Annotated in this window: 55 protein-coding genes and 1 pseudogene (2 of these 56 cut by a window edge); 28 read left to right on the plus strand and 28 right to left on the minus strand. The window is 40.5% G+C overall.

Translation table 11 applies throughout. The features are described 5' to 3' along the window. From V7K56_RS30090 to V7K56_RS30105, 4 genes and pseudogenes are all read right to left on the minus strand, one after another. Positions 1-187, minus strand: the 5' portion of a protein-coding gene (locus V7K56_RS30090; protein ID WP_334916632.1) for a hypothetical protein. The gene continues 248 nt to the left of window position 1, outside the view; only the first 187 of its 435 coding nucleotides appear in the window; its start codon is at positions 185-187; the stop codon falls past the left edge of the window. A 34-nt stretch (positions 188-221) separates the two neighbouring features. Further along, entirely contained in the window at positions 222-818 is a 597-nt protein-coding gene (locus tag V7K56_RS30095) for a CAAD domain-containing protein (RefSeq protein ID WP_442940274.1), read from the minus strand. A 30-nt stretch (positions 819-848) separates the two neighbouring features. Continuing rightward, positions 849-1,265: pseudogene (locus V7K56_RS30100) on the minus strand (hypothetical protein); the annotation flags it as partial. Positions 1,266-1,435: 170 nt separating this feature from the next. Further along, entirely contained in the window at positions 1,436-4,420 is a 2,985-nt protein-coding gene (locus V7K56_RS30105) for a valine--tRNA ligase (protein WP_334916634.1), read from the minus strand. 185 nt (positions 4,421-4,605) lie between these two features. On the opposite strand from V7K56_RS30105, the gene V7K56_RS30110 reads away from it, so the two are divergent. Genes V7K56_RS30110 through V7K56_RS30125 form a run of 4 tightly spaced genes read left to right on the plus strand, consistent with a single transcriptional unit; the run spans position 4,606 to position 8,454 of the window. Beyond that, positions 4,606-4,911 (plus strand): hypothetical protein, encoded by a 306-nt coding sequence (locus tag V7K56_RS30110; protein ID WP_334916637.1) that lies wholly within the window; start codon positions 4,606-4,608, stop codon positions 4,909-4,911. A gap of 7 nt (positions 4,912-4,918) precedes the next feature. Then, positions 4,919-6,181 (plus strand): glutathionylspermidine synthase family protein, encoded by a 1,263-nt coding sequence (locus V7K56_RS30115; RefSeq protein ID WP_334916639.1) that lies wholly within the window; start codon positions 4,919-4,921, stop codon positions 6,179-6,181. A gap of 30 nt (positions 6,182-6,211) precedes the next feature. Then, positions 6,212-7,498, plus strand: coding sequence for an MFS transporter (locus V7K56_RS30120; RefSeq protein WP_334916641.1), 1,287 nt, complete (start codon positions 6,212-6,214; stop codon positions 7,496-7,498). Next, positions 7,495-8,454 (plus strand): N-acetylglucosamine kinase, encoded by a 960-nt coding sequence (locus V7K56_RS30125; protein ID WP_334916643.1) that lies wholly within the window; start codon positions 7,495-7,497, stop codon positions 8,452-8,454. Before V7K56_RS30120 ends, V7K56_RS30125 begins: the two co-directional genes overlap by 4 nt. A gap of 26 nt (positions 8,455-8,480) precedes the next feature. On the opposite strand, the gene V7K56_RS30130 is transcribed toward V7K56_RS30125, so the two are convergent. Next, on the minus strand, positions 8,481-9,221 hold the full coding sequence (locus tag V7K56_RS30130) for a dienelactone hydrolase family protein (RefSeq protein WP_334916645.1): 741 nt from the start codon (positions 9,219-9,221) through the stop codon (positions 8,481-8,483). A 467-nt stretch (positions 9,222-9,688) separates the two neighbouring features. Between V7K56_RS30130 and V7K56_RS30135 the strand changes: the two genes are divergently transcribed. Together V7K56_RS30135 and V7K56_RS30140 are read left to right on the plus strand one after the other, a co-directional pair. Beyond that, entirely contained in the window at positions 9,689-11,113 is a 1,425-nt protein-coding gene (locus V7K56_RS30135) for an McrB family protein (RefSeq protein ID WP_334916647.1), read from the plus strand. Then, complete coding sequence (locus V7K56_RS30140; protein WP_334916649.1) at positions 11,104-12,303, plus strand: McrC family protein; 1,200 nt, start codon at positions 11,104-11,106, stop codon at positions 12,301-12,303. The genes V7K56_RS30135 and V7K56_RS30140 overlap by 10 nt, the downstream gene beginning before the upstream one ends. A gap of 213 nt (positions 12,304-12,516) precedes the next feature. Here the strand turns inward: V7K56_RS30140 and V7K56_RS30145 are convergent, their stop codons facing one another. Beyond that, entirely contained in the window at positions 12,517-13,782 is a 1,266-nt protein-coding gene (locus tag V7K56_RS30145; RefSeq protein WP_334916651.1) for an FGGY-family carbohydrate kinase, read from the minus strand. A gap of 53 nt (positions 13,783-13,835) precedes the next feature. Continuing rightward, positions 13,836-15,014 (minus strand): hypothetical protein, encoded by a 1,179-nt coding sequence (locus tag V7K56_RS30150; protein WP_334916653.1) that lies wholly within the window; start codon positions 15,012-15,014, stop codon positions 13,836-13,838. Between the two features lie 632 nt (positions 15,015-15,646). Between V7K56_RS30150 and psaM the strand changes: the two genes are divergently transcribed. Further along, positions 15,647-15,778: a photosystem I reaction center subunit XII gene (gene psaM / locus V7K56_RS30155; protein ID WP_334916655.1), complete on the plus strand. Its 132-nt coding sequence runs from the start codon at positions 15,647-15,649 to the stop codon at positions 15,776-15,778. A 352-nt stretch (positions 15,779-16,130) separates the two neighbouring features. Further along, positions 16,131-16,541 carry a hypothetical protein gene (locus V7K56_RS30160; protein WP_334916657.1) on the plus strand — a complete coding sequence of 137 codons (411 nt, stop codon included), beginning with the start codon at positions 16,131-16,133 and terminating at the stop codon, positions 16,539-16,541. A gap of 248 nt (positions 16,542-16,789) precedes the next feature. Here the strand turns inward: V7K56_RS30160 and V7K56_RS30165 are convergent, their stop codons facing one another. Further along, positions 16,790-17,509, minus strand: a complete 720-nt coding sequence (locus V7K56_RS30165; protein WP_334916659.1) for a tetratricopeptide repeat protein — start codon at positions 17,507-17,509, stop codon at positions 16,790-16,792. Between the two features lie 520 nt (positions 17,510-18,029). On the opposite strand from V7K56_RS30165, the gene V7K56_RS30170 reads away from it, so the two are divergent. Both V7K56_RS30170 and V7K56_RS30175 read left to right on the plus strand, forming a co-directional pair. Next, entirely contained in the window at positions 18,030-18,494 is a 465-nt protein-coding gene (locus V7K56_RS30170; RefSeq protein WP_292738383.1) for a hypothetical protein, read from the plus strand. 6 nt (positions 18,495-18,500) lie between these two features. Beyond that, positions 18,501-19,058, plus strand: a complete 558-nt coding sequence (locus V7K56_RS30175) for a glutathione S-transferase family protein (protein WP_334916661.1) — start codon at positions 18,501-18,503, stop codon at positions 19,056-19,058. A 137-nt stretch (positions 19,059-19,195) separates the two neighbouring features. Here V7K56_RS30175 and V7K56_RS30180 read toward each other — a convergent pair whose 3' ends face one another. The 4 genes from V7K56_RS30180 to V7K56_RS30195 all read right to left on the minus strand — a co-directional run bounded on the left by V7K56_RS30180 (position 19,196) and on the right by V7K56_RS30195 (position 21,489). Then, positions 19,196-19,687 (minus strand): YajQ family cyclic di-GMP-binding protein, encoded by a 492-nt coding sequence (locus tag V7K56_RS30180; protein ID WP_334916663.1) that lies wholly within the window; start codon positions 19,685-19,687, stop codon positions 19,196-19,198. Between the two features lie 113 nt (positions 19,688-19,800). Next, positions 19,801-20,199 (minus strand): MAPEG family protein, encoded by a 399-nt coding sequence (locus tag V7K56_RS30185; RefSeq protein ID WP_334916665.1) that lies wholly within the window; start codon positions 20,197-20,199, stop codon positions 19,801-19,803. Positions 20,200-20,355: 156 nt separating this feature from the next. Continuing rightward, positions 20,356-20,859: a DNA recombination-mediator protein A gene (locus tag V7K56_RS30190; RefSeq protein ID WP_334916667.1), complete on the minus strand. Its 504-nt coding sequence runs from the start codon at positions 20,857-20,859 to the stop codon at positions 20,356-20,358. Positions 20,860-20,943: 84 nt separating this feature from the next. Further along, entirely contained in the window at positions 20,944-21,489 is a 546-nt protein-coding gene (locus tag V7K56_RS30195) for a PadR family transcriptional regulator (RefSeq protein ID WP_334916669.1), read from the minus strand. Positions 21,490-21,583: 94 nt separating this feature from the next. On the opposite strand from V7K56_RS30195, the gene V7K56_RS30200 reads away from it, so the two are divergent. Beyond that, positions 21,584-22,102, plus strand: a complete 519-nt coding sequence (locus tag V7K56_RS30200) for a DUF4188 domain-containing protein (protein WP_334916671.1) — start codon at positions 21,584-21,586, stop codon at positions 22,100-22,102. A gap of 41 nt (positions 22,103-22,143) precedes the next feature. Here the strand turns inward: V7K56_RS30200 and V7K56_RS30205 are convergent, their stop codons facing one another. Beyond that, entirely contained in the window at positions 22,144-23,238 is a 1,095-nt protein-coding gene (locus V7K56_RS30205; RefSeq protein WP_334916673.1) for a phosphotransacetylase family protein, read from the minus strand. Positions 23,239-23,780: 542 nt separating this feature from the next. Between V7K56_RS30205 and V7K56_RS30210 the strand changes: the two genes are divergently transcribed. From V7K56_RS30210 to V7K56_RS30220, 3 genes are read left to right on the plus strand one after another with little or no spacing between them, the layout of a single operon-like run. After that, positions 23,781-24,386, plus strand: coding sequence for a flavin reductase family protein (locus tag V7K56_RS30210; protein WP_334916675.1), 606 nt, complete (start codon positions 23,781-23,783; stop codon positions 24,384-24,386). Continuing rightward, positions 24,364-24,585 (plus strand): hypothetical protein, encoded by a 222-nt coding sequence (locus V7K56_RS30215; RefSeq protein WP_334916677.1) that lies wholly within the window; start codon positions 24,364-24,366, stop codon positions 24,583-24,585. Before V7K56_RS30210 ends, V7K56_RS30215 begins: the two co-directional genes overlap by 23 nt. 57 nt (positions 24,586-24,642) lie before the next feature. Beyond that, positions 24,643-24,768 (plus strand): hypothetical protein, encoded by a 126-nt coding sequence (locus tag V7K56_RS30220; RefSeq protein WP_334916679.1) that lies wholly within the window; start codon positions 24,643-24,645, stop codon positions 24,766-24,768. A gap of 6 nt (positions 24,769-24,774) precedes the next feature. Here the strand turns inward: V7K56_RS30220 and V7K56_RS30225 are convergent, their stop codons facing one another. The 4 genes from V7K56_RS30225 to V7K56_RS30240 form a co-directional block, all read right to left on the minus strand. Continuing rightward, complete coding sequence (locus V7K56_RS30225) at positions 24,775-25,152, minus strand: response regulator transcription factor (protein ID WP_334916681.1); 378 nt, start codon at positions 25,150-25,152, stop codon at positions 24,775-24,777. A gap of 126 nt (positions 25,153-25,278) precedes the next feature. After that, complete coding sequence (locus V7K56_RS30230) at positions 25,279-28,650, minus strand: PAS domain S-box protein (protein ID WP_334916683.1); 3,372 nt, start codon at positions 28,648-28,650, stop codon at positions 25,279-25,281. 13 nt (positions 28,651-28,663) lie between these two features. Then, positions 28,664-30,643 (minus strand): GAF domain-containing sensor histidine kinase, encoded by a 1,980-nt coding sequence (locus tag V7K56_RS30235; RefSeq protein ID WP_334916685.1) that lies wholly within the window; start codon positions 30,641-30,643, stop codon positions 28,664-28,666. A gap of 550 nt (positions 30,644-31,193) precedes the next feature. Continuing rightward, a complete protein-coding gene (locus V7K56_RS30240) occupies positions 31,194-31,694 on the minus strand; it encodes a fatty acid hydroxylase (RefSeq protein ID WP_334916687.1) in 501 nt (166 codons plus the stop codon). Between the two features lie 1,022 nt (positions 31,695-32,716). Here V7K56_RS30240 and V7K56_RS30245 point away from each other — a divergent pair. From V7K56_RS30245 to V7K56_RS30255, 3 genes are all read left to right on the plus strand, one after another. Continuing rightward, positions 32,717-32,863, plus strand: coding sequence for a ribbon-helix-helix protein, CopG family (locus V7K56_RS30245; RefSeq protein ID WP_094348756.1), 147 nt, complete (start codon positions 32,717-32,719; stop codon positions 32,861-32,863). A 687-nt stretch (positions 32,864-33,550) separates the two neighbouring features. After that, positions 33,551-34,243 (plus strand): haloacid dehalogenase type II, encoded by a 693-nt coding sequence (locus tag V7K56_RS30250; protein WP_334916690.1) that lies wholly within the window; start codon positions 33,551-33,553, stop codon positions 34,241-34,243. A 255-nt stretch (positions 34,244-34,498) separates the two neighbouring features. Continuing rightward, positions 34,499-35,368 (plus strand): DUF5895 domain-containing protein, encoded by an 870-nt coding sequence (locus V7K56_RS30255; RefSeq protein ID WP_334916692.1) that lies wholly within the window; start codon positions 34,499-34,501, stop codon positions 35,366-35,368. A 121-nt stretch (positions 35,369-35,489) separates the two neighbouring features. Here the strand turns inward: V7K56_RS30255 and mltA are convergent, their stop codons facing one another. Next, positions 35,490-36,749, minus strand: coding sequence for a murein transglycosylase A (gene mltA, locus V7K56_RS30260; RefSeq protein ID WP_334916847.1), 1,260 nt, complete (start codon positions 36,747-36,749; stop codon positions 35,490-35,492). Positions 36,750-36,752: 3 nt separating this feature from the next. After that, positions 36,753-37,007: a hypothetical protein gene (locus tag V7K56_RS30265; protein WP_190728057.1), complete on the minus strand. Its 255-nt coding sequence runs from the start codon at positions 37,005-37,007 to the stop codon at positions 36,753-36,755. 318 nt (positions 37,008-37,325) lie between these two features. Here V7K56_RS30265 and V7K56_RS30270 point away from each other — a divergent pair, with 318 nt between their 5' ends. Both V7K56_RS30270 and V7K56_RS30275 read left to right on the plus strand, forming a co-directional pair. After that, positions 37,326-37,541, plus strand: coding sequence for a DUF4278 domain-containing protein (locus tag V7K56_RS30270; protein ID WP_334916694.1), 216 nt, complete (start codon positions 37,326-37,328; stop codon positions 37,539-37,541). A 291-nt stretch (positions 37,542-37,832) separates the two neighbouring features. After that, a complete protein-coding gene (locus V7K56_RS30275; protein ID WP_334916696.1) occupies positions 37,833-39,263 on the plus strand; it encodes a serine/threonine-protein kinase in 1,431 nt (476 codons plus the stop codon). Positions 39,264-39,318: 55 nt separating this feature from the next. On the opposite strand, the gene V7K56_RS30280 is transcribed toward V7K56_RS30275, so the two are convergent. Continuing rightward, positions 39,319-40,233, minus strand: coding sequence for a c-type heme family protein (locus tag V7K56_RS30280; protein WP_334916698.1), 915 nt, complete (start codon positions 40,231-40,233; stop codon positions 39,319-39,321). Positions 40,234-40,414: 181 nt separating this feature from the next. On the opposite strand from V7K56_RS30280, the gene V7K56_RS30285 reads away from it, so the two are divergent. Further along, complete coding sequence (locus V7K56_RS30285) at positions 40,415-41,269, plus strand: phosphate/phosphite/phosphonate ABC transporter substrate-binding protein (RefSeq protein ID WP_334916700.1); 855 nt, start codon at positions 40,415-40,417, stop codon at positions 41,267-41,269. 170 nt (positions 41,270-41,439) lie between these two features. Here the strand turns inward: V7K56_RS30285 and V7K56_RS30290 are convergent, their stop codons facing one another. After that, positions 41,440-41,817 (minus strand): hypothetical protein, encoded by a 378-nt coding sequence (locus tag V7K56_RS30290; RefSeq protein ID WP_334916702.1) that lies wholly within the window; start codon positions 41,815-41,817, stop codon positions 41,440-41,442. A 127-nt stretch (positions 41,818-41,944) separates the two neighbouring features. On the opposite strand from V7K56_RS30290, the gene V7K56_RS30295 reads away from it, so the two are divergent. Then, on the plus strand, positions 41,945-42,133 hold the full coding sequence (locus V7K56_RS30295) for a hypothetical protein (RefSeq protein WP_292769464.1): 189 nt from the start codon (positions 41,945-41,947) through the stop codon (positions 42,131-42,133). A gap of 78 nt (positions 42,134-42,211) precedes the next feature. On the opposite strand, the gene V7K56_RS30300 is transcribed toward V7K56_RS30295, so the two are convergent. The 4 genes from V7K56_RS30300 to V7K56_RS30315 all read right to left on the minus strand — a co-directional run bounded on the left by V7K56_RS30300 (position 42,212) and on the right by V7K56_RS30315 (position 48,382). Next, positions 42,212-42,982 (minus strand): hypothetical protein, encoded by a 771-nt coding sequence (locus tag V7K56_RS30300; RefSeq protein ID WP_334916704.1) that lies wholly within the window; start codon positions 42,980-42,982, stop codon positions 42,212-42,214. A gap of 630 nt (positions 42,983-43,612) precedes the next feature. After that, the gene (locus V7K56_RS30305; RefSeq protein ID WP_334916706.1) at positions 43,613-46,354 is read right to left on the minus strand and encodes a GAF domain-containing sensor histidine kinase; all 2,742 of its coding nucleotides are present in this window, start codon (positions 46,352-46,354) and stop codon (positions 43,613-43,615) included. Positions 46,355-46,889: 535 nt separating this feature from the next. Next, a complete protein-coding gene (locus tag V7K56_RS30310) occupies positions 46,890-47,360 on the minus strand; it encodes an N-glycosidase (RefSeq protein WP_334916708.1) in 471 nt (156 codons plus the stop codon). A 248-nt stretch (positions 47,361-47,608) separates the two neighbouring features. Next, the gene (locus V7K56_RS30315; protein ID WP_334916710.1) at positions 47,609-48,382 is read right to left on the minus strand and encodes an SDR family oxidoreductase; all 774 of its coding nucleotides are present in this window, start codon (positions 48,380-48,382) and stop codon (positions 47,609-47,611) included. 72 nt (positions 48,383-48,454) lie between these two features. Here V7K56_RS30315 and V7K56_RS30320 point away from each other — a divergent pair, with 72 nt between their 5' ends. Further along, positions 48,455-48,892: a hypothetical protein gene (locus V7K56_RS30320; protein ID WP_334916712.1), complete on the plus strand. Its 438-nt coding sequence runs from the start codon at positions 48,455-48,457 to the stop codon at positions 48,890-48,892. A 553-nt stretch (positions 48,893-49,445) separates the two neighbouring features. Here the strand turns inward: V7K56_RS30320 and V7K56_RS30325 are convergent. Next, positions 49,446-50,285, minus strand: coding sequence for a nuclear transport factor 2 family protein (locus V7K56_RS30325; protein ID WP_334916714.1), 840 nt, complete (start codon positions 50,283-50,285; stop codon positions 49,446-49,448). Between the two features lie 84 nt (positions 50,286-50,369). On the opposite strand from V7K56_RS30325, the gene murG reads away from it, so the two are divergent. The 3 genes from murG (at position 50,370) to V7K56_RS30340 (ending at position 53,621) form a co-directional block, all read left to right on the plus strand. Next, the gene (gene murG, locus V7K56_RS30330) at positions 50,370-51,443 is read left to right on the plus strand and encodes an undecaprenyldiphospho-muramoylpentapeptide beta-N-acetylglucosaminyltransferase (protein ID WP_334916716.1); all 1,074 of its coding nucleotides are present in this window, start codon (positions 50,370-50,372) and stop codon (positions 51,441-51,443) included. Between the two features lie 55 nt (positions 51,444-51,498). Beyond that, the gene (locus V7K56_RS30335; RefSeq protein WP_334916718.1) at positions 51,499-52,158 is read left to right on the plus strand and encodes a glutathione S-transferase family protein; all 660 of its coding nucleotides are present in this window, start codon (positions 51,499-51,501) and stop codon (positions 52,156-52,158) included. Between the two features lie 119 nt (positions 52,159-52,277). Further along, the gene (locus tag V7K56_RS30340) at positions 52,278-53,621 is read left to right on the plus strand and encodes a hypothetical protein (protein WP_334916720.1); all 1,344 of its coding nucleotides are present in this window, start codon (positions 52,278-52,280) and stop codon (positions 53,619-53,621) included. A 23-nt stretch (positions 53,622-53,644) separates the two neighbouring features. Here V7K56_RS30340 and V7K56_RS30345 read toward each other — a convergent pair whose 3' ends face one another. Then, entirely contained in the window at positions 53,645-54,010 is a 366-nt protein-coding gene (locus V7K56_RS30345) for a VOC family protein (protein ID WP_334916723.1), read from the minus strand. A 311-nt stretch (positions 54,011-54,321) separates the two neighbouring features. Here V7K56_RS30345 and psbA point away from each other — a divergent pair, with 311 nt between their 5' ends. The 3 genes from psbA to V7K56_RS30360 all read left to right on the plus strand — a co-directional run bounded on the left by psbA (position 54,322) and on the right by V7K56_RS30360 (position 57,096). Continuing rightward, positions 54,322-55,404 carry a photosystem II q(b) protein gene (gene psbA / locus V7K56_RS30350; protein ID WP_334908975.1) on the plus strand — a complete coding sequence of 361 codons (1,083 nt, stop codon included), beginning with the start codon at positions 54,322-54,324 and terminating at the stop codon, positions 55,402-55,404. A gap of 246 nt (positions 55,405-55,650) precedes the next feature. Then, a complete protein-coding gene (locus tag V7K56_RS30355) occupies positions 55,651-56,160 on the plus strand; it encodes a hypothetical protein (protein ID WP_334916725.1) in 510 nt (169 codons plus the stop codon). 48 nt (positions 56,161-56,208) lie between these two features. Then, positions 56,209-57,096 (plus strand): hypothetical protein, encoded by an 888-nt coding sequence (locus V7K56_RS30360; protein ID WP_334916727.1) that lies wholly within the window; start codon positions 56,209-56,211, stop codon positions 57,094-57,096. Positions 57,097-57,142: 46 nt separating this feature from the next. On the opposite strand, the gene V7K56_RS30365 is transcribed toward V7K56_RS30360, so the two are convergent. Then, positions 57,143-57,671: the 3' portion of a hypothetical protein gene (locus V7K56_RS30365; RefSeq protein WP_334916729.1), read on the minus strand. It continues 194 nt past the right edge of the window; only the last 529 of its 723 coding nucleotides appear in the window; its start codon lies off the right edge, out of view; it ends in the stop codon at positions 57,143-57,145.

The raw sequence follows: 57,671 nt of genomic DNA on the forward strand, positions 1-57,671 counted from the left end.
TGTCGCCTGTAGGGGAAAGTTCTACTAAAACAAGCAAGTTTTCACTCATGATCTTTCCCTTTCCTAGCAGAATAGGAGTATCTTCGGGAATTATCGCCCACAAGTTATCAGCTTCTTGACGCGCCAATAAGCGTAACTGGTGCTGGTCTAAAAAATCGTTTTTACGCACCTGGGCTAGATATAACATGAGGGTCGCTTCGCTCCAATTCAAAATTCAAAATTCAAAATTCAAAAAATTTAATAAAAAATAAGTGCCAGAATGGATATTTGGATCTTGTTAATTGGTAATGGGTAATTTGGAAATTATTAACACTCCCATTACTCATTACAGTTCCGAAGCCACGCAAGCGATCGCGCAAAATTTCAGCTTGCTTGTGTGCTTCTGCTAAAGCATCACGTGCTCCTTGTACTACGTCGGCTCTAGCTCTATCTACAAAGCTAGAATTGTTTAATCTGATACTTAGAGATTCAACTTCTGCTTTAGCTTTACTCAAGCTTTTTTCTAGCTTGGCACGTACAGCTTTAATATCTACCACACCGCTTAGAGGAATTAGCAATTGTATTGTACCAATTACACCTGCAATCGCATTTTCTAGTTTTTGTGATTGTTCTAATCCTTTCTGTGGTAAAAATCGGCTCCACAACCTAAGTCTTGCTTGAGCAGTGAGTAAATTTTGGCTAACAAACCACGCTGTGTAACCAAAACCAACTAGTTCAAAGAAAGTTCCGACGAGGAAAGTGTCATCAATGACATTTCCTACAGCTAAACCCACTTTACCAAAGACAATGGCTGCGATAATTAAGCCAATTGTCTTCAAACCCCTTTGGGGTTTTTTAACAGCAACAGTTTGATTTTCTTGCTTGTCAGTAAGGCTTTTTTCTAAAGCTTGAATTTGTTCGCGTCTAGCTTTCAACTCTAAGGAACGCCTTGCTAAGTCTTGGTTTTGCAACGTCAGGGATTGTCGCCAATGTTCTGCTCGTTCGGCTTCGTGCTGCAAAAATTCTGGGGTAATGCCGATGGTAAGGTAGCTTTGTACCAGATGCAGTACCCAGTTGGTGGCGTCTTCTATTCTTTCAATGTCGCCTGTAGGAAAAAGTTCCACTAGAACAAGCAAGTTCTCACTCATGATCTTTCCCTTTCCTAGCAGAATAAAAGCCTCTTCTGGAATTATCGCCCACAAGTTATCAGCTTCTTGACGCGCCAATAAGCGTAACTGGTGCTGGTCTAAAAAATCGTTTTTACGCACCTGGGCTAGATATAGCATGAGGGTCGCTTCGCTCCAATTCAAAATTCAAAATTAAAAATTAAAAAAAATTTAATAAAAAAATAAGTGCCAGAATGGATATTTGGATCTTGTTAATTGGTAATGGGTAATTGGGAATTATTAACATTCCCATTACCGATTACAGTTATCCTAAGCCACGCAGGCGATCGCTACGACAACCCCTTCAGGCGATCGCGCAAAATTTCTGCTTGTTTCTGTGCTTCTGCTAAGGCATCCCGCGCTCCCTGTACCACGTCGGCTCTAGCTTTATCCACAAAGCTAGGATTGTTTAATCTGGTACTCAGAGATTGAACTTCTGCTTCGGCTTTACTCAAGCTTTTCTCTAGTTTGGCACGGACAGCTTCAATATCTACTACGCCGCTTAAAGGAATTAGCACTTGTATTGTACCAATCACGCCTGCGATCGCATTTTCTGGTTCTTGTGGTTGTTCTAATTCTTTCTGCGGGAAAAATCGGCTCCACAACCTAAGTCTCGCTTGAGCAGTGAGTAAATTTTGGCTAACAAACCACGCTGTGTAACCAAAACCAACTAGTTCAAAGAAAGTTCCGACGATGGGAATGTCATCAATGGCATTTCCCGCAGCTAAACCCACTCTACCAAAGACAATGGCCACGATAATTAAGCCAATTATCTTCAAACCCCTCTGAGGTTTTTTAACAGCAACAGTTTGGCTTTTTTCCTTTTCAGTAATGGTTAAAGTCTCAACCTTCGCCAAATCTTTAATGTAATCTTGTCCAGAAATGAGAATTTCCCGCTCTTTCTCACTTTCAGTTTGTAAATTTGCCGTTATTTTTACCCCTGGTTTAATATCCGCCTCAGCCCGCAAATTCCTAATTGTGCGGATAGTACCAATTAGTAATTCAAACTGTTCTTCTAAAGCTTGATCAATTAGATTTGCATCTACCTGGGGATAGGTTTGTAACGGTAAAGTTTGCGGGGAATCTGGTGATTGTTGTGTGAGAGTTTGCCAAATTTCTTCGGTAATATGAGGCATGAAGGGATGAAGCAGTTTCATAATCCCTTCTAATATGTAGCCGAGGGTTTGCTGTGCTACTCGCCGCGATACTGGATCGGCATCTGCTTGCAATCTAGATTTCACTAGTTCAATATACTGGTCGCAGAAATCACCCCAGATAAATTCGTAGAGTCCTTTTGCTGCTTCCCCTAAACCGTAATTATCAATGTAATTGGTGGTTTGTTTGATAACTTGATGATATCGCGAGATAATCCAGCGATCGCTCAGTTCAATAGCTACTGGATTCCCTAATTGTTGCGGCGTTTGTCCATCCAAATTCATCATCACAAACCGGGCAGCATTCCACAACTTGTTAGCAAAATTGCGAGATGCCTCTACAGAAGCTGATTCATCCTTTTTGCGATCATACTCCAATCGGATATCTTGACCCGCACCAGCCACTTCCCTAATTAGGGTATATCGCAAAGCATCAGTACCATATTTGTCAATTAATAACAACGGGTCAATACCATTACCTTTGGTCTTTGACATCTTCTGACCTTTTTCATCCAGCACCAAGCCGTGGATGTAAACTGTTTGGAAAGGCATTTGACCAGTAAAATGCCCACCCATCATGGTCATTCTGGCTACCCAGAAAAAGATGATGTCAAAGCCTGTCACCAAAGTGGTAGTTGGGTAGTAAGTCGCTAAATCTTGAGTTTGTTCCGGCCAGCCCAAAGTCGAAAACGGCCAAAGTCCAGAAGAAAACCAAGTATCTAGCACATCTGGGTCTTGTTCTAACTTGACATTTTCACCAAATTGCGCTTTTGCTTTTTCCCAAGCTTCAGTTTCCGATTTCGCTACCACAAACGGCGTGTTATCGGTAATTTGTCCATCTGTTTCACTGACTGCGTACCAAGCCGGAATTTGGTGTCCCCACCATAATTGGCGAGAGATACACCAATCATTAAGTTTTACTAGCCAATCACGATAAACCTTTGTCCAGCGTTGAGGAACAAACTCCGGTGAATTTTGCTGGTCGAGGAATTCGAGAGTTTTGTCAGCTAGAGGGCGAATTTTGACAAACCACTGAGTTGAGAGGAGGGGTTCAATGGGTACTTTACCGCGATCGCTGTAGGGAACGGTATGCTTATAATCTTCTATCTTCACCAAAAAGCCATCTGCTTCTAGGCGAGAAACCACATTTTTTCTAGCAACAAAGCGGTCTTGTCCTTGAAACTCCCCAGCATTGACGTTGAGAGTGCCGTCTTTGTTCATAATATTAATTAACGGCAGATTATGACGCTTACCCATGTCAAAATCGTTCGGGTCATGGGCGGGAGTTATTTTGACGCAACCTGTGCCGAAAGTGGGATCAACATATTCATCGCCAATAATGGGAATTTCTCGTTGTACAATGGGCAGAGTCAGAGTTTTGCCGATGAGATGTTTGTAGCGATCGTCATTGGGATTAACTGCTACTGCCGTATCACCTAGCATCGTTTCTGGTCGAGTTGTCGCCACCTCTACAAAACCAGAACCATCCGTAAGGGGATAACGGAAATGCCAAAGATTTCCATTAACCTCTTGATTTTCCACTTCCACGTCAGACACAGCCGACTGAGAAGCTGGACACCAGTTAACTAAATATTCACCACGATAAATTAAGCCTTCCTCGTAGAGGCGAGTAAATGCCTCGACAACAGCTTTAGATAAACCCTCATCCAGGGTAAATCTTTCCCGTGACCAGTCTACCGAGACACCCAAGCGTCGTAACTGATTCAGAATCGTTCCCTCAGACTCCGCCTTCCATTGCCAAGCGCGTTCTAAGAATTTTTCGCGCCCCAACTCGTAGCGAGTCTTCCCCTCTGTCTTGAGTTGCTTTTCCAGCATACTATGCACAGCAATGCTGGCGTGGTCAGTTCCGGGTAGCCATAGAGTATTGCGCCCCTGCATCCGGTGGTAGCGCACCAGGGTATCAATCAACGCACTTTCAAAAGCGTGACCCATGTGTAAGCTGCCGGTGACATTCGGCGGTGGAATGACGATGCAGTAGGGTTCGCCGCCTTTATTGGGGTCAGCTTTGTAAACTTGGTTGTCTTCCCAGAATTTTTGCCACTTGGCTTCGGTGGAAAAGGGGTCGTAGAGACTGGGGAGATTGGGAATGGTTGCGGTCATGCGGGAAAACTAAGGAAGGACTCTAATAAATTTTGCCACAGGGTTGGAGAGGGTTTGTTTAGCAATTCTCGAAATCGTGGATGTACCTCTTAAAAAATCTTGAAATGCGAAATCTATTCATAACTCTTGTAGTTATCTTGAATAAATTCCATAGCTGACATCTGTATATTCGCTCAGAAAGACTCATGAAATTGAAACCAGGTTTATTTCAACTCATAGTGTTCGTTATGACTGTATCGCTACTTGCTTCTTGTGCGACAACGCCAGAAGCAAGACAGTCAGATTGCAGCTCCACAACGTCGCAAAACCAACAACCCAATAACTGTTCTTCCTCATCTAATAGTAGCGGCAGATCGAGTGGTTACTCTGGTGGTAGTAGCATTAGAAGATCCGGTTATGGTAATTCATCGGAGGTCGGGACTTCCAGCGGTTTTTCCAAGGGTCGTAGTGGTTTTGGTAGTTTCGGTCGCGGTGGTCATGCAGGTGGGTAAGAGAGTTATGAATATTTTCAACAGTCCTCAACGAAAACGTCTATTTCAGTCGATGAAAATGGGTTGGTACAACTTTGCTCCGATTGAAGAAGGAACAGGTATACCTCTAACTGACCAAGAAACACCTTACGCTCTTTATTATTGCCATCAAGTTTTACCACAGACTATACAAGAAATCCGGCAAGCATCGGAATTAGTCGGTAGTATTTTAACCCAAACGTGGGAAATTATCCGCACTCTTGATGAAGATACACTACTTTATTATGGATTTCCTGAAGCTACTATTAAGTTAGTTAAATATGACTTCTTCGCACCATTTTGTATGCGTCTTGATTGGTGCTGGAATCAAGAAACGGGGATAAAAAAGGTAGTAGAAACTAATCCTCAAACTCCTAGCTTTTGGTTTGAGTGTACAGATGGCAATAAAAAAGTCGCCAGACATTTTGGATTACAAGAACCAGATTTAGATGCTCAAAAAATTTTAAAATTAACACTTAATCAGCATGTCAATAGAGCCGCATTAAATTTGGGTAAACCAATCACAGACTGTCGCGTGGCATTTACAGCTTTGAATAATGCTGAAGATTTAGGTACTATGCGATGGTTGAGCAATTACTTGGAGTCTAAAAGTGCCATTTTACCTTTAGAATATCTTGGTATCAAAGATGGTGAATATCTATTTGACCAGAGAACACAAAAACCAATAGATATACTCTTTATGTGGTATCCAGTGGAATGGCTAATCCATGATACTGATGAAAAAGGTGAAAGATTATGGCCGGCTCTAGAGCAACTAATTTTTGAGAATAAAATTGTCATTGTGAATTTTGGTTCTGCCTTTGCACTGCAACCAAAGAGTGTATTTGCCCTAATTACAGATTTGGGATATGACTTTTTTTCTGACAAAGATGCTGGGACAGTCTGGGAATATTTCCCTAAAACATCACTGAGTGCAACAGCAATAGGTAATTCATACTTTGCCAAACCTATTTTAGGAAGAGAAGGTGAAGGAGGATTTGCAGTTAATTCAGGAAATATCTCTATGCGTAGTAGTAATAATGACCCTTGGTATACACAACAGAATTATGTGTATCAAGAGTTATTAGAGTTTCCTAAATTAGAAATTGATGGCAAGTCGATGACTCAGGTTTGGGGAGCATGGCTATATAACGATGGTAGTGATAAGTTTATACCTGGAGGTGTAGGAATTCGCCTTTCTGAAGGAGAAATTACAGATAACTTATCCTATTGGTGTCCTATTGGATGCTAATTTTAACAGCATCGAGAATTAGAGGCAAACATGAAACCTCAAACCACCAGCCCTTCGCCCTGGACATACATACCCACGTTATATTTTGCCTCCGGCATACCTTACGTCATCATCAACACAGTTTCCGTAATCTTTTACAAAAAACTGGGAATAGATAATACTCAAATCGCCTTATGGACAAGTTTTCTCTATCTACCTTGGGTCATCAAAATGTTTTGGGGCCCAATCGTTGATATTTACTTTACTAAACGCAAATGGATACTTTATACCCAATTTGCCATGTTCGCTTGTTTGGGTTTGATAGCCATCTCCTTACAACTGCCAAATTTCTTTTTCATATCCCTTACAACATTAACAATAGGAGCATTTATTTCTGCAACTTATGACATTGCCACAGATGGATTCTACCTCCTCGCCTTATCTCCAGAACAACAAGCCTTCTTTGTTGGCATTCGCTCACTGTTTTATCGAATGGCTGTTATCTTCGGTTCAGGGATATTAGTAGTCTTAGCAGGTCAGCTTGAAGTATCTCTCAATAACATTCCTTTAAGCTGGACTATAGCTATTGGCTTCTCAGCTTTAATTTTAGCAATCCTATTTATTTTCCATCGCCTAATTTTACTCTTACCTGAATCAGATAATCAACGACAAATTCAAATTAGGGAAAATATACCTTTTTGGTCAATAATTAGCTCATATTTTACTCAAGCTCAAATTATAAATATTTTAGCATTTATCTTACTTTACAGACTTGGTGAAGCAATGCTTGTCAAAATAGCCTCTTTATTTTTATTGGACAAACCAGAAGTAGGGGGCTTAGGACTATCAACATCAGATGTCGGATTAGTCTACGGTACATTTGGGGTAATATCCCTAATCTGTGGAGGAATTTTAGGAGGCTTACTAATTTCTAAATATGGATTAAAAAAATGTTTGTTTCCTATGGCTTTAGCTTTGAACTTGCCTGATATATTTTATGTATATATGGCTTACACTAAACCTTCACTAACATTAGTGTATCCCTTGGTTTCTTTAGAGCAATTTGGATATGGGTTTGGATTTACAGCTTTTAGTGTTTATTTAATGTATATTTGCCAAGGCGAATATAAAACTTCTCATTTTGCTATTTCCACTGGCATCATGGCTTTAGGAATGATGCTACCTGGATTAATTAGCGGTTATTTGCAAAAAGTACTTGGCTATCCATTATTTTTTGTCTTGGTCTGTTTGCTGACTATTCCTGGAATGATTGCTCTATTTTTTATTCCTTTCAAAGAACAAGCAAAGCATCAAAATAATTCATATTATAATCCATGAATTATGTTTTAGGAATAGATGGCGGCGGTAGCAAAACTGTTTGTGTTTTAATGGATGATTCGTGTCAAGTGCTAGGTCGCGGTGAAGCAGGCCCATCTAATTATCAGTGTATAGGTATCGAAGCCACTCTACAATCTATTCAATTAGCAATTCACAATGCGGTTGAAACAGCAACAATTACAAATACTGTGAATATTGAGGCGATATGTTTGGGTTTAGCGGGTGTAGGTCGTGCAGCAGATATCGAAGTAGTAAAAGGTTTAGTTAAAGATTTACAGAATAACAAATCTTTGCCTATTACTTGGGCATTACAGCCAGCAAATATTGTAATTTGTAACGATGCTTTAATTGCTTTAGTTGGTGGAATTGGTCAGTCTGTAGGAATCGTGGTTGCAACAGGTACTGGTTCGATAATTTTTGGGCGAAATCATCAGGGAAATACCAAGCGAGCCGGCGGCTGGGGGTATATTTTAGGAGATGAAGGTAGTGCTTATAAAATTGCGATCGCAGGGATGAATGCAGCATTAAAATCTTATGATGGACGGGAAATATCAACGAGTTTGCTAGAGGATTTCAAACAGCATTTTGATTTGAAAAGTATAGAAGATTTAATAGAAGTAGTCTATCGGCGAGAATGGGGAGTGAAACAGATAGCGGCTTTAGCACCAATTGTAGATTTTGCAGCAGCGTCAGGTGATATAGTAGCGAATATCATCATTGATGATGCTATCAAAGAATTAGTGAAAGCTACATCTACAGTAATTGATGCTATTTTTAGTGTTGACTCAGTTTTAGAAGTAGTCACAACAGGAAGTGTGTGGCGGGGTAAATGCAAGATCCATGAAAGATTTGCAGCATCAATTGTGAAGAAGTTTCCTGAAGTAAAGGTGATTTTTCCGAGGTATGAACCTGCTTATGGTGCTGGTTTGTTAGCGTTGCAGACAACTCAAAATTGACGCGAAGAAAGCAATAATATAAGTTTTCACTCTGCAAATATGTGCCCCAAGAAAGTTATTATTTCAGACCAAGCTGCGGTGGTAGCACTAGAATCATAACGATAACCGTCGTCGCGCATGAATGTATGCTCTGCTTCATACAAGAAAACTTGGTGAGGTATGTTAGCATTCTCAATTGCTTTTATTATGGTTTGGCGATCGCTCTCTGGTATATGAGGGTCAAGAGTACCAAATACCATTAGCATCTCGCCTTTAATTTCACTTACCCTTTGGATTGTATCGGCTACCTCTTTACCCAGTTTACCACTGGGAATACCAGTAGGGTAACAGCAGACACAAGCCCGAATTTCGCTTTGAAATGCAGCGCGGAAAGCTAAATGTCCACCAATACAAAAGCCGAGAGTGCCTATTTGATTTGGAGAAACCGCACTCTCTGTTTTCAGAAATTCAATCACAGCAAGGCAATCGGCATCATAATCAGCTACCGAGGTTCGACGCGCATCGTCATTACCGCGCATCCTTCCGAGATCGTCTGGCTCAATTACTAAACCAACTGGCTCAATTCGGTGAAAAATTTCTGGCGCTGCTACTACATAGCCGTATCCTGCTAAGTAGTTAGCTAAACGAATCATTGGATCGCCTAACTGATAAATATCACTGTAGAAGACAATACCAGGGTATTTTCCTGCCGCTTTAGGAGCCGCAACATAAACACGCATCAAACTGCCATCTACTCTTAATTCAACATTGCGCTTAGTGATTTGCACTTTTTTGTCTCCATATATTGCCGAAGGCATTCATCCGCATCTACACAATACCTGAAGTTTCTCTAGCATTTGGTTACTTTTAACCTACAATTTGGTGTTCTTCTCCCAGTGAAAGTTTGTTGCGATCGCCTTAATACACCCGTTATCTTAGCAACAGTAAGCTATAGCTGCTTTAGCACCAGTTGTAGATTTGGCAGCAGCATCAGGCGATATAGATAGTAGCAAATATCATAATTGACGATGCTGTAAAAGAATTAGTAAAAGCTAGATATACAGTAAGGGACTTCCAACAAATAAATTATCTAATCTTCTAAGGTGGGCATCTTGCCTGCCTTTAATTACTAAGCAACCACATATCATATCTTTACGTGTTTGTACGCTAGCATTTTATTTATTAAACTCAGTACCATGAAATGACTACTGAGATAAAGTGGTAAAAATTTTTATTTTTAATATTTGGATTTTTTATGGATAATAATCAAAATTTAAAAACAATTTTTTCTTGTAATCCCTTTGAAGTAATTAAACAATATAAAAATAAGCACAAGGGTAAGGATAATAATATTTATAATTCTCAAGAATATAAAGATTTTCAAAACATAGTCAAACAACCTTTTATTAACTTTTGTTATTTTCTACATCAACAAGTACCATGTGAATTTGCTGCCAATAATTTTTATAAAATAACATCAGATTTAATTGAGATAGATTTGACCATATTAGTATCTCCTTATAAAATCAGTTTACATAAATATTTAGATATATTTTCATTATTATATATAGAATTAACAGATACAAGTATAATAATAAAATTTATAGATGGTGCAGGGGCATTTTTAGCCAGAAAGATTGGTGAAAAAAATCCTGTAATGATAGCAAAGATAATTGCGGAAAATGTGAAAGCGTTTGATTTTGCATATAATGGTGATAGTTGTTATTTTAATCAAAGAGAAATATTAAATTCTTCCCAAGAAGAACTAATTAATAAATTTAAAAAATGGTTTCAATATTATCTTCCCTTCTTTTTACAAGCAGTATCTAAGAAGCCAATAACTGCTGTTAGTCAACCTATATATAGCTTAGACCAATGTACTGAAGATACTGGAGTTTCCCAACCAGTATTAGAACGCTGGATATGCACAATTAATCGTAAAGTTCAAGCAGTTTTATATGGTTCACCTGGAACAGGAAAAACTTATCTTGCTGAAAAACTTGCTCGACACTTAATCGGTGGTGGTGACGGTTTCTCAGAACTGGTGCAATTTCATCCAGCATACTCTTATGAAGATTTCATTCAAGGCATCCGTCCTCAAAGCCAAAATGGAATATTAGCATATCCACTGGTTCCAGGAAGATTTTTAGAATTTTGTAAAAAAGCTGAGTCTCGTGAAGATACTTGTGTTTTAATTATCGATGAAATAAACCGTGCTAATCTTGCACAGGTTTTTGGTGAATTAATGTACTTGCTTGAGTATTGGGACAAAGAAATTCCACTAGCTGGCAGTAACAACTTTCGTATCCCGGAAAATGTCCGTATTATTGGGACAATGAATACAGCAGATAAGTCTATCGCCAATATAGATCATGCACTACGCCGCCGCTTTGCATTTATTGAACTTCGCCCAAACTATAAAGTGCTGGAACGTTATCACCAAAAAACAGGTGTTCCAGTAGAAGGATTAATTAAAATTTTACAGCAATTAAATCAGGCGATCGCAGACAAAAACTACGAAATTGGTATTTCATTCTTTTTAACAGACAACCTACAGGAAAATATAGAAGATATATGGCGCATGGAAATTGAACCATATTTAGAAGAATACTTTTTTAACCAGCTAGAAAAAGTAGATCAGTTTCGCTGGGATGAAATAAAAAATAAACTATGGATATAAACTCAGCACAACCAAGAATTATTGAACTTACAGAATACGAACAGAAATCATTTAAGTTTGATGAAATACCCAACTCAGCCGGGATAGAGTTATATGAAAAATACAAAACACAACTAGATATAGAATTTCCTACCTATACAACGAGACAACATTGGAAATTCAAAGCTAAAGGATGGGTAGGTTACATTCCTGTTACTCCTGAATTGCATTTAAAAATAAATCCGAAAGTGCCTATCCAAAATCTCTTTGGAATGCTGGAATATGCTTACAATTTGAAAAGTTTTCGCTTTCTCGAAGGGCTGATGGATTGTGAATCTCTAGAGAATTTTTATAATAATCTAGCTCATATCTTAGCCAATAAAGTTTTAGAGCGATGCCGCAAAGGATTATATCGTACCTACTTGCCTAAAACACAGCAGCTTTCTTATGTGCGGGGAAAGCTAGATGTGCGACAGGTAATTCAAAAGCCGTGGAATGTTAAACTTAAATGCGATTATGAAGAACATACGGCTGATATTAAAGAAAATCAAATCTTGGTATGGACACTTTATATCATTGGTCGTAGCAGTTTGTGTTCAGAAAGAGTATCACCAACAATACGAAAAGCTTATCACGCTTTACAAGGATTAGTAACGTTGCAACCTTGTAACGCAGAAGATTGTATCGCCAGACAATATAATCGCCTTAATTCAGACTATCAAATATTACATAATTTATGTCGATTCTTTTTAGAAAATAGTAGTCCCAGTCATGAGAAGGGAAATTACAAAACCTTACCCTTTCTTGTCGATATGGCACATTTATATGAACTTTTTGTTGCAGAATGGCTTCAGAAAAACACGCCAGAAGATTATTTTTTAAAACAACAACATCCAATAGAAATTAGTCAGAATCGACACTTTAGTATAGATATATTACTGTGTGATGCTGCTACTGGCAAAACAATAGCAGTTTTGGATACAAAGTATAAAGCCCCTGAATTGGCAGGATATACAGATATTCATCAAATGATCAGCTACGCCAACACAACAAAATGCAAGGAAGCCTTTTTGATATATCCTAAAGACTTGACACAGCCACTAGATATTAAAAGCGATCAAATTCGAGTCCGCAGTCTCACCTTTTCCCTAGATGATAATCTTGATCGCTCAGGTCAAACCTTCTTAAAAAACCTTTTTATTTTCTCCTAATCCCCTCAAAACTCACACCCATAATTAGTAAAGGGGACAGATGATATTCGCGCTGTGGCGAAGCACCCATCCCCGAATAGCTGCCCAGATCATGAACCTGGAATCTAAAGTCCGGTATCTAATAATCACAGTATCGGCTGAGATATGTTGATTGTCACTGGGATAGATACTGATTTACAAAATACTTACGAAAAGATTGTTACACAATTACTCTTATTCACCCTTACTTCCGCCTTCCATCGCCAACAGCGCCGTTCCGTAAGCTGCTTCTGTATACACTGAAGTTACTACAGGAACCTGCAAATGACGCGTCCTAATCGCAGTCCAAGTATCATTAGCCGCACCACCGCCAGCAGTATAAACATGGCTCAATTTGTCTGATCCTATTTGCTGTAATAATTCATACCCTCGCGCTTCTATGCGGGCAAGGCTTTCTAATAACCCATGCAAAAATTCCACTGGATTATCTGGGCGTGGTGACAATCGTGGGGGTAGATTGGGATCGTTAATCGGAAAGCGATCGCCTACCTTCAACAACGGGTAATAATCTAACTCGCTAGCTTTTGATGCATCAATCTCCCGGCTAAGGCTTTCTAACTCAGCGTTTGTGAAAAATTGCTTTAGTACTGCACCTCCAGTATTAGAAGCACCACCAGTCAGCCACAAATCCCCCAGGCGATGGCTGTAAATCCCATATCTGGCATCTTCTACACGGGTACGACTTAACAACTTTAATACCAATGTTGAACCAAGGGAAGTCACGGCTTCACCAGGTAATTTTGCCCCACTGGCAATAAAAGCGGCAATACTATCAGTTGTACCAGCACACACCAGACAATCACGGCCCAAACCGAATCTGTCCGCAATCTCAGGGCGTAAATCGGCAATGGGAGTACCAGGAGTTAAAACTTTGGGTAACTGAATCGGTATTTGTAAATTTTCTAGCCATTCTGGGTATTTCATCTCTTCTACGTCATAACCCAGCTTTAAAGCATTATGGTAATCGCTAATACCCAACTGTCCATGTAGAAGAAACGCCAGCCAATCTGCTTGATGCAAAAAATATCTAGCTTTGCTAAAAGAGGTTAATTGCTTCATCCACAAAAGTTTGGCCAGGCTGGAGGTGGCAGTTAACACAGTATGATTGGGGGGTGCGATACTCTTCAAATGCTCTAGCACCAATGATCCCCGCGCATCGTTATATAACAATGGTGCATCTGTTGGATTGCCAGCAGCATCGACCAGTAAGACGGTGGAAGAAGTACCATTAATTGCGATCGCTTTAATTTCTCGCCGCAATTGGTCAGGTATTTGTTCCACCAGTGCAAACAAAGCCTCTTGCCAAATTTTTGGCGTAACGGCGGCTGGTGAGTCTTGGAAAGGACATCGCACCTCAGCCTGAATACAAAAAGCTTCCTCGTCAATCGCAACACCGCGTGCGCCAGATGTGCCGAAGTCGAGACCTAAATACAAATCCATTGTTTTATATATTTTAATTTTTTATATCCCGACTTTTTCTGAATTTGTTTACCTTATGTAGCAGAAATATATAAAGAGTAATCAGTGTTACCTGCTTGCGGTTCAATCCGTATGTAGTAAGTACCTGGAGCCAATGGAATTTGAAATGTAATGGTTGATTTAACTAATTGATTTAAATCAGAGATGCTAATCTCTAGACCATTAGGAATCGGTAAGTCTGTAGAGGACGAGTTTGCAATAATAGGTTTGTCGAAGGCATCAGAATTTCTAGAATTTATAACTTGACCTTGACTATCCAGTATTTGCTCAAGTACGTTTCTAGAATAGCTAAAGTCAATGAGAGAAACTGTGCTAGCTTTCTCTAAATCAAGCCGATAGTAGTCACTAGAATCAGATGAACCAACGGAATCAAATACATAAGTAAAATTTGAGCTTACAGATAGTTGGCGAGCAGTGCTTAATGTGTTGCCAGTGTAGTCGATATTACCGGGGCGTCCTTCATACTGTCCATAAGAGTTAAAGTGTTCCAGTAACTGAATCCCATTTAAAGAAGCTAAGTCAGGATTGTTTGCTCTATAGTAACCAGCATCAAAAAAGGGTGAACTCTTACGCCCTTCATTCAGACCAAGAATTTCAAAATGCTCTAACAACTGGCTGTTACTCAAATTACCTAAGTCACCGTTATTAGCTCGATAGTAGTTAAAGTCAAAATATGGTGAGAACTGACGCCCTTCATTTAAACCATAGATTTCAAAATGGTTCAACAGTTGAGAGTTATCTAAGGAAGCAAGGTCAGGGTTTAAATCTCTATACAATCCAAGATTATCATTATGTAATCCAAAATTGAAAATTGGAGAAAAGTAGCGACCTTCAGCAATACCATTGTTTTTCAGATGATTAAAGAGTTGCTCATTGTTCAAGCTAGCAAGATCGCTGTTGTTAATGCTATAGTAGTTGAGGTTAACAAGTGGAGAGAAACTACGTCCCTCAGCCACCCCATTATTTTCTAAATGATCTAACAATTGGCTATTGTTGAGGTTTGCAAGATCAGAATTGCTAGCTCGGTAGAAATTCAAATTAATCAATGGTGAAAAAAGGCGACCTTCATTTAGACCAAATGTCTGGAAGTGGGAAAGAAGTTGGCTATCTGTGGTTAAACCTGCTAATGCTAAGTCTGAATTAGCACTACGATAGAAATTGGCATCAAACACATCTGTAATACTTAGAGACACGTAAAACCTCTTAAGTTTATTTATACACTAATTTACTTGCTATCAATTATGATGCTATGGTGTCAATCTATAATATGGTGGATTCGTAAAGTTGACTGCTCCCTTGACGTCATGCGAGGTATCGCAAAAAGGTAGTTCAAAAATCTAACTAAAAGCCTTGATAAGCATACCTGGCATTTCGGCTTTTCTGTATCACTCCTACCTAATCCTTTGTAAGCTTGACGTTTCTTATAAAAACTTTGGCTGACTTTAGTAGAAAATTGTAAACGCAAGCTACCCTTGTCTACAGCTACTCTGACATCAGGTAAATTTGTGGAAGTGTTGCTATGCACTTGCTTAGAGTACATATAGTGGTATGCCAACCCAAAAATACTCGGTGAGGTCTGGGGAAAGCGGAAAGGTGAAAAAGAAAGGGATTAAAAACTTTTGCCCTTACTCTTTACGCGCCAAGTTCTCTTGACAAACTACTAGTATGTTTTTAGTAAATTACAGCTTTCTTTCTAGTTTCCATGAAAGAACTACTAAAATAAAACTCACGAGCAATTGTGTCAAAAATTCCACGAATCTGGCAAAACAAGGAAAAATAGTAAACGAACTGTTCAAAATCTATTCAGATTAGGAGGTTTTCAGCCATGCCTATCTTAGATACTCTGTACATCGCTCAGGTGTCCTCTCTCTCAGATGCTCAAGTCTACATCGCTCTAGTTGTAGCCTTGATCCCAGGAGTTCTAGCTTGGCGATTAGCCACAGAACTTTACAAATAAGGCTCCGATGTGACACAGTTAAAAAGCTAATAATCCTGGCAATACGGGGTGCAATTTTTAGAAGCTTGTGGTTTCATGCCATAAGTAGCTCGAAACCTTGCACTTACGTAAGCCAGGTTATTTTTTAACTGGTACAACACTTGTAGCTATTTCAAAAAAATGAAGTAAGATGACAGCTAAATCAAGCATTCAGGAGTGCTGAGTGCTAATTCAGTTCCGAGTATCGAGTGCTGAGTGTTGAGTGAGATTTTCAACTCAGCACAGGCTAAACCCCAGCTACCGCTAACAAAATTCATAACTCAGCACTCTTGATAATGCTTCCGTTGACTAAGCGAGGTTATATTTTAGGATCATGAACGCGATTCAACCGTCAAGACCACCGTCACAACCTATACAAAAACGTCGGGTCACTCCTCGACCAAAGCGGCATCTTCGTCAACGTTCTTATCAGATGATGGCACTGGAAAGCACAGCCAAAATAGTAGTTAATCTTGTGATTACAGCCGTTGCAGCATCTGCCTTAACACAACTCTTGCCTTATCATTGGTTACAGCAGGAAAAGTTGCGAGAAATTAGTACTGAAGTCAAGCTGATGGAAGCACATGTCAATGGTTTGCAGGCAGAATTTAGCCGTAACTTCGATCCGCAACAAGCTAAAAGTATTAGGCAACAACAAGGATACCGATTCGATCCTAGCCAGCGTCAGATTGTGTGGATAAATCAAGAACGCCGAGAAGATGAACAAACAGACTCATCACCCTAAGATGAATGGCGAATTTGGGATTATTTAGATTTATTGTAATTCAGGCTACGTATAAACCGGGTGTTAATTTATATTGTTGCTAATAAGTAATGGTTAATAGCTAGTTTTTGAATAGCTATGTAGTTATCATCTATTAGTCATTAGAGATACAGCGTCGCTTCCCTCCAATTAAAAATTCAAAATGAAAAATTCAAAATGAAAAATTTACTTTTTGAATCTTGAATTTGCAAAAAGGACTAATCTACCAATTAGGACGCTGATTCAAATAGTAACTCCTTGAGCCAATTTTCGAGTTGTAAGCACAAGCGACAACCAGTAATATCCTTACTATTGTCGAGAGAGGGCAGTTGAGTAAGGGCGCGACGATAATCAGCGATCGCACGATTCCAGTCACCCCAAAGATGGTAAGTTCTGCCGCGTTCAGCCCAGATATGACCTTCTAGTTGACCGAAAAGCAGTGCTACCTCAAAATTCTCAATTGCCTCCTCATATTGCCCCAAATCACGCCAGGTAATGCCTCTATTAATCCACGCCCTGACATGACGAGGATTCAAATCAATCGCTTGATCGTAGTCGACAAGTGCTGCTGCTAATTCTCCACAAGCTGCGTAGTAATTTGCTCGATTGTTATAAGCACTAGCCAAATAGGGATTAAGTTTGAGGGCGGTGTTATAGTCGTAAAGCGCTTTTTGCCTTTCACCACTTTGAAAATAAATTAGCCCCCGATTGTTGTAATCAACGGCATTGTGAGGATTGCAGCTAATTAGTTGACTTAAAAGTGCGATCGCTTCAGTATAATCTCCTTGTTGAGCCAACTTTAAAGCAAAAGAGCGTAAGTAGCTATCCGCAAAATTAGATTTGCTGCGATCGCTTTTCCTTCTTCCCTCCACTTTATTTGTAGTATTTAGAACATACTTGTATTGTTTACTTTGCTGGTCATCGTCAGCTAAAAATGAGTGAATATTCATCTTTTCCTACATTAAATCCATGCTTTGTGAAATAAAATTCTAGTTTTTTCCCTCTGGTGGTTTTACCATTGGGTCTACTTTTAAAGTATTTCTGGTTACTGGAAAGCCATCTCAAGACTGAATTTAAACTACTCACACCAGTAAAAATCTATGCCTTAAATAAACAATTGCTTTTCAAACCTAATCATGGATACTCGATCCCAAAGGTGAATTCCAGAAATAGCAGATATCAATCTTAAAGACTAGTCAAGTAGTGAGAGCGACAAATTGGTAGAATGCCAACAAGCCGTTATTAGAGAGGGAATGAGGAAGCAGGGGAGCAGGGGAGACAGAGGAGCAGAGGAGCAGGGGACAAGGGTGAATTATTGAACAAGTCTCTCTCCGAAGTTCTGAGCGCCGGAAGCTGGCGCTCAGACTTCTCTCCTTATCTCCCTCCTCTTCCTTGTCTACCTTGTCTCTTTTCAATGCCTTGTTTGGCCCATTCCCTAGATTCAATTTTTAAGTTTTGAGAAATTTCCCGATGACAACTGCAATTTCCTATCCCAATGCCCCTGATTTAGCAACCGATGATTACATTGTTATTGGCTTGGCAACCTGCTTCGTCAAAGAAGATGGAGAAGTTTATCAAATTGAAGTTATCGAGCCGATTCCCTCTGCGGCTTTGGAAGCGCTTTTAAAGGGCATTCCTACCTCTTATAAGTTGGCTCATGCCACAACTTTAGGATCTGTGCTGGATGGCGATTCACAACTGCTGCCAGATGGCTTCCCAGAGTCGGCTCAGTTTGGAGAGGAATTTGTGCCACGGGCATTTGCAGCAGCTCGTACCTACAAGCGTCGTGAATCTGCAAAATCTTTAATTCCCTTGGGTACAAACTACACTGAATTTAAATATTCCATTGAGCGCAAGCGAGTGTTAAACGCCGCTAGAGTTGTAACCAAAGAAGACAACGTTAAACAGCATTCTCACACTCACAAAGTTCTTTAAGTAATTATGCTAAAACTTTACGGCAGCGCTCGTAGCCGAGCTTCAATTGTTCACTGGTATTTAGAAGAATTAGAAATTCCCTACGAATTCGTCAAACTTGATATACAGGCAGGTGAACATCTCAAGCCTGAATATTTGGCAATTAACCCATTTGGTAAAGTTCCAGCAATTGTTGATGGAAATTTTCAGCTTTGGGAATCTGGGGCAATTTTACTGTATCTTGCCGATAAGTACAGTAAAATTCCACTTTCACTAGAGGAACGTGCTGTATTTTCTCAATGGGTGTTGTTTGCTAATGCTACCCTTGGCCCAGGGATTTTTAGAGAGGAGAATAGGGAACGGGAAATGCTCCGCTTGTTGACTCCATTAAATGAAATTTTCAGTAAGCAACTTTTTTTACTTGGCGATCATTTCACTGTTGCTGATGTGGCAGTAGCGGCTATTCTGAATTATATTCCCATGATACTGAAACTAGACCTCGGCCCCTATCCAGCGGTGTTGAACTATATGAAGCAGTTATCTGAGCGTCCGGCATTTCAAAGAAGTATTGGTTCTAGGGCTTGATGACAGTAGAGGCGCACAGTTGTGCATAGAAGTTAGTTTTAGCAAGCATTCTGGGGTTCTCGAAGGGGAACCCTAGAATTTACTCCCCTCTGCCCAAAAATGTAGTTTGGAGAGGCAATACCCACCATGCAAATCTTTTAACGATAATTTGTAAATTGCAAAGCAACTGGGTAGTCTTCTTGTTTTAGCCGCTGCATGACAACTTGCAAGTCATCTTTAGATTTAGCAGAAACCCGCACAGCATCCCCTTGAATTGAGGCTTGTACCTTTTTGAATTCGTCGCGAATCAACTTGGAAATTTGTTTGGCGATTTCCTGACTGATACCTTTTTTGAGTTTGATTTCTTGACGCACGCGATTACCACTTGCTGATTCAACCTTGCCAAAATCAAAGATTTTTTGAGAAAGGTTACGCTTGGCGGCTTTCTCTCGCAGAATGGTGTGTACAGAATCTAAGGTAAACTCGCTATCAGTACTAACGTTAATGTTTTCTTCGACTAACTCGACAGTAGTTTCAGTGTCTTTGAGGTCGTAACGACCTTTGATGTCTCGTACAACTTGATCGACAGCGTTAACTAACTCTTGTCGGTCAAAGTCGCTCACAATGTCAAAGGAAAAAGTAGAAGCCATAAAACATTTTGGATTTTAGATTTTGGACTTCGACTTCGCTCAGTCGAAGGATTTTGGATTGGGTATTGAGTATTGGGAAAACTCTTCCCCAGTCTTCACTTTCCATGCCCCAATTAACTAGTAGCTTGAATGATGCTTAAGAAAAAGAGAGTGGCACAGCCAAGGATGCCAATGGCAAACATCAGGGAGCGCAAAAGGGGTATATTCAAAATATAAAAAATCAAGTATAGGAAACGGGCCACCACAAAGGCGATCGCAGCCACTTGTGCTGTAGAAGAATTTACACCAGTTACATAAGCCATCAATGCGGCTGCCGCAAACACCATAAACGCTTCAAAGGTATTCTGATGTGCCCAAGTAGCTCGTTGGGCATAAGGTGGCAATTTATCAAACAGAGCGCGAGGGGTAGACAACATTTCATAACCAATACGCGCACGGGCATAAGCTACTAGCAAAAATGGCACATAAATTAGAACGGCAGCAGCAGCGATCAAGTACAAAAAAATTATCATTACTTATTAGTTATTGTTTATTAGTCATCAGTCATCGGTCATTAGTCTAATACAAAGGACTAAGCGCAAAGTCTGAGCGGAGGTTTCCTCCGTTGGTGCAGCCCGCCGTAGGCATCGGAACTTTGTAAGAGAAGACGAAAGACAAATGACAAATGACTAATCAAAGTAAAAAAGCGTCACCACTTTTCTTTGTTCTTCTGCATCCTGACAAGTTTGTAACAGGGTACCACTGTCGTGAAACGCAAAGCAGATTAATTGCTGGCAACGGGAGACAATCTCCTTGTTGCACAAGTAACTAGCTTCCGCAAGAGACAGATTATCATTACTGGGATTTTCGACTAGATGCATTACCTGTTCTAGTTGCTGGCGCGATTCTAAAGGCTGGCGTTCCAGGCTTTGGGGTAGAATCACTGTCAACAAATTTGCATCAGCCCGCGTTGCTCCCTTGATAGCAGCTGAATTTGTACCTATAGCACCAGAAGTGATGATTCGATTACCCGATAAAACTAGGGCATAAGTCATCATTTCAATAAGATTCTGATGCGTAATCGGGACGTGACGAGAACCCAGCAAGGCAATTCTTTTAGAACCCGTTTGCTGGATTGTCGCTAGTTCTTGCGCTAATGTATCTAGGTTAATAAGGTCTGTTGATTGGCTCAAAGATGGAGAAAATCAGATTAAACGACCCAGATATTTTAGCAAACAGCGTGTAGATGCGAGAAAAACTTGAGTTAAACATTGCTACTAATTTTCAATTGTTTGGTTCAGTAACTCCATTACTTGGTAACACCAAGCTAGCCAATGCGTTTCATAACTAATGCCATTTAGAAGAGTTAAATACTGAAATTTGCCTGTTTCTGGCAGTTCTTGCGGATTCTGAAAGTAACGCTGTTCTAAGTCCTTATACGTAGACAATTTTTTTAGATGGGCTTTTTGATGATTTTCTAGTTCTGCCAAGATAATTTGCTTAGGAACAATATGACCAGCAAAAATTTTAACTAGCAAATCATCTTTAATCGGTGTGGGTTCACAAGATTGAGCAATCCACTCTTTGAGGTGCTGTTCTCCCAAGTCTGTAACACTGTAAAGCCTTTTATCTGGCCGTCCTGCTTGAAGAATCGACTCGGAACTAATCCATCCTCGATCTTCTAGCTTCGCCAACTCCCGATAAATCTGCTGGTGACTTGCTGACCAGAAAAAGCCTACAGAGCCATCGAATCTTTTTGCTAAATCATATCCACTACAGGGTGCTTCAACCAAAGCCGCTAATATTGCGTGCGCTAATGCCATAATTTTGAATTCACTACTTGACTTATGCAATTAATTGCATAAAATGAATAATATGCAATTAGTTGCATATTAACTTAAGAACAAGGAGTGGTATATGCCTCAAGTCATACCGGGACGATTCACAGCCCAAATTGATCAACCCTTTGTTGTGTTTCTGATTGGGATGCGAATTAATAAATTATTCGCTTTTTCCAAATGGATTCCGACTGCAACAGCAATGTCGCCCATGTTACGAAGCCTTTACCAGAATCCCGAAAAAGGGTTTTTAGGTGGAGAAACTTTTGTTTACTGGCGAGGGGTAGGACTGATTCAGTATTGGCGATCGTTCGAGGATTTAGAGCGTTTTGCTAGAAATCCAGCCGATGCACATTTAAAAGCTTGGCAAAGGTTTAATCAAGCCATTGGTGCTGATGACAGTGTTGGTATTTGGCACGAAACTTATTTAATAGAACCGGAAAGATATGAGGCAATTTATGGGAATATGCCTGTCTTTGGATTAGCTGCTGCAACTAAGCACGTACCAGCTATGGGGCGGAAGGAAACAGCACGCCGTCGCCTGGGAGGTGACGACGAGCCAACTGTATCCTCACCAGCTATACAGCCTCCTAACTGATCACTGAGCATTGATGCTCCTAATAGTTTGAGTTGATAAATCTAAGACAATGCCGCTGTGGGAGTTAAATCTAGTTTGGATAATAAGCGGTCAATGTCAAAATGCTGGGACATCAACTGGCAAATATACAGAACCTTAATCGGCTCGTGGACACGGACTTGACCAAAAGTGCGGTCAACAATTTCTACAGTGGTGAGGGTATCTAAGTCAACAGATAAAATGGGGATTTCTAGTTCTTCAGCGCGACTGAGAATGAACGGTGGGGGTGGTAGTTGCCCAGTGAGAATTAAACATTGGGTAGAAGTTTCCAAAGCCGCTTGCTGAATTTCCACCCGATCGCCTCCTGTCACCACTGCCATATTCCGGCGTTTGCGGAAATATTTTACAGCTGAATTGACATTCATCGCTCCAATTGCCAGACTTTCTACTAACAAATCCATGCGATCGTTGCGGCAGAGAACATCAGCCTTTAACTGCTTGACTAATTCGCCAACACTGACGCTGCGGAGCAAATCGCTATTCGGCAGCATTGCTAGCACTGGAATCCCCCGCTGTTCCAAAAATGGGCGCAAAAGAGTATCAACTGCTTCTAGTTGAGTGACAGGAATATCATTGATTACAACTCCAATCAAGCGATCGCCCAGACGCTGTTTTGCAGCCAATAGCGCCTCAACCGAAAGCAACGATTTATAACGGGCTACTAACAGCACGCCAGCATCCAATACTTCAGCCATTTGCAGCAAAGACAAGTCAAACAAATTGCCTTCGGACAAATTACCAGGCCCCTCCAATAACACCAAATCTCCTTGAGACTTATGTAAATATTGCTGTATTAGGGACTGCTGATAATCGGTTTTGTCTTCCCCCCGCAAGCGCTTTTGCACATTTGGTTCATCCAAAGCCAGCATTGTAGGTGCAACGCGGTTTTCCGGCAAATTGAGGCTAAGAGCAATGAACTGGACATCTTCCTCAATTACGGTTCCACTAGACGAATTGAAAGACGTACCGAGTGGTTTACCGTAGCTAATATCCAGACCTTTTTGCTGTAGCTGATGAGACAAACCCAGAACAGTTGCAGATTTACCGCTGTAATTCTCGGTCGATCCAATCAGCAAATATTTAGGGGATTTTGGCACACATGCACTCCTAATTTCAAAAGTCAGAAGAACCCAGCTAGGTGTTTCCTAATTCTAGTTCCTTCTGGCAAAAGCCTCTCGCTCTCACAAATTAAGGTTTCCCAGAATTACCTTCTAATTAAACAAGCAGGGGCAAGGGAGAGGTTTTCTTTGCTTGTGTAGGCTTTGCTAACCCTGTACACCTACTTTTCAAGCCTTGTCAGCCCCTTCTCTGCGAGATGCTACGCGAACGGGGAAGTCAAAAGTCAAAAGTCATTACCACTAACAAATACCATTGCTATAGTGCTTCTAGGTTGAGTTCAATACAGACCTAACAAAAATCGGTTGGGAAGTAAATCTTAAAGCTTCTCTCCTAAAAGCACAGAGGTGAGAGTGTATTGCAGACAAACGAGCACAGACGCTTCTTCGGCTTGTTATCAGACATCGCTATAGCTATAAAAAGCAAGATGCAGCAATGAAAATTACGCACAATTAAGGAGGAAAGCTTCTCTTCAGCAAGATCGAGTTTTGAAAAACTGTAGTGTTTAGTAAGGAAAACCTTAATGATTATCGACCCCTCCCAGAACGACCCACGAAATACCTACCAATTACTTGTCGGTTCAGTAGTTCCCCGACCGATTGCTTGGGTGTCAACGATCGCCAGCGATGGTACGCATAATGTTGCGCCTTTCAGTTTTTTTATGGGCGTGACAGCTAATCCACCGACTTTAGCCATCTCCGCAGGTCTAAAACGTGGTGTTAAAAAAGATACTTTACTGAATGTAGAGCAGTCGGGTGAACTAGTGGTCAACATAGTTGTTGAAGAATTGGGGGAACAGATGAACGCCACCAGTAGGGACTTTCCGCCAGATGTGGACGAATTTCAAGTGGCGGGACTAACTCCTGTTTCCTCAAAACGAGTGCGTCCGCCACGAGTTGCTGAATCACCCATTAATATTGAGTGTGTGCTGAAGCAAATAATTTATGTAGGGGATGAAGGTAGCCAATCGGGATTAATTATTGCTGAGGCAGTGCTGTGGCATGTTCGGGACGATTTACTTACACCGGAAAACACAATTGATGTCGCAAAGTTGCACGCGATCGGTCGTCTGTCGGGTAACTGGTATACCCGTACCCAGGATTTGTATGAGATTATTCGCCCAACTTAAACAATATTGGCATTGGCAAGATGAGTTCTTTGGAGATAGATTTTTTACAATTTCAGGCTCGAATCCAAAGGCACGGAAGTTTTGGGAACGCATGGGCTTCTCATTCGAGGCTGAAGTCATCCAGGTTTTACCATTTGGGGAAAATCGGGTCTCACGTTTGCACAAGTTGTTATCTCAACCAGCAGCAACCTCGGTGTAAAAAGCTTTTCCAAGTTTCAGCCAGCCCACAACTCAGAGCATTTTAAGTCTAAGAAAATTGTTATGGACTTTTGTAATTGCCTACATAAATCTGTCTCCCACCAATGCGGATGAATTAGCACTACCAAGTGCTGCGATCGCCTCCAGCAGACTGGAAGCGATTGCAGATGAAAAGCCTTCATAACTTTCCTCAAAAACCCAACACCTGCATTGATTTTTCAAGTACTTCTTTGGGACGGAATGGTTTAGTTAGATATAAGTCTGCACCAACTTCAATTCCTTTTTGTTTATCAAATTCCTGTCCCTTAGCTGTCAAAATTATGATATAAATGTCAGCCATTTGTAAGTCGTTTTTTACAATATGGCAAACTTGCAGACCATTCATTTTCGGCATCATCACATCAAGAAAAACCAGGTTTGGTTTTTCAGTTTTGATAGTTTCGAGAGCTTCTTCTCCATTTCTAGCAGTTAGAAGTTCAACACCCTCATCTTCTAATGCTTCTAAGGCTTGTTCCATCAAAATCAAAATATTAGGTTCATCGTCAACAATTAGAATTTTCTGGGTCATAGGGATTGGGTATTGGGCATAGGGTATTGGGCATTGGGCATTGAGCATTGGGCATTGGAAATTAAAGATTGAGGATTAGAATAATTCCTTCCCAGTCCCCAGTCTCCAATCCCTATTCCCTAGTAATCACTGTTCAGACAGCATAATAAAAAATACATTTTCCAACTCCTTCTCAAAGCGTAGGGTTTTCACTAAATCGGCTTCTTGAGAGAAGATAGAATCGATGATGATCATGTCAGGTTTGGCTGACAGGGCTTTATAAATGCATTCTTGCGGATTGGAGGCTTCAATCACACTGTATCCCTGAGTTTGCAGTACATCTGATAGGGTTTTTAAGGCTGATGCATTTTTATCTACAACCAATACCTTTTTACTAGAAGTGCCTTGGTAAAGCAGTGAGCCAATTTCGTTGAGGAGTTTTTCTGTGTCAATAGGCTTAGTGAGATAGCGATCAATACCAATATGATAGCCCCGTTCTTTGTTTTCAATAATTGACAGAATAATAATCGGAATGTCTGCGGTTTGAGGATTGTTTTTCAGAACGGCTGCCACATCGAAGCCGTTGATTTGGGGCATCATCACGTCCAAGAGGATCAGATCGGGGCGGGATATTTTAATTTGATCAATTGCATCCATGCCGTCCTTTCCTTCGCAAACATTGTAGCCTTCGTTTTCCAGTTGTTGGCGGAGCAATTCCCGAATGTTAGCGTCATCATCTACAACCAAAATGGTTTTACGGTTTTGGTTGAGCACAGCGTTTTTAGTGATGACGTGTTCTTTGAGTTGTTTGACTAGCGTATCCAAATTCAGATTAGCAGTGTTTTTTTGATCGCTAGCGTCGGTGGGAATGATAAACGAGAATATGCTGCCGTTACCTGGTTCACTCTCAACCCAGATTCTACCACCGTGATGATCGACAATTTGTTTACAGATGGGCAGTCCTAATCCTGTGCCTTTGGGTTTGTCGGTGAGAGTGTCGCCAACTTGGCGGAATTTCTCGAATACTTTTGGCTGGTCTTCAGGTGCAATACCAACGCCTGTGTCGATGACGCTGAAACAAACACCGTTGTTTTCTTGTTTGACGCGGCAGGTGACACAACCAGATTCGGTAAACTTAACGGCATTGGAAATCAGGTTGATTAAAACTTGCAGCAAACGATTGCGATCGCCTACTATCTGAGGCAGTCCAGATTCAATCTCGCTGACCAATTGCAAACCATTGGTTTCAAATAACCCAGCAGTAGAATTGGTTGCCCAATCCAGTAATTCGCTGGGATCAATCGGCTGCATCTGCCATTCCACCTTACCTGCTTCCATCTTGGCGATGTCTAGGACATCGTTAATCAAAGACGTCAGCCGTTCTGCTTCCGACACAATAATATTGAGATTGTCAGCCACTCGCTTAATCGTTTTCTGAAGCTTGCGGTCTTCGGTAGAAATCATTGGGAACACATCGGTTTCCAACTTTTCTTGAATGATCGATGCAAAACCGAGGACAGAAGTCAGTGGCGTCCGCAGCTCATGAGAAACTGTTGAGATGAAGTCGGTCTTCATCTGGTCGATTTCCTTTTCTGCCGTCACATCGCGAATTAGCAGCGCCGAACCGAAGCAAGTAGCGGGTTCTGAGTTTGCTGTTTTTTTGAAAATGGCGGTTGCCACTGCCTGACCAATGCGTTCTTTGGTTAGTGCAACTTCGGCAGAGTAAACCTCTTGGGGATGGGACTGAGTTCGTGTAATCAGGTCTGCTAAACCAGATATCGGCAATTCTCGGTAATGACCCTTGAGGGCGGTAGCTGTCAATCCATACATGGCTAAAAAGGCAGGATTGAAGTGGGTGATTTGTCCTGCGGTGTCTACCACTAACAAACCATCTGCTAAGTTATCTAAAATGGCATTTAATCCCTGCGCTTCTGCTAGGGTATTTTGCACAGCCGCTGTTCGCTCTACAACTCTAGCTTCCAGTTCTTGATTCAGTTGCCTGAGAGCGATTTCTGCTTGTTTGCGGGCAGTGATGTCGGTATTGATTTCCAAGACCGCGCAGGGCTGACCAGAGATGTCCCGTTGCAACGTCCATCGGCTCTGGACGGTAATCAGTCTGCCATAATGGGTGAGGTGTTGCACTTCTCCTTCCCAATTGCCTTGCTCTAATAACTCTGCTATGATCGCTTGTTTTGGTTTTGGAAAGGTTTTTTTGATAAATGCGTGAATGTATTGGTCTTTCACTTCCTCACGCGTCCAACCGTAGAGCCTTTCGGCACCTTGATTCCAGTACAAGATTTTCTCGCTCATGTCGCGGACGATGATGGCATCGCTGGAATGATTCAACATATCCAATAAACGTTGATTTTCAGCTTCTGCCTGTTTGCGATCGTGAATATCAGTACAAGTGCCAATCCATTCCCGAATGCTGCCGTCTTCTTCTAGGACAGGGGCACCACAGACAGAGAAGTAACGGTATGTACCATCCTTGCCACGCAGCCGATATTCAGTTTGGTAGATCCCCCGGTTTGCCACAGCAGCATTCCAAACTTCTGTGGATCTAGCACGGTCATCGGGGTGAATTGGATCGATCCAGCCCCAACCTTCAACTTCAGCTTCGCTCTGCCCCGTATAGGCTATCCAGGTGAGCATTTCACTGCTTATTCCTAGTCCTTCCGGGGTAGCTCCCCAGACGATCTGTGAAGTAGCAGTTACTAACGAGCGATATCGTTCTTTCAGACGCTGATTTTCGGCTTCTGCCAGCTTGCGATCGTGAATATCGGTGCAGGTGCCAATCCATTCCCGAACGCTACCATCATCTTCGATGACGGGGGCACCCCAGACCCAAAAGTAGCGATAGTTGCCATCTTTGCCGCGAATTCGGTATTCAATTTGATACATGCTCAGGTTTGCTACGGCAACACCCCAGGCTTCTCCAGTGTAGCCACGATCGTCGGGATGTACAGCATCAATCCAGCCTCCATTTTCAGCTTCAGCTAGACTTTGACCTGTGTAGGCGATCCAGTCTGTCAATTCAAAGCAAATTCCTTCTGGTGTGCTGACCCAGATAATTTGTGTGTTAGTTTTGACCAGAGAACGGTATCGTGCTTCGCTCTGTTTCAAGATTTTTTCGGAATGTTGACGTTCCTGCTGGACACGCTTGAGGTCGCTAATATCTTCCACACTTGACCAGATCAGCCGCTCCCCATCCCTCTCAATCATCAGTCCAGATAACCTGACTGGAACCAGGTGCCCGTCTTTGTGGATATACTCCTTCTCATAAGGCCCATAGCGACCAGTTCGTTCCAAGTCTTCTAGGCTAGATTGCTCCGTGGCAGCATATTTTTCTGGGGTAATCTGCCAGTAAGTGAGATTCAAGGTTTCTGGAACAGTGCGCCCTAAAATAGCAGCGTAGGCGGGGTTGATATCAATCAGTGTCCCATCTGTTCGGCACAGTGCCAGCCCAGCTGGGCATTGTTCAAATAGCTGACGGTTGTATTCATCAAGTTGCTTAAACATGGTTAAGGTTTCTTTAGTGGCGTATTTGGGTAGGGTTAAAACAACAGAACCAAGACAACAAAGTGGCGTAAAGCTTTAAGGAAATTGGGTAGCGTTGAAACATCTGGTAAATTTGATCGGGTGATGCACCTTCCACATCTGGACTGTGCTGTGAAAGTCGCTCAATCAGTTGAGTATGGCAAATCAGCAGATCCGTCGGTTTAAGCATTGGAACTGTTGATGAAATGAAGCCGTCGGTATCGGGAGTAGGAGATGATTCTGTTGTGGGAGTTGACAAGGCAGAGATGCTATTTTGTTCTTCAGCAGCGTTTGTCAATGCACAATTTACTGGAATCTGAATCCAGAATTCTGTCCCTTCACTCGGTTGAGAACGACACTTAAGTATTCCCCCATGTTTGTCTACAATAATTTGGTAGCTGATTGCCATACCTAACCCGGTTCCCTTACCAATATCTTTCGTGGTGAAAAAGGGATCGTAAATGCGGCGAATTACCTCTTCCTTCATACCTGGGCCGTTGTCGGCAATGCGAATCACAACCCATTGTTGGTCAATGGCTATGGTACGAATAGTGATTTGCGGATTGGGGGTTGAGGATTGGGGATTATTTTTGACTCCCCAATTTTCCATACTTTCTTCCAAAGCATCAATGGCATTTGCCAGGATGTTCATAAACACCTGATTCAACTGTCCGGGATAGCATTCAATCAGGGGAAGTTTTGCATAGTCTTTAACGATTTCAATTGCCGGACGATGAACATCTGCTTTCAGGCGATGACGAAGAATCATTAATGTTCCATCAATGCCATCGTGGATGTTCACGGCTTTCATTTCAGCTTCATCATGGCGGGAGAAGTTTTTCAGGGATTGGACAATTTCGACGATGCGACCTGTGCCCAGTTTCATCGAATCTAGCAGTTTGGGGAAATCCTGCATGATAAATTCCAGGTCTATATTGTCTAACTCTGATTCCAGTTCTGGAGGAGCAACTGGTAGGAATTTCTGATACTTTTCTAACAGGTGTAACAAGTCTTGAGTATATTCAGCAACATACCTTAAATTGCCGCAAATAAAGTTAACCGGGTTGTTGATTTCGTGGGCAACTCCGGCAATGAGTTGCCCGAGACTAGACATTTTTTCACTTTGGATTAACTGAGTTTGGGCTAATTGCAACTCATGGAGAGCTTGCTGAAGCCTCTGTGTCTGGGCTTTTGCTTGGACGGCTGCTTGAGTGCTTTGCTCGTAAAGCACAGCTTTGTCAATGGCGATCGCTGTTTGAGAGGCAAAGATACTCACCAGTTTCAGGTGTTCAGCCTTGTATGAGTCAGTTTTGGTCGTTCCAATAGCGATCGCTCCCAGTACCCGCTCCTTGGCTCGCAACGGCACACAAATCATTGCAGCAACGTTTTTTTGCCCTTCTAATCGCGGATCGGCTTGCACATCATTAACAAGTTCTGCTCGGTTGGATTGTACAATGTTGCCGATAATTCCCTTACCTGGTTCCGGCTGACTGCGCTCAAAAAACACTCCAAATTCGGCAATGATTTCAAATGCAGTTGCATCTGGACTCAAAAGCAGAATCATCCCCGCAGATGATTCGATTAATTGACTCAATTCTTGAAGCACAAGTTGGGCAATCTGTCGCGTATCTAAACTTGTTGTCAGTTGAGTCGAGATATCGTCAAACAAATCGATTTCCTGATATCGCTCCAGCAATTCTTTGGCGAGTACTTTCTTCTCAGCTTCCTGCTTTGCCAGAAATGAGAGCAAATTTGCAAGTATAGTTGCTTGTTCTTCTCCAACAACCCAACCGATGATTTCTCCTGAAACCTCGATCGGATAACGGTTTTCTACAGTTTGCTCCCCAATGCTAATCAGTTTCGTGCCGTCTACCAGTTCAACATCAATCACGATGTTGAACTGGTATACTAAGTTATGAATAAGAGATAGCAACTCTTTTTTGTTGAGCATCTTTCTGAGGCTAGCTGCGGACATGAAACACCTCATTTAGAGCAGGTTGCAAATTTCTCACAATCAGTGTTGGTTTGTTGGCGTAGTGTCTCAAAGAGAAACCTACACTGTATTGCAACCTCCTGCCACCTTCACGCCTTTGCATAAGCAAGCTAGGCCTAGCATCTCTTGAAAAGAGAGGAATTGTCATAAAAATCTAGGGATATAATAGTTTACTAATTAAGACTAGTTTTCCCAAAAACCTTAACGATATAACAGCGAAGTATAACGGTAGCAAATACATTGAAACTCTTTACCAGAGGCATTCTTCCGTTCTTATAACTTGCTTACTGTTTGATAAGTTCTAGAATAACTATAAGTAAAAAATTTTTAATTAGATGAAAGCATAGATTTAAATCTATGGTAAATTAATGTCTCTTGTGGCTACTCCTCATATAATTGGGAATTAGCTTTTGAGTATATAGGTGAACGCATTTCTAAGAGTAGAATAATCGCCTTGAATGTACCAAAAGAAGCTGCGATCGCAGCTTCTTTTGGTAATTTTAAAAAGTATTCAGGTAAGCGCTAGTTTTAGTTAGATCCGAGAGTCGCGAAAACGAAGTCTAAGTAATCGCAGCCAGCGCAACCACATTTGTGCAGGTTGTTCAAAGAAGGTGAAAATATCGCCAAAACCTAAATTAGTTTTGTGATGATGTAACCAGTGTCTCTCAGGAGTAGTAATAAATAGAATTTGACATAAGATATTTACAGGTTTTGGAGTTTGCCAACCCAATACACTTATATGTCTCCACCATACATGAAACTGACCAAGCAGTAATCCAGAGATAACGCCAATGGGAGAGAAAGACCACAAGACTACTGCTATAAATATATAAGGTAAAGCTCCCAAGATACCATCTAAAAGAACCTGGGGATTAAAAGTCAAAATAGCATAGTGGCGGAAGTCCTTTTTCCAGGAGTGGTGCGTTTTTAAATGAAGGCTACCAAAAACGTGCTCGGGTACATGGTAAAAGAATGTAGATAGAAAATCGCCAAAAAACAGTAATAACCAAGCAACAGCGATAGCCTCAAGCATTTGTACTCCTCAAGAATAGTTAAGAAAACACCACAGAAAATATGCAAATGTCAGTGGGCGTAGACACCTAGTTTTCCGCTATTCAAGCAGCATCTGTGCGTCTCATGTGTCTACGCTCTAGTTAATTTGGCTCAGAGTATATGTAATTGGGTTAGTTGCAGTTTTTATGAATCTCCGATCCTTAATGCAGCAAACAGCAACTCGTAAGAACCTCCAATTTGACTTTTATCTCTGGATTAATGGTAGCAATACATCTTAAATCCGATTGGTATACAGTATTTTAAGATAGTTAATACACAATCTTCTTACTAAGACATACAGCGTAAGCAAAGGTTGAGTTAAAGTTAGTACAAATTTAGGTTAAGGCTTTCTGCAATATTGTTAATTATAAATTTATTACAATTAAGCTTGAATTATGGATCTGATTAAAATGATATAAATAGATATTCTGCTAATACTTATTGAGTTATTGAGGTGAACAAAGCAGGTTTATAGTTTAATTGAAAGGCTGTAAAATTTGGCTCATCTAGAATTAACTAGATGCCATAAATATTTTCGGTCAATTATTAAGTAATAATATAGCTCTCAACCTGCACCTTCAATGATGAATAAACATTGAAAAGACAGGGATACTTTTATAATTTATCTTTATTTGCCAAGTACATTTGAATTCGCTTACTCTAGACCATTCGCTCGCTTTTGTTGTAAACACTGGCGACTTTATGTGTCACCCTTGTCCTGTAGTTATTGCTGCGTGTACTTGCTATGTGCAACGAATGGGTAGGTATGAGACTACACTCTAAGCTAAAAGGGATAAAAAATTAAATGATGAGTACCAAATATTGATTCTTTTTTTATCATTTATACACAAGTTAGTAAATCAGTAAAGCATACCTGCAATATTTATTTACAACGTGTCCTATTTAAAGGGTATCTCAGTATATCCAAAATTTAGGTTACTTTCCAGCTGGAAGGTAAAATTAGGATTTAAAGTTATGATTACACAATTTATCTATTTCAGTATGAACAAAAAATGGGCGGTCAAGCGAATCACTATAAACCTGGCATCAAATGAAGCCAAAAACCTTGAAAAATATTGTGAACAGACAGGCAGACCAGCAACAGATGTCATTAGAGAACTCATTCGAGCCTTGCCATTGACGAAATAAAAGAAAATTTTAGAAATAAATACACTTTTGAATAAATGAGTATACGTTCTGGTTTATATTCTGCTACCATCTCAAAAGTATTAAATCGAGAAGGAGGAGTTGATAAACACACTATTGAGAAGCTTTTTTCAGTTTTTAACTTAAAAATATTGGACTTACGCACTGTACAAACTAACTATCTTGGGTATTAACGAAAACACGTTGTTTTAGCCTTTTACAAACTATTTTTTGTTAGTTGCGTAGGCGTAGTCTGGCGCAGGCATCGCAAAAAGGGAGTTGAAAAATCTAGCTAAAAGCCTTGAAAGACATAGTTGCTATTTTGGTCTCTCTGTCAATGCGTAAGTCCTGATCCATACAAACTATACTTAGGAATAATTTTCTTTCTGGAATAACTATTATCCCACACCTAAACTTAGTAATATTGTATTATCAATGTAATATAAGTTTGTTTGGATAACGCCCATACAACTTCGGTTAGCACTGCCCTCTAACGTCGGTATAACGGCAAAACAACCTTGGCTGTTCACTTTGCCAATCTTTGAGCAACCTATAAGTTCTGCGTTGCCCTGATATAGAAAAATGTTCAGAAACATCAAGAACAGTGGATGTGGCGATTGCAGATGGGTTCACCCGTCTTTTGGTTTGTGAAAACCGAACACTATTAATCAAGCTCTGGAGTATAAAAAGGTGATTGAATTAAATCAGTATAAGGCTTTAACTTTCGATTGTTACGGAACTTTAATTGATTGGGAGAATGGCATCTTGGGGGTGCTAAAGCCACTTCTGCTGGCACACAACACTAATTTGGATGACGAGCAAATTCTCAATATTTTTGCTGAATTTGAAGCAGAACTGGAAAAAGGAGAATATATCAAATATCGAGAAGTTTTGAAAAGAGTAGTCCAAAAATTTGGTGGACGATTTGGCTTTGAGCCAACTGCTGACGAACTAAATTCACTTGCTGATTCGATTCAGCATTGGCTGCCTTTCCCTGATACAGTTGAGGCACTTAGAAGTTTAAAGCAAAAGTTTAAGCTGGTAATTATCTCAAATGTAGATAACGATCTCTTTACTTTTTCGGCAAAGCACTTGGAGGTAAAATTTGACCAGATAATCACAGCAGAACAGGCAAAAAGCTATAAACCTTCTTTCAACAACTTCAGACTGGCTATTGAGAGAATTGATTTGCCGCTAGAGCAGATATTACATGTTGCTGCTAGTGTATATCATGATATTGTGACAGCCAAATCTCTGGGATTATCAACAGTCTGGGTAAATCGTCGAGCAGAGCAAGGGGTTAGTGCGAATTTACCAGCAGTCAGTCAACCTGATTTAGAAGTGCCAGATTTGAAGACTCTCGCTGCTTTATGTTCACAGTAATTTGCTGATTTGAATTTAACCACGAGAGGAGCAAAAAGTAGATCGTATTGAGATAGAGAGATGCCAAAGAAAGAATTTGTTGTTAAAAAACTAAACAGAGATTGCAACATAGATTGATTCTGTCTTACTCTAGAAAAAATACTACGCCAGTTTAATGTTCTTAAACTTTAGGGAACCACAGCACATAACTGGCTCTCCAGAATCAGTGCCCTGCCGATAACCTTGTTCAATAAAACACTTCGATAGCCTAAAACGATGAAAGCATCTGCTAATTTTGACTTTGAAGACGAGAAATTCAATGCACCGCCTTCTCAAGTCCTTCCCTGGTGTCAGATGATTAATCCTCGGTATGGCACAGATGGTATACAATCTCACGGTTTGGCGATTAAGCTGGATAATGCCAATGCTGTCGGCTTTGTGCCAGATGATAATTGGCAGCAAGTGGAGCATGAATTTAGCTCTGGAATAGAAACAGTCTTTATTACTACTACTCCACGCTTGGTTATAGTGCGTAGGGGGCCATTGTCTGTTAAAGACCGGGAAAGTGGTTTAAAACTGGGTACGCTCAAAGATAATTATGATGCTTTTTTAGCCGACAAACTTAAATTTAAAACCTTTACTCGCTATCTAATTTTTATAGTGGGTGAGAATAAAAAGTTTTTACATGAATCACCACTACAACTAACTCTCAATGGTGCAGCCGGAGCGAGTTTTAGCAAAACCTACTGCGAATATCAGCAAGGCAAAGTAGTTAGTGGATTCGTTGCTGAACTAGAAAAAGCTTATGCTATCTACCGCAAGCAACCTTTGACACCAAAAGGGCCTTTGTTCCACGCTCATGGGATTTTTTGTCCGATCATTGAATGTGAAGAAAGAGGCATTGAACCAAATACAGTTTTGGTAGCTTCAACTGTGGACTATAAACATCCTACCGTAGGGACTTTAACGCAATATTTAATTGCTTCCGATGCTCTTGAGTCTGCAATGATTTGCAAGATTTTTGAAGAATACAAAGATTTCGGCAAAGAACCGATAAAATCAGAAACGCCTAAATTGGAAATGGCAGGAGTTTCCAACTCTTACGTTTATGCTGATGAAGATGATTTTGCTTATCCGCCGTATTAGCTAGGGAGTGGGGAATGGGCAATGGGGATGAGGGAGCAGGGGAGAAATCAATTCAAAATTCAAAATTCAAAATTGAAGATTCAATCCCAATGCCCAATGCCCGATGTCCCATGCCCAATATCTATTCTTTGAGCAGCAAATAATATAATGAACCATTACCGCCTGTGACACCGGCGCGATCGCCTGCTAGTTTACCAGACCCCATGAAATAATCCACCCGGCCCGGCCCTTTGATGGCGCTTCCTGTATCTTGGTCAAGCACAAAGCGGCTGACAGTACGCCTCTCTAGTTTGCCACCACTGGCAGGATAGGGAAATGAATTGTAAATCAGTGCTAACGCTCCCGGTGGCATGAGAGACTTATCTGTAGCAATGGAACGTTCTGCTGTTACTGGCACATGAATACTACCTGTAGCAGCAGTACCACCAGTTTCTTGGAAGAAAATAAACCGTTGCCAGCGCGGTAGATAATTGTTCAACTCCTGGGGTTTTTGCCGGAAATAAGCAATCATCCGTGGCATTGTCAATCCTGCCAGTGGAAGTTTGCCATCTTTGGCAAGTTCTTTGCCGATACTAGTCCAAGGATAATCAGTTCCACCAGCATAGCCAATTGATGTTGTTTTACCATTAGTTAATTTAATTTGGGCAGAACCTTGGATATGTACCATGTATGCGTCTAGGCGATCGCGAAACCAAAGCAGTTCTAAACCATGTAACTTGCTTTTATTCCCTTTTAAACCATCCTTCCCTTCCAAATCAATTCGTTTTGGATGAGGTTTAGGCCATTGGCTAAAATTAGGTGGTAGCCGATAAAGAGGATATTTATATATTGCAGTTCTGACACGGCTAGCGGTGTAAACAGGTTCGTAGTAAGCAGTGAACTTAACAGTACCCTTGCCATCGTTGCCCACAGATTGGTAGAAGACAAACTCACGCTGGACAGCAGCTTGTAGTTGCGCTGCTGAGTTAGAACTGACAACCAGTTGACGGAAACGCAGCAAACTCCGGCGGACGCGATCAAGAGTAATTTCCCGAACTGGATAATTTTGATATGCTGCGATCGCATCACCCTTTGTTAGGTAAAGCAGACTGTTGTCAATAGAAGCTAACAACGCATTGCGATCGCCTGTTTTACCTCTTTGACCCCAAATTTGCTCATCCCAACCCAAACAAGTCGGCCGGAGCATGCAATCGCTGACGATGGCGATTGGTTTTAGCGGCGGCGTTATCTCAGGAGTGATTGGTATTGGTATAGGTGGAAGATCGGGAGTAATCGGTATTGGCAACGGCAGTAAGTTAGGAACCTGAGCAACAGCCGACCAGAGAGGATTTACAAGAACAATTCCTAAACTCAAGGAAAGCAAAGCAAGGGTTTTTCTCATCATTTAGTTGAATCTTTCAACACTGGAACTAAAAATAGGTTCTACCCGGATTGCGACGATCCGAGAAGGGCGTACTACCATATATTCCCCTTGAATATTTTTGATCGGAACGCTAATGAAGTCATTAGAAGCAGATTTTGGCACAAGTTCGCCGCTATACCATTTCTGAAACTCTTGAATAGTAGGAAAACGTACTTCTTCTCGGTGGCCGCTTTCCAGTAGGAGGTATACGGCATATTCATTTGCAGTTCTAGCCATAAAGTTGAATCTATTTCAAAAAACATTCAACCCATTGTTAACTACGTAACCCCTGAATGAAAAGGGTAAGCATACGGGAGGTTGAGAGCAGGGGAGCAGAGAGACAGGTGAACAGAGGGCAGGGGGAGCAGGGGAAGCAGGGGGGAAATAATCAATGCCCAATGCCCAATTGCCCAAAGACTCTTCACTCTAGACGCCTAATCCTTTAAGCAGTTCCTTAAAAAGTGTAAGTTTACATTAACTCTTGCATAACTCTCTAATCAACTTTTGATAAATCATTGGCATTGTTGAAAAACAGTTATTCAGGAGGCAAAAATTATGAAACTTTACTATCGTGGTCTGAGCTACGAATGCGACCCAAACAAAGTTGGCAGCAAAAAAACAGAACAGCCATTTCGACCAGTTCCTCAAATTGGGTCAGCTTATAATCTGATGTACTGTGGTGTTAACTATTGTGCCGATCCAAATTCCAAATCGGCTAAAGTTCCTCTACCAATAGCTTATATAGCTATAGCCATGTTTGTTAGGACGTAGAGTATAAGAGTTACCATTACGTCTGGAAACTGTTCTCAAACAAGCAGCGTCCTAACATTGTTGGCTACAGCTATAAATTGAGCTTTCGAGGAATCACCTACTTTGTAAATAAAACTCCACTAGGAGAAGTTAGCGTATTCTCTCAACCAACAACTAATTCAAAAGTTGAGCTACTGCCGATTTCTGAGGAATTAAAGCTTCAACAATAATATGGCTGCAAGCCGATCTGGAGTCTAAAGAGTTATAAACTGGTAGTATAATTCTCAAAAAACCTTGCCAAAGCTGGTAGTTGTGTCAAGATTAATTTCAGGACTTAAGGCTTGTGACACAATGTTAGGACAATTATTAGACGGACGTTACCAAGTCCTCCAGATATTAGGTGGAGGTGGATTCGGTCAAACTTACATAGCCCAAGATACTCATCGGCCAGGTTTCCCGAAATGCGTTGTCAAACACCTTAAGCCCGTCAGTCGTACCCCTGAATTTCTCGAAACTGCCAGACGGCTATTTACCAGTGAGGCAGAAACACTAGAACAACTGGGCAACCACGATCAGATTCCTCGGCTTTTAGCCTATTTTGAAGACAACCAAGAGTTCTTCTTGGTGCAAGAGTTTATAGAAGGGCAGACTCTAAAGGCGGAACTATTCCCCAATCAACGTTGGACAGAAGATCGAGTCATTCAACTGCTCCAACAGGTTCTGGGTATTCTACAATTTATTCACAGCCACAATGTTATCCATCGAGATATCAAGCCAGATAATATAATCAGGCGGCAACAAGACGGTAAGTTAGTGCTGATTGACTTTGGCGCAGTTAAACAAGTCCAAACTCAACTGCTTACAATTTTAGGGCACACGAAAGCTACTATTATTATTGGTACTCCCGGATATATGTCTACAGAACAGGCGCAAGGTAAGCCCCGCCCCAACAGCGATATTTATTCCTTAGGCATTATTGGTATACAATCACTGACAGGTATACATCCGATAAACTTTGAGGAAGACCCAGATACAGGAGAGATTTCTTGGCAGCATCAAGTTAACGTCAGTTCTGAGTTGGCATCTGTGCTATCGAAGATGGTACTACATCACTTTAAACAGCGTTATCAGTCTGCGGCGGAAGTTTTGGAGGTGCTTAAGTATTTCAATACTAGAGTAGAAACGCAATCAATTCAACCACCATCCTTTACACAACCGCCTCCTCAGGCTTTCCTTTCTCAACAAAACTCAATTGAGTATCCGTCTGCTTCTATCCTGTCTGAGGAAAACTACAACCGCTTAGAAACGATTCTTTTAGAATTTGTTGGTCCCGTTGCCTCTAGATTACTACGACAAGTTGCAGCATCAGCGTCCAATTTTGAAGAATTAATTAGTCAATTAGCCTTTCATCTTCGAGACAATCAACAAATTGATTTTAAGAAGAAAACAATGTTTCTACTAGAGAAACCTACTTTACTACAAGAACTTACTGTTAAATCCGATCGCTCTGATATTAATTCAAATAATTTATTAAACCAAGAATCTCAAATCATCAGCGACAATTTTTTGGAAGAGTGCGAACGTGAGTTGGCTAATTTAATTGGTCCAATAGCTAAGTTTATAGTTCAAAAAGCTCTTAAATCTTCTGGACAAATTTCTCGTGCAGAATTTGTGAAATTTTTAGCATCACAAATTCCTGATCCTCAAAAAGCTTTACAATTTCAGCAACGCTTACTTTCTTGAATTTTCCACTTGCAGGATTAGGTCTAATTAACTTAATCCCAAATATAAAATAGTGTCAACTTTGATTATTCAGCATCTCCAAAGCTATTTTTAAGCTAGCTTTCATCCGATTAAATGCTTCTGCTAACCCGCCAATTTCATCATTAGAGCTTTCTTCAAAATCAGCGTTCATATCACCAACACTAACTTTTTGAGCTATTTTTTCTATTCTTCTAATGCGCTGAATCACATATTTTGTAATTAAGAAGTTAATTAAGAAAACTATGAACGCAAAGATTGCAATTAAAAGTCCCATTATCAATGTCCAAGTTCGTTTGGCATTGGCAAAAATCTCTTGAGAAGGAACAGAGATTATTTGGGCAGAAACAATCTGATTTAGTTTCCAGCCAAAACCATTTTCTGATCCATAAGTTATTAGTTGACTCTTAGGAGCCAGATCTGGTGTAGTATGACACCGCAGACATTGCTGCTGTGTAATCTTGAGTGGTCGGGCAATATAAAATACTTCGCCTTCTGACAATTTACGAAAGCCAGTAATTTCTAGAGTCTTGGGTTCGTTGCGAAAACGCTTTACAAGTTGAGTTTCAAAACTATCGGCTTTATCTGCTAAATTAGTTGGATTAAGTGTTGCATCTTTATGAAAAAAGTTTTTATATTCCGGCTTTTTACGAAAATTCTCAAAAACTTCTTTAGAGGAGAAACTTGGTACTACTTCAGGCATGAATGTTGGGTTAGTATCTAATCTAGGTTCCAATAGAGGAACTATACGATTTTGTGTATAATCTCTTACTCCGTTCACCATTTGGATGAGAGTCTGTGCTTGAGAAGCCACTTCATTTTGCGCTCTCCCTTGAAGTACACTAGATAAGGCAATGCCACTTCCTACAATACTGACTATGAAAACTAATATTAAAAGTAAGTTAAATTTAGCACCTATTTTTAAGTTTTTTAACGTAATGTTGTTCAACATAACCTAACTAAGGAAGGTTGTATCTGAATTTGTCTAATATTTATTTATACCTGTTAGAAAGCATCTTAACAAGATTTAAATAAATATTAATTTTTTGCTGTAATATAACCTACTTAGGCAGTAGTCAAACTTATCTAAATTAGTCTTGAAAGCCAAGTTACTTTCTTAACCATAATTAGTGATGTTTTTGCGATTTCCCCGTCGTTTCTTTCTGTTTAATCTGCTAGGTTTGACATTTGCTGCCTGCCAACCACGAAAGGAGTTTGAGGGCACATTAACTATTGGTGCAATCAACTATGGTGGAGGCGAACAGATTATTAATCAATATGCTAAATTTAATAGTTACTTAGGCGAAAAAACGAACTCATATATTCAGCTAGAGCCTGTTTTTAATGAAAATAGAGCGGTTGAGCGTCTTCAGGCTCGTGCTTGGTCATTGGTATTTGCTCCACCTGGTTTAGCGGCTATTGCGATCGCACGTTACCAATATGTTCCTCTATTTCCTTTAATAGGTATTAGTAATTTACGTTCAATCTTCGTTGTTCGCAAAGACAATCCTATAACCAACTTGAAACAGCTACAAGGCAAAACAGTGGCTTTAGGACAGTTGGGTTCAGCAACAGGATATTATTTTCCTGTTTACAATCTTTATGGTACAACACTGGCTGAAATACTATTTGCACCCACACCCCAAGCAGCACTGGAATTGGTCGCTCAAGGAAAAGCGATCGCCTGTGCCGTCTCGGAGGCGGAATTAAGTCTCTACAGTTCACAGTTGGCCCCAACTGAATTTCGCATATTATTTAAAGACCCTCACTATGTACCATTAGGTGTGGTCTTGATAGGGCCGAATGTAGAACGTAACCGTCAAGAGTTTATCCGCAAAGTGATGAGTGATTCACCTTCTGGTTTAGCTCAAGAAGTAGGATACGTAACCAATGGACAAGTACCAGATTACAAATACATGATTTCTGTGGTCGATCGGGTAAGCTCAATTAGTTCTAAGCTACAAAATAAACCTGTTCGTTTATTCTAATTAAAATAATAATAATACTTTCAACCTTTATTTTATCTAAAATGCTCATTTAATACTTAGATACTCTATTTCAATATTTAAAACGATTAATACGTGTAAAAATATACCTATTAATCCATTCATAAAAAAGACCCTTTAAAGGGTCTTGCAGTACTAATTAAAGAATTAACTTATTTACTCAATAATCCAAGTGCTAACTCTAGATACATTTTTGCTTTGTGCAAAGCTAGCAATTTTTCTTGAGTGTACCTATCTGGGTAATTCATGATTCTCCCTTCCATCGTAATTTTGATGAGTGCAGCTTGCTCATCTGTAGGAGCATTCATCTCATCTATAACATTACTCAGTGCTTGCATAAAAGCAAAAGTAGGAGGTTTTAACCCTTTACCTGCCTCGAATTGAGATAAAGCCATTTGAGGGAATACCATCAAGGATGTAATCCATGAGGTCTTATACCCTTTATTTCCAGTTGGTTTGATGCCGTAGCGTAAACATAGCTCACTGAGTTCTTTGATGGTTTTGATTTCTAACTCGGAACGCGTAAACATAAAATAGAGTTACCTCTTGTAAAAGTGGTATCGGTGAGCTACAAGTTTTCCAGACAATATGCTCACCGATTTAAAACTCTAATCGATTGCTAGCAATCGATTCAATCTATATTTACATCTCTCAACAATGCCTAACCCTAGAGGAACTCCTGAAAATTTAGAACCGGGAAAAAGAAAAGGTGATGAACCATTGACCGAGCAAGTTAATTTGCGTGTCACTAAGACAATGAAAGAAGAATTGTCCACTAAGGATGATCCACCAGAATTTTGTCGCCAAGCTATCCAAGAAAAACTAGATAAGGATAAAAAGAAATAATTCTAAAAAACTCACGAATGTTTTATGAGTGCTATAATTTGGTTTTTGGTAAGTAAGTATTATTTTGTATTATCTTGCTCAAAAAAATAATTTGAATCGTGCTAGCTGGTTTTTAATCGTCTCTGTCAGGATTTTATTCAGTTCTGTAGTGTCTTGGAATTGCAAAATTTGCTGTGTCGGTAAGTCGAAGGGAAATTCACCTTCAAAATCTGGGCGTTGCATTTGCGCTAGTAGAATCTGTTCAGACCGCTTACTTTGGATGGCATAGCCAATCTCAACACAGACATTCGGACTGGGAATTAATTGGGAGGTTTCTTTACCATCAATACTAGCAATAGGTGTGGTGTCAGCTATAAATAATAAACTCTTACGGATTTTCCGCATGATTGTGCGGTTAATTCGGAAAGTAGCACCGCTAGGACGAGAGGATTCTATTAATGTTAGGGGAAGACGCGATCGCAAGTTTAAATTGTCCAAACTTTTTCGCAGTTCTTCCTTGAGAATATTCGTCGCTGCAACATACTCAGTTTGATAGGATAAAAAAATCGTTGGTTCTAACTGAGCCAAGACCGCCTGCTTAGTGAAATAAATTTCATGACTAATTAAGTCAATATTAGAGACGCAATAGCCACCACTACCTTCAATATAAAATTCAATATTTTCGCCTTCCAAATAGCGCCCAAACCAAGTTGATGTCTTAACTTCGTCACTATCTTCCAAAAAGTCTGCTCGCAATGCTGATTTCAGCAGGCTTTTTTTGCTTAAACGAATGTCTGGCGCACGTTTTTCCAGTTCTGGAATCGGCTCATAATCCTGTAGATACCACGCTCTGAGCGCAATTATTGACATAAGGCGCTATTTCAACTGTTTCTCGCTATTTAACTTCGTATAATCTTACACCCAGAAGAGGCCTTATTTTAGACTTCTCTTTAAACACAACAACACCCAAACCTCTACTCGCTGAACTATCTCCTCTCCTTGTTTATCCTAATCAGGGATATGCTAACTTTCATTGCTTTTGTAAACAAGTAATGAAAATTAGCGACAGTGCCCCCTAATTTTCCATATTTGAGGGAATAGCAGTTTTCGCGTTGGGTGTTGCTGTATTTTGACGAGACAGATGTAAGTTAAACAGCGTCTTATACCTCTTACTAACATTCCAAATGCAGCTGTTATATCTGCCAAGGAAGCTTGTTTTCTAACTTCAACTATCAGATTATCATTTGTGGATACGAGAAATTTATTTTGCAACTAAACTTTACTTTTAAATGATTTTTAATCAAATTTAATATATTGCACACTCTAGATAAATGAGAGATATTTTGTTTAGTCTATTGTTAAGAAAATTATCATGGAGCTCTTAGATGAATTTAAAAATTACTAAGTCAATTTTTAAGTTTTGAAACTAATAATTGAGCATTGGTCAATAGCCAATAGTGATTCTTCGCCTGCTGCGCCCTCATCCCCTACTCTCTATTGCTAGTTAACTATTTTGCCCGGAGGCTTAATAGGAATCTCAATCCAGAACTCTGTACCTTTGCCAGATTCTGAAATACACTCCATTATTCCCCCATGTTTTTCGACAATAATCTGATAGCTGATTGCTAGTCCCAATCCTGTCCCCTTGCCTACAGGCTTGGTAGTGTAAAACGGGTCAAAAATTCGCTTTTTCACGTCTTCATTCATTCCGGGCCCGTTGTCAGTAATCCGAATTAACAGACGAGAGTTGTCTGCTGAGACTTTAGTGGAAATCTCCATAGTTGGAATTGGGCATGAGTTCTTCTCCTTATCACCCTGACTTTGCCACTCTCTACTTCCTACTTCCAGAGCATCTATGGCATTGCTGAAAATATTCATGAATACCTGATTCATTTGACCGGCATAGCATTCCACTAATGGGATATTGCCATAATCTTTAATTATCTCAATGCGGGGAAATTCAGGATTTCCTTTCAGCCGATGTTGCAAAATTAACAATGTGTTATCAATGCCTTCATGCAGATCAACACGCTTGTTTTCAGCCTCATCCAAGCGAGAAAAATTACGTAACGACAACACTATAGAGCGGATGCGCTCGGTTCCTACTTGCATTGAGGTCATGATTTTTGGGAGGTCTTCTACCAAAAATTCAAAGTCGATCGCTTCGATCGCGGCTTTAATTTCACTATCGGGATGGGGATAGTGTACCTGGTAAAGACGTAAAATTTCTAGCAGTTGTTCAGTGTAGTCACTGGCGTGGCACAGATTACCGTAAATAAAGTTAACGGGGTTGTTGATTTCGTGGGCGACACCCGCTACCAACTGTCCTAAGCCGGACATTTTTTCGGTTTGAATCAATCTTGTCTGTGTTTCTTGGAGTTCATGTAGAGTCTGTTCTAACTGAGCAGCTTGATTTCTGGCTTCAGTTTCGGCCTCAGAGGTTTGTTCGTAGAGTTGTGCTTGTTGAATAGCGATCGCAGCCTGATCTGCCACCTGCTGCAATAAATCAATTTCTGTATCCTGCCAATTTCTGGAAGCCTCACACTCATGGGCAATTAATAGACCCCATAGTTCCATACCCATATTAATCGGAACTATTAAGTTTGCTTGCACTTGCAGACTCTGCAAAAACTCTCGATGACAATCACTTAAAGAAGCCGTTGAAAGGTTGTTAATTGCCCGTATTCTACCTTGACAATATAGACGGGTATACTCATCAGGAAAGCATTCCGGTGGTGCATTCACTCCCAAAACAGACTGCCAATTACCATTAATTTCTTCTACAATCACCGATTGAGTCTTCAGGTAAAAAATCAGCACTCGGTCTGAATTTAGCAGGGGACGGACTTCGCGAACGATGGATTGCAGGGTTGCTTGCAAGTCCAATGTGCGGCGAATATGCTCTGTAACTTGCTTGATTACTTTGGTAAACATTAATGATTTTTCGAGTTCAGCAGTTTGCTCTTGCACCCGCAGTTCTAAGGTAGTATTCAGAGATTGTACTTGTTTATACATTTGCTGCTGCTGAATTGCCATTGAGAAATGATCGTATAAGGCTTGCCCTAATAAAATGTCATCCAACTTCCACTCAGGTGCTTGCCCTTTTTTCTGCTCTCGCCAAACTTCAAAGGAAAGCTGGGGTAAAAGTTGTCGCCGATTTTGTTCGCATCGTCCTGCCCACAAGATTTCCGTTTCAAATTCCGAGCGGAAAATACTTAATACACCGATAAATTTTTCGCGGTAATGTAGCGGAATCACCATGAGTCCGCGAATTTGAGTAGAACGGAATGCTAAAGCCAAAACTCGCAAACGTGGTTCTTTATAAAGGTCAGTAGTTGCCCAAATATTACCTTGTTGAAACTCAGCCATCCAGTTTTGCCAGATGGGATGCTGTTCGATAATAATGTTATCTAACTCGTAGGAGAGTGTCGGTTGGTCGCCCCAAGTGTATAGTTCTTGACTGTCTGCAATGTAAAGTCTGCCACCGACTCCACAGAAAGCAGTAATAACTTCTTCTAGTGCTCCTTGTAATTGGATTGTCGGCAGTTTATGCAACAGTGTGGTAACTTGGTTAATACTAGCTTCTCGCTTTTGCTTGGCCTGAGCTTCAGTGAGTAGATTACTTTGAGCGATCGCGATTGCTACCTGGTCAGCAACTTGCTGCAATACTTTTAATTCTCGCTTCAAAATCTTTTGTGGTTCACTGTGGTGAGCTACCAACAATCCCCACAATTTAGGCTTTGCTGATTGTTGTTGTGGGTCACAATCTAAAATTGGTACTACCAACGAAGACTGCACGCCCATTGCTTTTAGGTATTGAATATGGCACTGGTCTACTTGGCGATAGTGGATATTAGTTTCTAGACGTTTGCCAGTTTCTTTTGACTGTAGAGGCGATAGCCCGATCTTCTCATTTTCTACATCAACAATCGAACGTTGCCCGGCTAATAAAAACATCTCTCTGGCGGCTTCTGGAATATCATCAGCTGGGAAGCGTTGACCCAATAACGATGGCAGACGTTGCTCATGAATAGATTCTGCAATGACTTCACCACTACCATCGGCTTCAAAGCGATATATTTTCACCCGATCTGCACCCAAAAATAAACGCACTTCGCTAACAGTAGTTGTTAATATTTCTTGAAGGTTGAGCGATCGCCTGATCTGTTTTGTCATCCGGTGCAGTAAACTTTCTCGATCAAAGTTTTGCTGCAACTCATTTGGTTTATCCCTATGTGTCATTGCTTGTATAACCACTACAAAAGTATAATTTTTTATATATTTATCACTGATAATCTTTTCAACTTACAATGCTTTGATTTTCATCCTATTTCAAGAAATTCTTGCTACTAAAGCGTTGCTAAGGGCATACATGTATTACAAATATTTTTGGAAATGGATTAGAGGATGTTTGAAAAGTAACAGATATTTTGCTTGTTCCCTATAGCCCTTGTAAAGTAGATTTAGGAGAGAGAAAACCGCTGTATCATTAAACACTTTAGTCTAGAGTTAAGAAATTTTTAATCATTGATATTTACTAATTTTATATTCTCAATCATTAAATTATTTCAGTAATTTTACTTAATTTAGTTTTGGAATAATTTCTTAAAATTAAAAATATTTTTTTAACATTTTTGCCCATTAATTCAATTAATTAAAAAATTTTCAAAGCAATAATTAAATTATTAGTAATTTATTAAAATATTTTTGGCTGGGGAATTTGACTATTCCCCGTCTAATTGCTGACTTGATGTTGAATGTAACTATTTTGATTAAATTATTCGTAAATTACTGTTAAAGATAGTAAATTACGAATTTCTTCACGCACACTCATGAGAGTTTTTCCGAGATGGTTTTGACCGCTTTTATTAGCACCACAGCCCCAAAAAGAATCGGTTGGGGAGTTTTCAACCAAAATCTCATCACCTGTTTTCAGAAGAACTTCTCTGATATCGGCATGAGTGAGAAACTTTTTGAGTACAGCTTCTCGCATAATTTGAGTTTTGACCAAATCCCAGTCTCGTCGGAGTTGGCGAGTGCTACATCTTCCCAAAGTGGCAGCTTCTTCTGGGGTGGCGGCAGCATGGATGAGAGGTATAATTGCTGCATCTGTGCTGCCGACAAACTTTTGCGCTTGATAATAATGCTCAACCGTTGGCCAGTAAGCACCCTCAATGTGGATTCTGTGGAGAGAAAAGTTAGAAAAACAGCCATAAGGCTGCCAAACCTTATAAAAGTAAATGGTCATTTGAAAATTGCTCTTTTATATATCAATTTCAGGGTAACTGAGTAGGTAAAGCCTTAACAAACTCTTTAGACGTAAACTAAAACATAAACTGTAAAACTTTAGATATCTGGTGAAATTAAATATGCCTTATCCAGAACCCTTGTAGAAACGTAGCACTGCTACATTTCTACATTTTTCTACCAAATGTCTCTTGAGTAGAGTAAGTGAAAGGGGTAAGCTTTTTTAGAATCCTATGAGATGGGTTACTTTTATGTTCGTCGATTAACTAGGGTAGCGCTAGCTTGGTCAATAGGCATTAGCACAACTTCATTAATATTCACATGGGGTGATCGCGTCACACAGAAAAATATCACATCAGCCACATCATCTGCTGTTAGGGGTGTAACTCCCTGGTAGACTTTGTTAGCGCGTTCAGTATTTCCATGAAAGCGTACCTCGCTAAATTCCGTTTCTACCATACCAGGATCAACAGAAGTTACACGGACTCGCGTACCCAACAGGTCTTGTTTTAAACCTTCAGAAATTGCTTTCACAGCAGCTTTGGTAGCACAGTAGACATTGCCACCGGGATAGGTTTGATGTCCGGCGATGGAACCTAAATTTACCACATGACCGCGATCGCGACTTACCATTCCCGGAACGACATAGCGGGAGACATAAAGTAAACCTTTAACGTTAGTATCAATCATGTCTTCCCAGTCTTGAAAGCTGCCTTCGTGCAACTTGTCTAAACCACGACTCAGACCAGCATTATTAATGAGAATGTCAATGTCAGACCAGGCAGAGGGTAGATTTGCAATGGCAGATTCAACAGCATTGCGATCGCGCACATCTAGCTGTAATAAATGAATTTCAGTACTAAAATCTTTACTAAGAGTATTTGCTAGGTGCTGCAAACGTTCTAACCTTCGTGCTGCTAAAATCAGTTTTGCACCAGCATCAGCAAAGATTTTTGCACAAGCAGTACCAATACCACTACTTGCACCAGTAATCAAAATGATTTGATTTTCTAGGGAAGTCATTGTTAGTCAAAAGTCAAGAGTTCAGTGTCAATTGTCTAATAATTTGGAACTCAAGCGAATTTCACTTATATCATGTCCAAGGTGACACCAGCAAAAGTTGCCCAGTTGCAAATGGTACTTATGGGTTGGCTGACCTCAATCGGAATATTACCAATTAGTCAAGTGATTAACTATAACAATGCTGGACTGAGATTTATTCGAGTTTGGATATTGTTAGCGATCGCAATTGGACTTGTTATTCCTACGATTACATTTGTTATTTGGTTTAAATATTCTGAAGTTCGCAAAATCTTTGGCTTCTATTTGCTAGTTCTTGTTATCCAAATTGCCATTGAACATATAGCCAGTAGAGTTTTGTTTCCAAGTATAGTGGTGATTATTGGTACACTTTACACTGCGTTTCGAGTTTGGCAACTTTGGTATGAGCAGCAATTCATCAAAAGTATTGATTTCTATCAAGCGAACTTCAGGATAATTAGTGGTGTTTTGTGGCTGCTGCTTTTGTTTTAGTCAAGTAATTTAATCATGCTGCTGACTCTCTCGTGGCCAAGTATTTTGTATAGCATCTGGTACAAAAGCAATGCCAAACCGCAAGTGAATTACATCATTTCGCTACCCTGCGGGAACGCCTGCCGTAGGATGCCTGTACTATTTCTCTGCGAGACGCTACGCATAGGTCTCCTTTAAGCGCTGTCAAAGTGAGTTTGGATGAGACTGTAATTTCTATTCATTACTAACTCAAAACTTGCCACTTCAAGTTCAGAACTCAGAATTTTCGGAATTCTCAAAGAAAAAGTGAAGTTTAGAGTTGAACAAATATGAAACTAAAGCTACAGCAGTTTGCATCTAAATGAAGTACATCTTTTACCCCCCTTAATCCCAAGACATTTGCTACAACGGAGGGAACCTCCGCAACGCAGTGGCTCCCCGATGTATTGGGGGAAATTCCCAATCTAGTTCCCTCCCCTTTCCAAGGGGAGTGTTAGGGAGGGGTATTTTTGTACTTCATTAACTTGCAATCTGCTATATATCTCACCTTGACAGAATTACTCCTAACTCCTAACTACTTCTTCACCACTTGCAAGCGCTGAGTTACCATCGTCATTCCATTACCTCGCAGGATGACAGCAGAAACCCATTGGCTACCTGGGGTAGATGGTGCTTGTCCTACTTTAAACAATCCGCCAGATGTCAGTAATTCCAAATCGACGGGTGTAGGGTTAAGAAATTTATCTGGTTGGATAGATTCTTCTAACGCCGTTCCTAGTAAAAAATCATCACCAAGTGGCTGTTGAACGATCGCATCGAAACTATACTTCTGACCGACTTGCACTTGCTGGGGTAATTTAATATCAATTTGGGGCGGATTGCTCCCAGAGGTAAGTAGGGTGCGTTCTGACAAAATATCTTGGCGGACTATTTTTCCACCTTCAATGCGCTGACGTGATTTAATCGTGGCATTGAGAGCTAACTTCTTACTGTTACCGGAGGGTAAGCCAGTTATCTTTGTTTCTGTTTCAGCAATAATTCCATTAGCTCCAGGTTTTGAAGATAGCAGTTTCGTACTGTATTGCAATTTCGGATATCGTTGCCAAAGTGAAGTCAAAGACTTTTCTAGGGTTTGCAGGTTTAATCCATCCCCATGAGTGAAATTGGGACTGTAAAATTGCAACACCCCTTTGACATCGCCTCGGCTAGCAGCGTTATCAACTTGTGTCAACAGGTTTGTCAGAGCGGCTGGTGCATTTTGGGGTGTTGTGGCTTGAGATAATTGCTGTGGTGTCGTCGCCTGAGTACGTTGCCAACCACTTGTTAAACCAATGGTCAGTAAGAACAAAACTAGCCAGATATTTGCTGGAAATCTGAATTGGCGTTTCATTAAGGCGGTAATAATGTTAGTCATTGGTGAGAGTTTACTGATTTGATTAGAGAAAGTAAGCAAATTGTTTTATCTTAGTTAAGCTAGACGCTAAACGGTAGAGGTTTGATGGCAAACGCACCGATACGATTATTAATAGCTGCCAGTGGGACTGGTGGACATTTGTTTCCAGCGATCGCCCTGGCAGAAAAACTTCCAGATTATCAAATAGAATGGCTGGGAGTACCCAATCGCCTAGAAACTCAACTTGTCCCCAAACAGTATCCTTTGAATACTATTGCAGTTGAAGGGTTTCAGCAAGGGTTTGGACTTTCCTCGATTCGCATTTTCGGTAAACTTGCCCTTTCAATTCTAGAAGTCAGACGAATTCTTAAACAAGGAAATTTTCAAGAGGTGTTTACCACAGGGGGTTACATTGCCGGGCCAGCCGTCATTGCGGCGCGTTCTCTCGGTTTACCCGTGGTTTTCCACGAATCTAACGCTTTACCAGGTAAAGTAACTCGCTTTTTTGGGCCTTGGTGTAGTGCGGTAGCCTTGGGATTTGAAGTTGCTGCTAAGTATTTACCTCGTGCCAAAAATGTTTGTGTTGGTACTCCCGTAAGAGCGCAGTTTCTTGATGGAGCAATTGATGCACCACTGGATTTAGCTATTCCTGATGGTGTTCCTTTAATTGTTGTTTTTGGAGGTAGCCAGGGTGCAATTGCAATTAATAAGTTAGTGCGCGAATCTGCAAAAGCTTGGTTTGATGCTGGTATTTATGTAGTACATTTAACTGGCGATCGCGATCCCGAAGCAGATAGTCTCAAACATCCACAGTACATAGCCTTACCTTTTTACAACAATATGGCAGTGTTGTTGCAACGAGCAACTCTTGCTATTAGCCGTTCTGGCGCAGGTAGCTTGACAGAATTGGCAGTGTGTGGAACGCCAGCGATTTTGATTCCTTACCCCTTTGCCGCAGAAGACCATCAATCCTACAATGCAGACGTATTTACAAAAGCGGGTGCAGCGTTAACGTTGAAGCAATCTGAGTTGACGATTGAAACATTGCAAAGTAATGTGTTGAATTTATTGCAGTCACCGCAAGAGTTAGCAAAAATGGGGGAAAAAGCAAAGGCGATCGCAGTTCCTGATAGTGCCGAAAAGTTGGCGCAATTAGTCCGTGAGGTAGTGGAGAGATAGCACAGCTATTGCCAATGATCTAATCTGAACTTTAATAAAACTCTAAAGGTTTCTGATGTTAAAGCTTTATCATCATCCAATTTCACCAAATTCTCGCCGTGTTTGGATTACTCTACTCGAAAAAGGAATAGACTTTGAACTAATAGAAGTCAATATTTTAGATAGCAAATATTTAAAACCAGAGTTTTTAACTATTAATCCTTTCCACCATGTCCCTGTTTTGGTGGATCATGGTTTTAACATAGTGGAATCTTTGGCAATATTAGATTACTTAGAGGCAAAATATCCCACACCTACTATGTTGCCTATCGATGCGAAGGATTTAGCAATTGTGCGAATGGTGCAATTAGCAACGGTAAATGAATTAATGCCACCCACAATCATATTGTCCTCCGTAATTTTAGGCTTACCTGGAGGAGAGCCAGACAAAATTGAGCAGTCGAAACAGAAAATCTCAATAGTACTGAATTTTTTTGAGCATTTACTCGACAATCGCCCTTTCTTTGGCAGTGATAGTATAACTCTTGCAGAATCTGTAGCTGGCTCTATAGTACCCTGGTTGACAAAGGGCGGTGTTTCTTTGAGTGAGTATCCTAAGCTTTGTGCTTGGTGCGATCGTTTAATAGCACGTCCGGCTTGGCAAAAAACTCAAACTCCAGAAATTATAGAAGCCATAAAATCTCGTATGGCAGCGAGGATGATTCAAACACCTTAGTTATAAAGGCTCTACAAAAACATAAAAATAACATAAATGCAAGCCTCGTGTTTTAGTAGATTTAGCATTAATAAATAAGTAAAAATATTACTAATGAGTAGCAATTTATTTTCCAATTTATGAATATCCATTTGAGTCTAAAATTTTGTCTGATGATTGGTTGTGCTGGTTCTTTATTTTTCAGTTTAGCAAATAGCTATCTATATACTCAGTCAAAAACTAAACAGTTAGTACCACAAAATCGGGTTTTTACTCAACAAGAACATTTTGTCCCACTTCAATCACAGATTTCCTTTACTTCAAATCAAGTTCCCGATTTAATTAGCTTAAAGTTTAAAAATAATTTTTTCACTCAAAAAATATCTGATAAAATTTTAGGTAAGCAAAAAGCTTTTTCATCTCAGCATAATTTGTTAGCAGCATCTACACCCTATTCAGTTGTCGATGAATTCAAAAAATACAAATTTAGCATTAATGGCAGCCAAATTGCTACTTCAGGAAAACTACCAAATAGTAAGGTTAAGTTCAATCAAGGAGATTTATTAACCGTTCTCGTTAATACTAGAAAATATTTTCAAGATTATGCTTCAGAAGATCCAGATATTATGCGTATAGGAGTGCTTGCTACTCAAGAAGTCACTGTAGCAGATGTCCTCAAAACTTTGGATTTCATGATTGCTGTTTTGAAGGAGGATATTTCTCATAATCGGGCTACTCGTTTACAAGACTCTAAATTTATCAATACCAATTTTCGAGTCATTAAATGGTCTGCCTACAACCCCAAAAGTAAACAGCAAAAACAATTACGAATTACCAAATATGCTGTATTTACTCACCCTGGTTCTCGCAAGAAAACCTCTACTTTTAATATACCAATCTATAGTTTAAAAGACAACTCTAATAACGATAAGTTCTACACTCGATACACAAAACAAGATGTTTTATCTGGTATTTATGAACCAGGCGGTAGAGAATTTGGAAAAGTTACAACTCTTGCTTATCTAACCAGAAATGGCTTAGAAGAAGCAATTATGGAAGGAACAATCTTGATTAATTTTACAGATGGTTATAAGGCATTTTTTAATGTAGATAGAAACAATGGAATAGCTTATATCCGCGGATTAAAGGCAACAGCACAAAAGCGTTATTGGTATTTTAGAGAAGTTGATGCGATTAAAGGCTATGGATACAAAATAGATGCAAAAATTTCTATCAAACCCGGAGTTACTTTTGCTGGAGATGTTTTGAATGTCGGTTTAGGTAAAGTGATTGTAATTGAGCATACTCAAGGTGGGCGCAAACATCTGCAAATGGGAGTCATCGCCGATACAGGCGGAGCATTTTTACCCAACCTTTATCAGCTCGATTTTTTGGCAGGGATTTTTCAGAATAAAAAAGAATTTGGGCAGAATATGAGCCAATTACCAGACTATGCCACAGCATATTTTTTAGTCAAGAAGTAATGCATTGATCTGATGTCAAATATCTATGCACGGGTTAACAATTCTAAGTTGTGACTATCAAAGTCATAGAAATAGAAGCCACGACCTTCATTCCAGTGGTTAATTTGTCCTTTATTCTGATGCATGGGGTCGCTACTGTATTCAATACCTGCCTCTTTGACGCGTGCAAAAATTGCATCAAATTCTTCATCACTGACATGGAACGCATAATGATGTGGCTCAAACGCTTCAGCATCAGCGAAGTCGAGCGTTAATGCATCATTTATATGCACAGCAGCGAAGTGACCAACGGGAAGCTCGACCTCTAGACCGAAAATTTTTGCAAAGAACCTCGCCGATGCTTCTTTGTCATGTACGGGTACTATGGTGTGATTTAGAGTAATTGTCATGTCACACCTTCCCTCCTAATTTTGGTACTAATCCATATCAACTCTTTATTTAGAGTCGATAACAACAATGTTTTTTTCTATTTTATCTTTTCAGCGCTAACACCAGAGCAAACCATATCTAAATTCTGTGTTCGCTGTATTTGGAACAATCGCAAACACTAAAAAGATCAAGCTTAAATAAGCAAACCTGATAACTCATATCAGGTTTACTGAAGTAATAAAACTTGATTAAAAATTGTAAAGCAGTGTAAAGTAATTTCACAGGCGAAAACAAAACCGCCTGATTCATAAATAATCGCAATCATAAAACCATGACAGCAACCTTACAACAGCGCTCAAGCGCCAACGTCTGGGATCGATTCTGCGAATGGATCACCAGCACCAATAACCGCATATATATCGGTTGGTTCGGCGTCGTAATGATCCCCACCCTGCTAGCGGCAACCGCTTGCTTCGTAATCGCCTTCATCGCCGCACCTCCAGTAGACATTGATGGTATCCGCGAACCAGTAGCAGGTTCCTTGATTTATGGAAACAACATCATCTCAGGTGCAGTAGTACCTTCCTCCAACGCCATCGGCTTGCACTTCTACCCAATTTGGGAAGCAGCATCTCTAGATGAGTGGTTGTACAACGGCGGTCCTTACCAACTGGTAATCTTCCACTTTTTAATTGGCGTATTCTGCTACATGGGTCGTGAATGGGAACTATCCTACCGTTTAGGAATGCGTCCTTGGATTGCGATAGCATACTCAGCCCCAGTAGCAGCAGCAAGTGCAGTATTCTTGGTATACCCGATCGGACAAGGTTCCTTCAGTGATGGTATGCCCTTGGGAATAAGCGGAACATTCAACTTCATGATCGTCTTCCAAGCAGAACACAACATCTTGATGCACCCCTTCCACCAGTTAGGTGTAGCAGGTGTATTCGGCGGTTCGCTGTTTTCTGCAATGCACGGAAGCCTAGTAACTTCTTCCTTAGTTCGTGAAACCACCGAAACCGAGTCCCTTAACTACGGTTACAAATTCGGTCAAGAAGAAGAAACCTACAACATCGTTGCAGCCCACGGCTACTTCGGTCGTCTAATCTTCCAATACGCTTCCTTTAACAACAGCCGTAGCTTGCACTTCTTGTTAGCAGCATGGCCTGTAGTTGGCATCTGGTTCACCGCCTTGGGTGTGAGCACAATGGCGTTCAACTTGAACGGTTTCAACTTCAACCAATCAATCATCGATTCTGAAGGTCGCGTCATCAGCACTTGGGCAGATGTAATCAACCGCGCTAACCTGGGTATGGAAGTAATGCACGAGCGTAACGCTCACAACTTCCCTCTCGATTTGGCTGCTGGTGAGCTTGCTCCTGTAGCCCTTACTGCTCCTGCTATCAACGGTTAATCATAATCTGAGATACGCTCCTCACGCTTTTCTATAAACAAAAGACGCTCTCCTAGAAGGGGGAGCGTTTTTGCATTGGGTTAATTGCTACGTTAAGACATGGCACTGGACACTTTTTTCAAGTACAAAAATGATCGTTATGGTTGAGAACTTAGGAAATAATTATCAAAAAGTAAATTTTACGGGTAATAATTGCTAGCAGCGCAGATAATTGCCTCAAAGCTCAAGTCTAAGGAGAAGCCAAGAATGATTTTACACCGTGGGCGTAGGGTTGTAGCCGCTTTATTCCTGTCAGTGGTACTACTGACTACAGCCTGTAGCCCAAAAACACCTGGACGTTTTGACCAGGCACAAAAAGAAAGTACTCAACAAAAAAGTGGTCAATCGGTAGCTAAAACCGCAACTCAGGGTAGCGAATTTAATAAACTTTTCCCAAAAGCTAGTGATGGCTACCAACGCGTCTATACCCAAGAGAAAAAAGGCTTTGCGGAAGCGAAGTTGAAAAAAGGCGGTAAAGATATAGCGGTGCTGTCTATTTCTGATACCACTAGCACACCCAATGCAGCAGCAAAGTTCTCGAAAAGCACTAAAAAAATTGGCGGTTATCCCGCAATAGAAGTTGGTAAAACGCAAACTGCAATTTTGGTAGGTAAGTACCAAGTAAAAGCACTTTCTCGCGATCCGTCATTTACAGCTAGCGCTCGCGAAGATTGGCTAGAGAAGTTTAATCTTAATGGTCTGGCTAAACTGAAATGATTTGCACTACTAATATTCAGATCATAAAACCTAAATAAGGAGATTTTTGTGAGCAAATCGATTGTTGAGTTGGTTGATCAATTGCCAACTGGCGGCTTGACTGTTTCGATGTTGAAGTCCCTCGATTTTGTTGCTCCTGGAGAGTGGCAAAATACTGTCGGTTTTGTCAACACTATTAAGAAAGTCACTGGCGAAGACGACGAAGATTTAATTCAGCAAATTGGCGAAAGAGCGATTTATCTATTCAACGATAAATCTCAAGGATACCAAACAGCTTTATGGTTATATCAGACTGTTGATGGTACAGATAAAGCACTTGGTGCAGCAGCTTTAGCTAACAAAGTCGGCGAAAAAATTCCTTTGTTGGGTTTTTTAAACTCTGTCACTCCCAAACCAGATAAAGCCCAAACCATTGATTTAACATTAAAATTAGTGGCTGAGTTGGTAGCCTTCTGTCAAATTAACGGCATTCCGGGAGACAGTATTGGGGATTTTGTCGCTTCTTTAGGTGAGTATAGTGGTGAGTCACTGATCCGGATGGTGGCGTTAATTTGCATTGATGGTTTGATACCTTTGGGCCCAGATTTTATCAGCAAAGCGATATCTGGGCTGAATCAAACAAATCCACAGCAGTTAGAACAAAACTCGACTTTCCAAAACATCAAAGATGTGATTCCAGGTAACAATTCTGCTGGAAAACTCAACTTTATTGGCGAAAGCTTTGACTCGGTTAAAGGTTGGATGAGTGGGTTAGTTAGCGCCAATAATTTAACGCCGCAAAAGGTTGTCCACAACTTGCAAAGTTTTACCGATATTGCTGATGACAAGTTGGACTACCTCGCAGCATTCCTGGATGTAGCAACAAATTATTATGAGCACACTGGCACACAAACTTTAGCACATCGCTTGATTGAACGAGCAGTGGCTGAGATTTAGGTTGATGGTAAGTGGGGACTGGGAATGATTTCCCAATCTCCAATCCCTATTGGGGTAAATGCAAATCTGCTGCGATCGCATACAAGTAAGGTTGAAAAATAGCCAAGTTTTCTAGTTTATCAAACTTACCTGTTTGCGTGCCTGTGTCAAATGCAGTGGTAATTACGTAAAGTTTAGTGCCATCAAAGGCAACATGACCGATATGTTGCTCTTGTACTCCACCTTGTTGCTTAAGTCCGGCGAACCCATAGCGGATTCCCTGAAGCTTACCAACAGGTACTGGTTGCGGTGGGTAGGTTAAGAAAGTAATCTGTTTTCCATATTTACCCTGACGGTCTTTGGCAAAAGCAGCGTAGTGGTCTGCAACCCAAGCCTTGAGTGCTGGTAATACTTGGGTTTGGTATTTGGAACTTTGGTAGTCTACTTGAGAACCAGGTGCAATCCCAGTTGCTAGGAGTTTCTTTTGGAAATCCTCGTTGTTTGCTAATGGGTAAACGTTAATCTCAACTGTACCCAAAAGTTCCCCTCTGGAAGAAACACACAACAAGGGTGCATTTCCCTTACAAGCAGCAACT

Source organism: Nostoc sp., assembly GCF_036917535.1.
Taxonomy (GTDB): Bacteria; Cyanobacteriota; Cyanobacteriia; order Cyanobacteriales; family Nostocaceae; genus Nostoc.

Coding starts and splice junctions, on each gene's coding strand:
- V7K56_RS30105 (WP_334916634.1), bottom strand. CDS start 4,420: ATGACCGCAACCATTCCCAATCTCCCCAGTCTCTACGACCCCTTTTCC.
- V7K56_RS30110 (WP_334916637.1), top strand. CDS start 4,606: ATGAAATTGAAACCAGGTTTATTTCAACTCATAGTGTTCGTTATGACT.
- V7K56_RS30115 (WP_334916639.1), top strand. CDS start 4,919: ATGAATATTTTCAACAGTCCTCAACGAAAACGTCTATTTCAGTCGATG.
- V7K56_RS30120 (WP_334916641.1), top strand. CDS start 6,212: ATGAAACCTCAAACCACCAGCCCTTCGCCCTGGACATACATACCCACG.
- V7K56_RS30125 (WP_334916643.1), top strand. CDS start 7,495: ATGAATTATGTTTTAGGAATAGATGGCGGCGGTAGCAAAACTGTTTGT.
- V7K56_RS30135 (WP_334916647.1), top strand. CDS start 9,689: ATGGATAATAATCAAAATTTAAAAACAATTTTTTCTTGTAATCCCTTT.
- V7K56_RS30140 (WP_334916649.1), top strand. CDS start 11,104: ATGGATATAAACTCAGCACAACCAAGAATTATTGAACTTACAGAATAC.
- V7K56_RS30145 (WP_334916651.1), bottom strand. CDS start 13,782: ATGGATTTGTATTTAGGTCTCGACTTCGGCACATCTGGCGCACGCGGT.
- psaM (WP_334916655.1), top strand. CDS start 15,647: ATGCCTATCTTAGATACTCTGTACATCGCTCAGGTGTCCTCTCTCTCA.
- V7K56_RS30160 (WP_334916657.1), top strand. CDS start 16,131: ATGAACGCGATTCAACCGTCAAGACCACCGTCACAACCTATACAAAAA.
- V7K56_RS30165 (WP_334916659.1), bottom strand. CDS start 17,509: ATGAATATTCACTCATTTTTAGCTGACGATGACCAGCAAAGTAAACAA.
- V7K56_RS30170 (WP_292738383.1), top strand. CDS start 18,030: ATGACAACTGCAATTTCCTATCCCAATGCCCCTGATTTAGCAACCGAT.
- V7K56_RS30175 (WP_334916661.1), top strand. CDS start 18,501: ATGCTAAAACTTTACGGCAGCGCTCGTAGCCGAGCTTCAATTGTTCAC.
- V7K56_RS30180 (WP_334916663.1), bottom strand. CDS start 19,687: ATGGCTTCTACTTTTTCCTTTGACATTGTGAGCGACTTTGACCGACAA.
- V7K56_RS30185 (WP_334916665.1), bottom strand. CDS start 20,199: ATGATAATTTTTTTGTACTTGATCGCTGCTGCTGCCGTTCTAATTTAT.
- V7K56_RS30195 (WP_334916669.1), bottom strand. CDS start 21,489: ATGGCATTAGCGCACGCAATATTAGCGGCTTTGGTTGAAGCACCCTGT.
- V7K56_RS30200 (WP_334916671.1), top strand. CDS start 21,584: ATGCCTCAAGTCATACCGGGACGATTCACAGCCCAAATTGATCAACCC.
- V7K56_RS30210 (WP_334916675.1), top strand. CDS start 23,781: ATGATTATCGACCCCTCCCAGAACGACCCACGAAATACCTACCAATTA.
- V7K56_RS30215 (WP_334916677.1), top strand. CDS start 24,364: ATGAGATTATTCGCCCAACTTAAACAATATTGGCATTGGCAAGATGAG.
- V7K56_RS30225 (WP_334916681.1), bottom strand. CDS start 25,152: ATGACCCAGAAAATTCTAATTGTTGACGATGAACCTAATATTTTGATT.
- V7K56_RS30230 (WP_334916683.1), bottom strand. CDS start 28,650: ATGTTTAAGCAACTTGATGAATACAACCGTCAGCTATTTGAACAATGC.
- V7K56_RS30235 (WP_334916685.1), bottom strand. CDS start 30,643: ATGTCCGCAGCTAGCCTCAGAAAGATGCTCAACAAAAAAGAGTTGCTA.
- V7K56_RS30240 (WP_334916687.1), bottom strand. CDS start 31,694: ATGCTTGAGGCTATCGCTGTTGCTTGGTTATTACTGTTTTTTGGCGAT.
- V7K56_RS30245 (WP_094348756.1), top strand. CDS start 32,717: ATGAACAAAAAATGGGCGGTCAAGCGAATCACTATAAACCTGGCATCA.
- V7K56_RS30255 (WP_334916692.1), top strand. CDS start 34,499: ATGAAAGCATCTGCTAATTTTGACTTTGAAGACGAGAAATTCAATGCA.
- mltA (WP_334916847.1), bottom strand. CDS start 36,749: ATGAGAAAAACCCTTGCTTTGCTTTCCTTGAGTTTAGGAATTGTTCTT.
- V7K56_RS30265 (WP_190728057.1), bottom strand. CDS start 37,007: ATGGCTAGAACTGCAAATGAATATGCCGTATACCTCCTACTGGAAAGC.
- V7K56_RS30270 (WP_334916694.1), top strand. CDS start 37,326: ATGAAACTTTACTATCGTGGTCTGAGCTACGAATGCGACCCAAACAAA.
- V7K56_RS30280 (WP_334916698.1), bottom strand. CDS start 40,233: ATGTTGAACAACATTACGTTAAAAAACTTAAAAATAGGTGCTAAATTT.
- V7K56_RS30285 (WP_334916700.1), top strand. CDS start 40,415: ATGTTTTTGCGATTTCCCCGTCGTTTCTTTCTGTTTAATCTGCTAGGT.
- V7K56_RS30290 (WP_334916702.1), bottom strand. CDS start 41,817: ATGTTTACGCGTTCCGAGTTAGAAATCAAAACCATCAAAGAACTCAGT.
- V7K56_RS30295 (WP_292769464.1), top strand. CDS start 41,945: ATGCCTAACCCTAGAGGAACTCCTGAAAATTTAGAACCGGGAAAAAGA.
- V7K56_RS30300 (WP_334916704.1), bottom strand. CDS start 42,982: ATGTCAATAATTGCGCTCAGAGCGTGGTATCTACAGGATTATGAGCCG.
- V7K56_RS30305 (WP_334916706.1), bottom strand. CDS start 46,354: ATGACACATAGGGATAAACCAAATGAGTTGCAGCAAAACTTTGATCGA.
- V7K56_RS30310 (WP_334916708.1), bottom strand. CDS start 47,360: ATGACCATTTACTTTTATAAGGTTTGGCAGCCTTATGGCTGTTTTTCT.
- V7K56_RS30315 (WP_334916710.1), bottom strand. CDS start 48,382: ATGACTTCCCTAGAAAATCAAATCATTTTGATTACTGGTGCAAGTAGT.
- V7K56_RS30320 (WP_334916712.1), top strand. CDS start 48,455: ATGTCCAAGGTGACACCAGCAAAAGTTGCCCAGTTGCAAATGGTACTT.
- V7K56_RS30325 (WP_334916714.1), bottom strand. CDS start 50,285: ATGACTAACATTATTACCGCCTTAATGAAACGCCAATTCAGATTTCCA.
- murG (WP_334916716.1), top strand. CDS start 50,370: ATGGCAAACGCACCGATACGATTATTAATAGCTGCCAGTGGGACTGGT.
- V7K56_RS30335 (WP_334916718.1), top strand. CDS start 51,499: ATGTTAAAGCTTTATCATCATCCAATTTCACCAAATTCTCGCCGTGTT.
- V7K56_RS30340 (WP_334916720.1), top strand. CDS start 52,278: ATGAATATCCATTTGAGTCTAAAATTTTGTCTGATGATTGGTTGTGCT.
- V7K56_RS30345 (WP_334916723.1), bottom strand. CDS start 54,010: ATGACAATTACTCTAAATCACACCATAGTACCCGTACATGACAAAGAA.
- psbA (WP_334908975.1), top strand. CDS start 54,322: ATGACAGCAACCTTACAACAGCGCTCAAGCGCCAACGTCTGGGATCGA.
- V7K56_RS30355 (WP_334916725.1), top strand. CDS start 55,651: ATGATTTTACACCGTGGGCGTAGGGTTGTAGCCGCTTTATTCCTGTCA.